53 protein-coding genes and 2 riboswitches (1 of these 55 running past the window's edge) are annotated in these 57,671 nt (G+C 42.7%); of the genes, 39 read left to right on the plus strand and 14 right to left on the minus strand.

Annotation, left to right across the window (positions count from 1 at the left end):
• The first annotated feature begins 515 nt into the window (after positions 1 to 515).
• Together ACTWPM_RS12850 and ACTWPM_RS12855 are read left to right on the plus strand one after the other, a co-directional pair.
• Positions 516 to 2,564, plus strand: coding sequence for a catalase (locus tag ACTWPM_RS12850; RefSeq protein WP_443133429.1), 2,049 nt, complete (start codon positions 516 to 518; stop codon positions 2,562 to 2,564).
• Positions 2,565 to 2,859: 295 nt separating this feature from the next.
• Positions 2,860 to 4,218: a dipeptidase gene (locus ACTWPM_RS12855; RefSeq protein ID WP_443133430.1), complete on the plus strand. Its 1,359-nt coding sequence runs from the start codon at positions 2,860 to 2,862 to the stop codon at positions 4,216 to 4,218.
• 38 nt (positions 4,219 to 4,256) lie between these two features.
• Here the strand turns inward: ACTWPM_RS12855 and ACTWPM_RS12860 are convergent, their stop codons facing one another.
• A complete protein-coding gene (locus tag ACTWPM_RS12860; RefSeq protein WP_443133431.1) occupies positions 4,257 to 4,892 on the minus strand; it encodes a GrpB family protein in 636 nt (211 codons plus the stop codon).
• 256 nt (positions 4,893 to 5,148) lie between these two features.
• Between ACTWPM_RS12860 and ACTWPM_RS12865 the strand changes: the two genes are divergently transcribed.
• The 12 genes from ACTWPM_RS12865 (at position 5,149) to ACTWPM_RS12920 (ending at position 19,550) form a co-directional block, all read left to right on the plus strand.
• Positions 5,149 to 5,310 (plus strand): hypothetical protein, encoded by a 162-nt coding sequence (locus tag ACTWPM_RS12865; RefSeq protein ID WP_443133432.1) that lies wholly within the window; start codon positions 5,149 to 5,151, stop codon positions 5,308 to 5,310.
• A gap of 284 nt (positions 5,311 to 5,594) precedes the next feature.
• Positions 5,595 to 6,782, plus strand: coding sequence for a carboxylate--amine ligase (locus ACTWPM_RS12870; protein WP_443133433.1), 1,188 nt, complete (start codon positions 5,595 to 5,597; stop codon positions 6,780 to 6,782).
• Positions 6,783 to 6,875: 93 nt separating this feature from the next.
• Positions 6,876 to 8,423, plus strand: a complete 1,548-nt coding sequence (locus tag ACTWPM_RS12875; protein ID WP_443133434.1) for a Mur ligase family protein — start codon at positions 6,876 to 6,878, stop codon at positions 8,421 to 8,423.
• A gap of 41 nt (positions 8,424 to 8,464) precedes the next feature.
• The gene (locus tag ACTWPM_RS12880) at positions 8,465 to 9,175 is read left to right on the plus strand and encodes an aspartate/glutamate racemase family protein (protein ID WP_443133435.1); all 711 of its coding nucleotides are present in this window, start codon (positions 8,465 to 8,467) and stop codon (positions 9,173 to 9,175) included.
• A gap of 59 nt (positions 9,176 to 9,234) precedes the next feature.
• On the plus strand, positions 9,235 to 9,516 hold the full coding sequence (locus tag ACTWPM_RS12885) for a hypothetical protein (protein ID WP_443133436.1): 282 nt from the start codon (positions 9,235 to 9,237) through the stop codon (positions 9,514 to 9,516).
• Positions 9,517 to 10,836: 1,320 nt separating this feature from the next.
• Complete coding sequence (gene ftsX / locus ACTWPM_RS12890) at positions 10,837 to 11,730, plus strand: permease-like cell division protein FtsX (protein ID WP_443133437.1); 894 nt, start codon at positions 10,837 to 10,839, stop codon at positions 11,728 to 11,730.
• A gap of 37 nt (positions 11,731 to 11,767) precedes the next feature.
• Positions 11,768 to 13,237, plus strand: coding sequence for a murein hydrolase activator EnvC family protein (locus ACTWPM_RS12895; protein WP_443133438.1), 1,470 nt, complete (start codon positions 11,768 to 11,770; stop codon positions 13,235 to 13,237).
• A gap of 861 nt (positions 13,238 to 14,098) precedes the next feature.
• Positions 14,099 to 15,070 (plus strand): S8 family peptidase, encoded by a 972-nt coding sequence (locus ACTWPM_RS12900; RefSeq protein WP_443133439.1) that lies wholly within the window; start codon positions 14,099 to 14,101, stop codon positions 15,068 to 15,070.
• A 437-nt stretch (positions 15,071 to 15,507) separates the two neighbouring features.
• Complete coding sequence (locus ACTWPM_RS12905; RefSeq protein ID WP_443133440.1) at positions 15,508 to 16,707, plus strand: Alp7A family actin-like protein; 1,200 nt, start codon at positions 15,508 to 15,510, stop codon at positions 16,705 to 16,707.
• A gap of 9 nt (positions 16,708 to 16,716) precedes the next feature.
• Positions 16,717 to 17,316, plus strand: coding sequence for a hypothetical protein (locus ACTWPM_RS12910; RefSeq protein WP_443133441.1), 600 nt, complete (start codon positions 16,717 to 16,719; stop codon positions 17,314 to 17,316).
• A gap of 102 nt (positions 17,317 to 17,418) precedes the next feature.
• A complete protein-coding gene (locus ACTWPM_RS12915; RefSeq protein WP_443133442.1) occupies positions 17,419 to 18,117 on the plus strand; it encodes an ABC transporter ATP-binding protein in 699 nt (232 codons plus the stop codon).
• Positions 18,114 to 19,550, plus strand: a complete 1,437-nt coding sequence (locus tag ACTWPM_RS12920) for a hypothetical protein (protein WP_443133443.1) — start codon at positions 18,114 to 18,116, stop codon at positions 19,548 to 19,550. Before ACTWPM_RS12915 ends, ACTWPM_RS12920 begins: the two co-directional genes overlap by 4 nt.
• A gap of 6 nt (positions 19,551 to 19,556) precedes the next feature.
• Here ACTWPM_RS12920 and ACTWPM_RS12925 read toward each other — a convergent pair whose 3' ends face one another.
• Positions 19,557 to 19,802 carry a DNA alkylation repair protein gene (locus ACTWPM_RS12925; protein ID WP_443133444.1) on the minus strand — a complete coding sequence of 82 codons (246 nt, stop codon included), beginning with the start codon at positions 19,800 to 19,802 and terminating at the stop codon, positions 19,557 to 19,559.
• A 156-nt stretch (positions 19,803 to 19,958) separates the two neighbouring features.
• Between ACTWPM_RS12925 and ACTWPM_RS12930 the strand changes: the two genes are divergently transcribed.
• The 8 genes from ACTWPM_RS12930 (at position 19,959) to ACTWPM_RS12965 (ending at position 27,594) form a co-directional block, all read left to right on the plus strand.
• Entirely contained in the window at positions 19,959 to 21,179 is a 1,221-nt protein-coding gene (locus ACTWPM_RS12930; RefSeq protein WP_443133445.1) for a CHAD domain-containing protein, read from the plus strand.
• A 978-nt stretch (positions 21,180 to 22,157) separates the two neighbouring features.
• Positions 22,158 to 22,739, plus strand: a complete 582-nt coding sequence (locus ACTWPM_RS12935; protein WP_443133446.1) for a hypothetical protein — start codon at positions 22,158 to 22,160, stop codon at positions 22,737 to 22,739.
• A 20-nt stretch (positions 22,740 to 22,759) separates the two neighbouring features.
• On the plus strand, positions 22,760 to 23,416 hold the full coding sequence (locus ACTWPM_RS12940; protein WP_443133447.1) for a response regulator: 657 nt from the start codon (positions 22,760 to 22,762) through the stop codon (positions 23,414 to 23,416).
• Between the two features lie 18 nt (positions 23,417 to 23,434).
• The gene (locus ACTWPM_RS12945) at positions 23,435 to 23,863 is read left to right on the plus strand and encodes a GAF domain-containing protein (RefSeq protein WP_443133448.1); all 429 of its coding nucleotides are present in this window, start codon (positions 23,435 to 23,437) and stop codon (positions 23,861 to 23,863) included.
• Complete coding sequence (locus ACTWPM_RS12950) at positions 23,860 to 25,203, plus strand: PAS domain-containing sensor histidine kinase (protein WP_443133449.1); 1,344 nt, start codon at positions 23,860 to 23,862, stop codon at positions 25,201 to 25,203. Before ACTWPM_RS12945 ends, ACTWPM_RS12950 begins: the two co-directional genes overlap by 4 nt.
• A 127-nt stretch (positions 25,204 to 25,330) precedes the next feature.
• The gene (locus ACTWPM_RS12955) at positions 25,331 to 25,453 is read left to right on the plus strand and encodes a cytochrome C oxidase subunit II (protein WP_443133450.1); all 123 of its coding nucleotides are present in this window, start codon (positions 25,331 to 25,333) and stop codon (positions 25,451 to 25,453) included.
• Between the two features lie 12 nt (positions 25,454 to 25,465).
• A complete protein-coding gene (locus tag ACTWPM_RS12960) occupies positions 25,466 to 25,939 on the plus strand; it encodes a cytochrome c oxidase subunit II (protein ID WP_443133451.1) in 474 nt (157 codons plus the stop codon).
• Entirely contained in the window at positions 25,936 to 27,594 is a 1,659-nt protein-coding gene (locus ACTWPM_RS12965) for a b(o/a)3-type cytochrome-c oxidase subunit 1 (RefSeq protein WP_443133452.1), read from the plus strand. Before ACTWPM_RS12960 ends, ACTWPM_RS12965 begins: the two co-directional genes overlap by 4 nt.
• Before the next feature lie 152 nt (positions 27,595 to 27,746).
• Here ACTWPM_RS12965 and ACTWPM_RS12970 read toward each other — a convergent pair whose 3' ends face one another.
• Positions 27,747 to 28,877 carry a CapA family protein gene (locus ACTWPM_RS12970; protein WP_443133453.1) on the minus strand — a complete coding sequence of 377 codons (1,131 nt, stop codon included), beginning with the start codon at positions 28,875 to 28,877 and terminating at the stop codon, positions 27,747 to 27,749.
• Positions 28,878 to 29,022: 145 nt separating this feature from the next.
• Between ACTWPM_RS12970 and ACTWPM_RS12975 the strand changes: the two genes are divergently transcribed.
• The gene (locus ACTWPM_RS12975) at positions 29,023 to 29,355 is read left to right on the plus strand and encodes a YrhK family protein (protein ID WP_443133454.1); all 333 of its coding nucleotides are present in this window, start codon (positions 29,023 to 29,025) and stop codon (positions 29,353 to 29,355) included.
• 148 nt (positions 29,356 to 29,503) lie between these two features.
• Here ACTWPM_RS12975 and ACTWPM_RS12980 read toward each other — a convergent pair whose 3' ends face one another.
• On the minus strand, positions 29,504 to 29,959 hold the full coding sequence (locus ACTWPM_RS12980; RefSeq protein WP_443133455.1) for a DinB family protein: 456 nt from the start codon (positions 29,957 to 29,959) through the stop codon (positions 29,504 to 29,506).
• A 316-nt stretch (positions 29,960 to 30,275) separates the two neighbouring features.
• Here ACTWPM_RS12980 and ACTWPM_RS12985 point away from each other — a divergent pair, with 316 nt between their 5' ends.
• A complete protein-coding gene (locus ACTWPM_RS12985) occupies positions 30,276 to 32,189 on the plus strand; it encodes an LTA synthase family protein (protein WP_443133456.1) in 1,914 nt (637 codons plus the stop codon).
• Positions 32,190 to 32,907: 718 nt separating this feature from the next.
• Here ACTWPM_RS12985 and ACTWPM_RS12990 read toward each other — a convergent pair.
• The 7 genes from ACTWPM_RS12990 to ACTWPM_RS13020 are packed head-to-tail and all read right to left on the minus strand — an operon-like array spanning position 32,908 to position 36,923.
• Positions 32,908 to 33,684, minus strand: a complete 777-nt coding sequence (locus ACTWPM_RS12990) for a sulfite exporter TauE/SafE family protein (protein ID WP_443133457.1) — start codon at positions 33,682 to 33,684, stop codon at positions 32,908 to 32,910.
• A 60-nt stretch (positions 33,685 to 33,744) separates the two neighbouring features.
• A complete protein-coding gene (locus ACTWPM_RS12995; RefSeq protein ID WP_014645171.1) occupies positions 33,745 to 33,972 on the minus strand; it encodes a sulfurtransferase TusA family protein in 228 nt (75 codons plus the stop codon).
• 58 nt (positions 33,973 to 34,030) lie between these two features.
• Positions 34,031 to 35,161: an MBL fold metallo-hydrolase gene (locus ACTWPM_RS13000; protein WP_443133458.1), complete on the minus strand. Its 1,131-nt coding sequence runs from the start codon at positions 35,159 to 35,161 to the stop codon at positions 34,031 to 34,033.
• A 40-nt stretch (positions 35,162 to 35,201) separates the two neighbouring features.
• Positions 35,202 to 35,771 (minus strand): sulfurtransferase TusA family protein, encoded by a 570-nt coding sequence (locus ACTWPM_RS13005; RefSeq protein WP_443133459.1) that lies wholly within the window; start codon positions 35,769 to 35,771, stop codon positions 35,202 to 35,204.
• Positions 35,772 to 35,812: 41 nt separating this feature from the next.
• Entirely contained in the window at positions 35,813 to 36,109 is a 297-nt protein-coding gene (locus ACTWPM_RS13010) for a rhodanese-like domain-containing protein (protein ID WP_443133460.1), read from the minus strand.
• A 16-nt stretch (positions 36,110 to 36,125) separates the two neighbouring features.
• A complete protein-coding gene (locus ACTWPM_RS13015) occupies positions 36,126 to 36,605 on the minus strand; it encodes a DsrE/DsrF/DrsH-like family protein (RefSeq protein ID WP_224895381.1) in 480 nt (159 codons plus the stop codon).
• Between the two features lie 60 nt (positions 36,606 to 36,665).
• Positions 36,666 to 36,923, minus strand: a complete 258-nt coding sequence (locus tag ACTWPM_RS13020; RefSeq protein WP_443133461.1) for a metal-sensitive transcriptional regulator — start codon at positions 36,921 to 36,923, stop codon at positions 36,666 to 36,668.
• 157 nt (positions 36,924 to 37,080) lie between these two features.
• Between ACTWPM_RS13020 and ACTWPM_RS13025 the strand changes: the two genes are divergently transcribed.
• Positions 37,081 to 37,803: a DUF421 domain-containing protein gene (locus ACTWPM_RS13025; RefSeq protein ID WP_443133462.1), complete on the plus strand. Its 723-nt coding sequence runs from the start codon at positions 37,081 to 37,083 to the stop codon at positions 37,801 to 37,803.
• Positions 37,804 to 38,842: 1,039 nt separating this feature from the next.
• Here the strand turns inward: ACTWPM_RS13025 and ACTWPM_RS13030 are convergent.
• Positions 38,843 to 39,226, minus strand: coding sequence for a DUF302 domain-containing protein (locus ACTWPM_RS13030; RefSeq protein WP_443133463.1), 384 nt, complete (start codon positions 39,224 to 39,226; stop codon positions 38,843 to 38,845).
• A 195-nt stretch (positions 39,227 to 39,421) separates the two neighbouring features.
• Positions 39,422 to 39,536: riboswitch (SAM riboswitch) on the plus strand.
• A 141-nt stretch (positions 39,537 to 39,677) separates the two neighbouring features.
• Between ACTWPM_RS13030 and ACTWPM_RS13035 the strand changes: the two genes are divergently transcribed.
• From ACTWPM_RS13035 to ACTWPM_RS13070, 8 genes are all read left to right on the plus strand, one after another.
• Positions 39,678 to 40,706 (plus strand): methionine ABC transporter ATP-binding protein, encoded by a 1,029-nt coding sequence (locus tag ACTWPM_RS13035; RefSeq protein ID WP_443133464.1) that lies wholly within the window; start codon positions 39,678 to 39,680, stop codon positions 40,704 to 40,706.
• A complete protein-coding gene (locus tag ACTWPM_RS13040) occupies positions 40,696 to 41,358 on the plus strand; it encodes a methionine ABC transporter permease (protein WP_443133465.1) in 663 nt (220 codons plus the stop codon). The genes ACTWPM_RS13035 and ACTWPM_RS13040 overlap by 11 nt, the downstream gene beginning before the upstream one ends.
• A gap of 11 nt (positions 41,359 to 41,369) precedes the next feature.
• On the plus strand, positions 41,370 to 42,221 hold the full coding sequence (locus ACTWPM_RS13045; protein ID WP_443133466.1) for a MetQ/NlpA family ABC transporter substrate-binding protein: 852 nt from the start codon (positions 41,370 to 41,372) through the stop codon (positions 42,219 to 42,221).
• A 122-nt stretch (positions 42,222 to 42,343) separates the two neighbouring features.
• Positions 42,344 to 43,084, plus strand: a complete 741-nt coding sequence (locus ACTWPM_RS13050) for a Cof-type HAD-IIB family hydrolase (RefSeq protein WP_443133467.1) — start codon at positions 42,344 to 42,346, stop codon at positions 43,082 to 43,084.
• A 299-nt stretch (positions 43,085 to 43,383) separates the two neighbouring features.
• On the plus strand, positions 43,384 to 44,532 hold the full coding sequence (locus ACTWPM_RS13055) for an acyl-CoA dehydrogenase family protein (protein ID WP_443133509.1): 1,149 nt from the start codon (positions 43,384 to 43,386) through the stop codon (positions 44,530 to 44,532).
• A 12-nt stretch (positions 44,533 to 44,544) separates the two neighbouring features.
• Positions 44,545 to 45,705, plus strand: a complete 1,161-nt coding sequence (locus ACTWPM_RS13060; protein WP_443133468.1) for a thiolase family protein — start codon at positions 44,545 to 44,547, stop codon at positions 45,703 to 45,705.
• Entirely contained in the window at positions 45,702 to 46,469 is a 768-nt protein-coding gene (locus ACTWPM_RS13065) for a 3-hydroxyacyl-CoA dehydrogenase (RefSeq protein WP_443133469.1), read from the plus strand. The genes ACTWPM_RS13060 and ACTWPM_RS13065 overlap by 4 nt, the downstream gene beginning before the upstream one ends.
• Positions 46,470 to 46,533: 64 nt before the next feature.
• A complete protein-coding gene (locus tag ACTWPM_RS13070) occupies positions 46,534 to 48,090 on the plus strand; it encodes a fatty acid--CoA ligase (RefSeq protein ID WP_443133470.1) in 1,557 nt (518 codons plus the stop codon).
• Between the two features lie 75 nt (positions 48,091 to 48,165).
• On the opposite strand, the gene ligD is transcribed toward ACTWPM_RS13070, so the two are convergent.
• The gene (gene ligD / locus ACTWPM_RS13075; protein ID WP_443133471.1) at positions 48,166 to 49,935 is read right to left on the minus strand and encodes a DNA ligase D; all 1,770 of its coding nucleotides are present in this window, start codon (positions 49,933 to 49,935) and stop codon (positions 48,166 to 48,168) included.
• A 101-nt stretch (positions 49,936 to 50,036) separates the two neighbouring features.
• Here ligD and ku point away from each other — a divergent pair, with 101 nt between their 5' ends.
• The 6 genes from ku to ACTWPM_RS13105 all read left to right on the plus strand — a co-directional run bounded on the left by ku (position 50,037) and on the right by ACTWPM_RS13105 (position 56,997).
• Positions 50,037 to 50,870, plus strand: coding sequence for a non-homologous end joining protein Ku (gene ku, locus ACTWPM_RS13080; RefSeq protein WP_443133472.1), 834 nt, complete (start codon positions 50,037 to 50,039; stop codon positions 50,868 to 50,870).
• Between the two features lie 103 nt (positions 50,871 to 50,973).
• Positions 50,974 to 51,153: a hypothetical protein gene (locus tag ACTWPM_RS13085; RefSeq protein ID WP_224895395.1), complete on the plus strand. Its 180-nt coding sequence runs from the start codon at positions 50,974 to 50,976 to the stop codon at positions 51,151 to 51,153.
• Positions 51,146 to 51,742: a Fic/DOC family protein gene (locus tag ACTWPM_RS13090; RefSeq protein WP_443133473.1), complete on the plus strand. Its 597-nt coding sequence runs from the start codon at positions 51,146 to 51,148 to the stop codon at positions 51,740 to 51,742. The genes ACTWPM_RS13085 and ACTWPM_RS13090 overlap by 8 nt, the downstream gene beginning before the upstream one ends.
• A 213-nt stretch (positions 51,743 to 51,955) precedes the next feature.
• Complete coding sequence (gene asnB, locus ACTWPM_RS13095) at positions 51,956 to 53,461, plus strand: asparagine synthase B (RefSeq protein ID WP_443133474.1); 1,506 nt, start codon at positions 51,956 to 51,958, stop codon at positions 53,459 to 53,461.
• A gap of 874 nt (positions 53,462 to 54,335) precedes the next feature.
• Positions 54,336 to 55,310, plus strand: coding sequence for a pyridoxal-phosphate dependent enzyme (locus ACTWPM_RS13100; RefSeq protein WP_443133475.1), 975 nt, complete (start codon positions 54,336 to 54,338; stop codon positions 55,308 to 55,310).
• Positions 55,311 to 55,326: 16 nt separating this feature from the next.
• Positions 55,327 to 56,997, plus strand: coding sequence for a PucR family transcriptional regulator (locus tag ACTWPM_RS13105; protein WP_443133476.1), 1,671 nt, complete (start codon positions 55,327 to 55,329; stop codon positions 56,995 to 56,997).
• Positions 56,998 to 57,033: 36 nt separating this feature from the next.
• Here the strand turns inward: ACTWPM_RS13105 and ACTWPM_RS13110 are convergent, their stop codons facing one another.
• Positions 57,034 to 57,561, minus strand: coding sequence for a DUF3221 domain-containing protein (locus ACTWPM_RS13110; RefSeq protein WP_443133477.1), 528 nt, complete (start codon positions 57,559 to 57,561; stop codon positions 57,034 to 57,036).
• A gap of 95 nt (positions 57,562 to 57,656) precedes the next feature.
• Positions 57,657 to 57,671, plus strand: a riboswitch (TPP riboswitch); it runs 96 nt beyond the window's last position.

A 57,671-nucleotide genomic window follows, 5' to 3' on the forward strand; every position in this document is an offset into this window, starting at 1 on the left:
TCACTATTGGCAACGTATGGGTTTGAAATCATTGAATGCACGTTGAATTTTATGAAACCGCCGTATACGGAACCGTACGTACGGTGGTGTGAGAGGACGGAGGTTAGTCACCTCCTCCTACTCGATTTAAAAAGGATCTAATATATCAACATCATATTTGTTACATATAAGCTCCCATTACTTGAAGACTCAGTTTCGAGACAACTGGGTTATGAGGAAGGTCCTTCAGGGGACTATTTCGCTTTCCGCGGGCATGTGCTGAGCCTCCTCCGGGGTCTCACCGATCATGTTCATCCCGCAGGACCTTCACTCTAACCCAATATCTCGATATCGAGTCTTCCACAATCCGGCCCGATACTGGAATAATGTTTTAATAACAAGGCTGCTATTACATGTATTCAAGCTTTTGAAGAAAATATCTCAGTTTGAAAGTTTTAACAGATGAATGATGGGGTACTAGTTAAATGGAGTTTATAAGAAGTGTTTTTTTATAATCATTTTAAGGAGGAACCTTAATGAGCGATAAGAAAAAGGTAGATAAGCAAAGTAAAGACGAGCAGTTGGAGCACTATCGCAGAGACGATTCAGGTAAGCACCTTACCACAAACCAGGGTCTGAAAATGTCAGAGGACGAGTTTTCCCTGAAAGCTGGAGAACGTGGTCCGACATTGATGGAAGATTTCCACTTCCGTGAAAAGATGACGCACTTTGACCATGAGCGTATTCCTGAACGTGTGGTGCACGCAAGAGGATTCGCTGCCCATGGTGAATTTGAACTTTATAAATCTCTTGAAAAATATACAAAAGCAGATTTCCTAACGGATACCTCTAAGAAAACCCCTGTATTCACCAGATTTTCTACAGTAGCTGGTAATCGCGGTTCTTCTGAAACGGTACGCGATGCTCGCGGTTTCGCTACTAAATTCTATACTGAAGAAGGAAACTATGATCTGGTTGGTAACAATATACCTGTGTTTTTCATTCAGGATGCTATTAAATTCCCTGATTTAGTTCATGCACTGAAACCTGAACCTCATAATGAAATGCCTCAGGCGGCATCAGCTCATGATACTTTCTGGGATTTCGTAGCGAATAACCAGGAATCAGCTCATATGGTGATGTGGGCGATGTCTGACCGTGCCATTCCTAGAAGCTTCCGTATGATGGAAGGATTCGGAGTACATACGTTCCGGTTGGTAAACGCGGAAGGTAAAACCCATTTCGTTAAATTCCATTGGAAACCGGTGCTGGGTACTCACTCCTTAGTATGGGATGAAGCCCAAAAGATTTCTGGTAAGGACGCAGACTTCCACCGCGGAGATCTTTACAGCTCCATAGAAAATGGAGATTATCCGGAATACGAGCTTGGACTGCAAATTATCCCAGAAGAAGATGAGGATAAGTTCGAATTTGATGTACTGGATCCGACTAAGATTTGGCCAGAAGAAGATGTACCGGTTGAAATCGTTGGTAAATTAACATTAAACCGTAATGTGGATAACGTCTTTGCTGAGACAGAGCAAGTGGCTTTCCATCCCGGTCATGTCGTACCGGGCATTGATTTCACAAACGATCCACTGCTTCAAGGTCGTTTATTCTCCTATACGGATACTCAGTTAATCCGCCTTGGAGGGCCAAACTTCCATGAGCTTCCGATTAACCGTCCAGTCTGCCCATTCTTTAACAACCAGAGAGATGGATATGGACGTCAGACGATTAATACGGGGCAGGTCAGCTATCACAAAAACTCCCTTGCTCAGAATACGCCGGAGCCTGCAGCGCCGGAAGAAGGCGGTTATGAGCACTATCAGGAGAAAGTAGAAGGGCGTAAAATACGCGCACGAAGTGTCAGCTTTAAAGACCATTTCTCTCAAGCTACGCTATTCTGGAACAGTATGAGCGAACCTGAGAAAAATCATTTGATTCAAGCCTTCAGTTTCGAGCTGGGTAAACTTGAAAGTGATTCAGTAAGAAAGCAAGTGATTGAAATGTTCTCTAATGTCAGCCTTGATCTTGTTCAAGGAGTTGCCAAAAACATCGGTCTCACTCCACCAGAACATGGCGGATCCGATGTAACCAAATCCTCTCCAGCTCTGAGTCAGCAAAATACCGTATTCAAACCGGACACTCGCGTAGTCGGTGTCATTGTAGCTGACAACTTTGCCGGCACAGAGGTGACGAACGTCCTAGAAGGATTGGCCGATAAAGGTATTTCGCCAGTTGTTATCAGCAGCCATCAGGGTACTCTGAAGGGCACAGATGGCACTGAGCTTACCGTTGATCACACTTTCACCACAGTGGACCCTGTGCTGGTTGATGCGGTTTACGTTGCAGGAGGCGGCGAGCAGGATAAGGCATTCAGGAAGAAAGTATCTTATTACCTAAACGAAGCCTTCACGCACTTCAAGCCGGTCGGTGCTACGCATGAAGGGATCCAACTATTGAAAGATAATGAGTTGTTGGATGAATCCGGCGTTGTGGCAGAAGAAAACGGAATTGAGTTCGTAAGCAAATTTACGGAAGCCGTTGCAGCTCACCGCCACTGGGATCGTCAGGTGCTATAAGTATTAGATGTAAAAGACTGACCTCTCAAGGTCAGTCTTTTTTTACTATAATAAAAATAAGCAGAATGTATCGTTTCAACTTGTCCAAAATAAGGAATGGTACTGTATATAATCCAAAAGTGAAGAGGTGGTCGCGTGTTACGTACGATTCTAATGATTATTGGTTTGATCGTTGTTATTGGCTTTATCATTTCCTTGCTATAATTTAATTAAATTACTAATTCATCAAACTCACCTTTTTTAAGGTGAGTTTTTCGTTATACTAAAAGTGAATACAAGAAGGAGGAACTCTATCGTGAAAGAGCAAGTGGAATTACATAAAGATTCGTTTGTAGAAGAGTTAAAAGATTTCTTGAAGATTCCCAGTATATCTTCCTTACCTGATCGAAAAGAGGATGTAAACAGAGGGGCAGATTGGGTAGCTGAAGCTTTAGAGAAGGCCGGTATGGACAATGTAGAGGTCATTCAGACGAAAGGGCATCCCATTGTATATGGAGACTGGCTGCATGCAGAAAACAAGCCTACCGTCCTTATTTACGGTCACTACGATGTCCAGCCGGAAGATCCACTGGAGCTGTGGGAAACTCCCCCATTTGAGCCAGTTGTTCGGGATGGGAAGATCTATGCCCGTGGAGCAACGGATGATAAGGGCCAATTATTCATTCATATTAAAGCGCTTGAGCTTCTAGTGAAAGAGAACGGCACACTGCCGGTTAATGTGAAATTTTGTATCGAGGGAGAAGAAGAGATTGCGAGCCCTAACTTGTCTCCTTTTATTCGAAATCACGAAGAAAAGCTGGCAGCGGATGCAGTTGTGATCAGTGATACGACTTTTATTGAAAAAGGACAGCCGGCGATTTGCACATCGCTCCGTGGTGCTCTTGCTATGGAGGTAAAAGTGAATACAGCAAATACTGATTTACACTCCGGCTCCTATGGAGGCGCAGTGCCTAATTCTATTCACGCTCTTGTTTCCCTTATGGACAGTCTTCATGACAATAATGGGAAGATAGCGGTAGAAGATTTTTATAAAGGAGTTCCTGAAGCTACTGAGGAGTTAAGAGAAGAAGTTGCGCAAGTTCCATTTAATAGTGAAAAAACAAAAAAAGAGCTTGGACTGGACGCTTTTTATGGCGAAGAAGGGTTCACTTTCCAGGAGCGGGTGGGAATACGTCCCACGCTTGAGATCAACGGAATCACCGGCGGCTTTCAAGGAGAAGGCTTAAAGACCATTGTGCCAAATCAGGCCAGTGCAAAAATCAGCTGCCGCCTGGTGGGAAGTCAAGACCCACAGGCTGTATATGAGGCTATTCAGCGTCATCTTGAAACTCACAAGCCTTCCGGAGCCAGAATAGAAACGAATCAATTAATTCAGGCAGATCCGGTCTCCATTGATTCAAAAGATGCCTATATTCAAATGGCAGCCGATGCTTACGAGCAAGTTTACGGTGTTCGTCCACTTTTCCCTAAAGAGGGCGGTTCGATCCCTATTGTGGAAGTGTTTGCAAGCGTCTTACAAGCTCCTGTTGTCCTGATGGGATTCGGGCTTCCTTCTGAAAACCTTCATGCTCCAAACGAACATTTTCATTTAGAGAACTTCACAAAAGGGATAGAAACGGTCTTCAACTATTTTATTGAATTAGGAAATAAATAACGATCAGCACCCGGGTTTTTTTACAGGAGCCGGGTGTTTTATTTTCTCTTAGCTTTTTGAATGATGGATGTAATAAAAGGGCCCTTGCTTTCTGTGTAGGCTGGCCGGTCATTAGAGTAGCGATCGGCAAGTATATTTTTCAGGGAATTATACTCCTCCAACTCTTCAGGGTGCTGCCGCAAGTAATCACGGAACAGAAGTTTCTCCTCCCATTCCTTGCCTCCAAATTCGCATAGGTGTAAATGGAAGGTCTGAGTCTTCTTTTCCTTTTTGAAAAAGCGGCGGTCCTCGAGTTCTAGCTTAGGGACGTATGTATAACCAATGGTTGATAAGTTCGGTATATATTGATCGTAAGAGTCCAGAGATTCAATCCCGGTCATAATGTCAATAATAGGCTTAGCTTGTAACCCGGGGATGGCGGTACTTCCAATGTGTTCAATTCCAAGAGCATGATCACCCAGAACTTCTCGAATCATCTCTTCTTCCCGTTTGAATAATGCAGGCCACTCTGGATGATAAGAACTTAAAGAGACCGTTGGTTTTTCTGTGGAAGTCAGGTTCGCACACGAAAAACAGAAAAGAGTCTGGTCCTTGTTCACCACTCCTTCCAAAAATCCACCTGAACAATAAATTAACGTTTTACAGTTTTGGCACTTGCCTACTGGCTCTCTCATCAGGATCGCTCCTTAATTAATGTATGTAATATCGGGGGGGGGGGCGGTTAACGCCCACTTAACACAGGCTTACCTTCAGTATAGCAGAGGAGTTTATCAAGGAAAAAAATGAAAGTAAGAGGGATAATACTCTAGGAAAAAGATGTATGTGCAAGAATTTGTGAATATAGGTTTACAAGACCCTGATTTCTGGTATTATATACAAGGATTTGATGATAAATCCTGATAAATACAATTTGAAAGGGGATATTAGCTTATGCTTACATCTCTTTATATGCTGTCACTTACTGTCCTTCTTACGTTTTTAGTCTTATATGCCGTGGATAAAGTGGCTAACCGCTTTAAGAACATCCAAAAAGAGCCGGCTCAAGCTGAAGAAGTCCCGTCAGAAATTGATTTCAGTCATTCCTATAAATAAATGCTTAACGAAAAGCGGCCTCCCAAATGGGAAAGGCCGCTTTTTACATGAGAGAGCAGTAACGTTCTACTTACAAATATTACCAGACCAGGTCATACATATATTTCCAACGCGATCGCCGGAAAACAGTGGACCTTCTTCCATAATCAAGGGCTGCTCGTTTTGTTAGCCTGGATAATATGGTAGAATAGATATGTTTAGATATTCGGCGAGTAGCTTTGCTCAACTATGAATGAGTTTAATGAAATAAATGATATGTCACGTTTGAAAAAAGGGGATTATTCATGGAAAATAAAGCGGTTGTTTTAGGTGCGAATTATTATATAGGATTGAGTACAATCCGCTGCTTAGGCATTCACGATGTTCATGTAGCGGCAGTCGATTATTCGTGGGAAGGGGCTTATGGACTCGAGTCCAAGTATGTCTCGGAAGCGTTAATCGCTCCTCATTATAAAAAAGATCCAGAAGGACTTCTTTCCTTTTTGATTGATTATGCCAAACAGCAGAGCGGGATGCCTGTTCTTATTCCTACAGCAGACCCATACGTAGAATTTGTTGACGAGCATTTACCGGAATTACGGGAACATTTCCTTATTCCCCAAAAAGAACAAGGATTATATACTAAAATAATGGACAAAGGTACGTTGCATACGCTGGCCTCTGAGCACGGGGTGGCGGTACCGGAAACGGTTCATATTGATGAAGAGAACTTTTTACAAAAAGTAGAGGAAAAGATCCAATTTCCGTGTCTCGTTAAACCGGTGGACTCTCCTGCTTTTGTGTCCAAGTTCAGAAGGAAGCTGTTTAAAGTCTTTACAGAAGAAGAGCTTCTGGAAAAGGTCAATATGGCTAAAGAAGAAAATATTGAAGTGATTGTGCAGCGGATTATTCCAGGTTTTGATGACCATATGTACACCTTCGACGCCTACTTGAATCAGGATTCAGAGGTTACACACTGGGTCACTTGCCAAAAACTTCGTCAATTCCCTGTGAACTACGGGGCTTCGGTTTATACTCAGCAGAAATATGTCCCAGAGCTTTACGAGCTCGGGAAGAAATTCCTTGAAGGTATCCAATATAAAGGTTTCGCAGAAATTGAATTTAAAAAAGATGAACAAACCGGACAATACTATTTAATTGAAATCAATGTACGCATTACGAATTTAAACAGCCTGTTATATAAGACGGGGATCAACATCCCTTATATTACATACAGGGAGCTTACAGGTAACCCGGTGGAGCCAAAAGCTGTAGAGAAAGACATGAACCTGGTCTTCTGGTATGCTTACGAGGATTTACTTGCTGTACGTGAATACGTTAAAACAGGACAACTATCAATCCAAAAGGTACTCGCGTCCTATTTTCGTCCAAAGGCCCATGCGATTTGGGATGCAAAAGATCCAAAACCTGCTTTTGCATTCGGAAAGAAAATGGCAGGTCTAGTAGCCGGAAAAGTGCGTAAAACCAGTTGAATTACACGGAAATGTCAAAGCTTAACCATATATAGAAGTAAAGGATCGCAATAATCGGATAAGGTTAAAACATTGCAGGGAAGGTAGATTAGAATGGCTAAACTATATGAATTGCTGAAATCCATTCAAGTTTTAGATGCTTGGAATGAGCAGGAGCTGGATATTCATGGACTGGCTTATAACTCCAGAAAAGTGAAGCAGGGAGACATTTTTGTATGTATTAAAGGGTTTAAAACGGATGGGCATGCGTATATATTAGAAGCTATATCTAATGGAGCGGCAGCCATTGTGGTCGAGGATTATCAAGAAGGATGGGATGACATCCCTCAATTTCGCGTAGAGGACAGCCGACAGGCGCTTGCGGCGCTAAGCGACGCATTCTATCATCACCCGTCCCAATCGATGAAGACGATCGGCATTACCGCAACCAATGGGAAAACGTCTACATCCTTTATGACTGATGCGATCCTGGAAGAGCATGGAGTCAAGACAGGTCTTATAGGCACAGTGGTTGTAAAATTTGGCGATTATTCCGAGCCGACGAAACTGACGACACCGGAATCGCTGGACCTCCATCACTATTTTGCTCAAATGAGGGACCAGGACGTCTCTCACGTAACGATGGAAGTTTCTTCTTCTGCCCTCGATTTAAAAAGGGTAGGGAGCGTGGATTTCGATATTGTAACGCTGAATAACATCAGCCGCGAGCATATCGATCTGCACGGCTCCTTTGAAGAGTACTTTAATGCTAAAGCAAGTCTTATCAGAGAAGCTGACGCTGATAAATGGGCCATCCTGAACCTGGATGATCCATATTCGGCTTCTCTTGTAGATGAAACGAAAGCACAATTGCTCACGCTTAGTGTGGAAACGGGTGATGGGGATCTTATTTGTAAGAACCTTGACCTATCCACCGGGCGTGCGAAATTTACAGTTGAAATCAGAAAGCCGATATATATAGGAGAGGCATCAATTGAGCCTCAGGAATTTGATATTGAATTATCCACTCCGGGTTATCATTCCGTTTATAACTCAATGGTGGCTATTGCAGCAGGATTACTGAGTGAGGTACCGATTCCAACGATTCAAAAAGGGCTGAAGTCCTTTGGAGGCGTGGAACGCCGTTTTGAAATGGTATTTGAAGATGACTTTAAAATTTTAGATGACCATTTTGCTAACTACGGCAATATTAACGTTACCTTAAGCACATTGCAGCAGATGGAGTATAACCAATTGAAGCTCGTTTATGCGATCCGCGGCAGCCGTGGTGTAACGGTAAACCGTGAGAATGCAAAAGCGATTGTGGAATGGGCTCCAAAGCTCGGAATTAAGGAAGTAATCGCGACACTCAGCGAGTCCCATGTCACAGAAAAAGACCAGGTCACCAACGAGGAACTGCGGGTCTTCCAGGAAATGATGAATGATGCAGGTATCCAGGTGCATTTATATAAAGAATTGGACGACGCTGTCCGCCACGCTTTATCAGAAGTAGGAACAGACGATGTCGTACTCTTAGCTGGATGTCAGGGCATGGACCCAGGAGCAAAAATCGCGCTTGAGCAACTAAACAAAGCGAGACCAGAAATAGATGAAGAAGAATTATTCAAGCCGCTGAAAAACAGAGTGGCAGGAATCTTATAGTCATCAAAGGAAGGTTCGGGTCTTACGCAAGGAGGCATTTCATGAACGACAAACTAATCGGTATACTTGGAGGCATGGGGCCTGAGGCCACGGCTGAATGTTATCTGAAAATCATCCGAGCAACCAGTGCCAGAAAGGATCAGGAACATTTCCGCGTCATTATCGACAGCAATGCAAAGATCCCTGACCGCACAGAAGCCATTTCCGGAAGAGGCGAGAACCCGGTACCCGAAATGATCCACGCAGCTAAGAATTTAGAAAAGCTGGACGTTGAGGTAGCCTGTATTCCGTGTATGACCGCCCATTATTTCATAGAAGAAGTACAAAAAGAGGTTTCGTATCCATTACTGAATGCCTTTTTAGAGTTGAAAAAGTTTATTCGCAATTTCTATCCGGATATTTCTAAAATTGGAGTTCTTGCTACGACGGGCACATTAGAAACCGGTCTTTTTGAAAAGTATCTTGATCACCTGGATATTGTATATCCAACGCCCATGACGCAAAATGAAAAGGTCATGAAGTCCATTTATGGTGAAAATGGCATAAAGAGTGGGAATACGGATGGAGAGCCGCTCCAGCTTCTGAAAGACGCTTCTCAGGAACTTCTGGATAACGGCGCCCAATTAATCATATCCGGGTGTACGGAGATTGGTCTGGTACTGAGACCTTATCACCTTCCTGTACCGCTCGTGGATCCGATGGAAGTAGTAGCTAATGTCGTTGTAAAAGAATCTGTATATCAACAATCTTAAGCCGGTGAATGGTGGGAAAACTCGTTTTTTAAAGACCAATATATAAAGGAGCGAAGCCCATGGCAGTCCATGACTTTAAAAAGTTTTTGTCAGAATCCTTTAGTGAAGGTGTTTATTTTAGAGAGCTGCGGCTATCTCAGAAAGAAATTGATGTGGTAAGGACGATGTATCCGACAGCTCTCATCAAACAAACGAGTGAAGTAAACGATGTTCAGAGTAAAGCCTGGTATGAGATCAACCTTTTGCCGGTGGAAGGCCAATCGGAAAATGTGGAAGCAATTCGACATGAGAATACCCGGTTGAAACGTGAACTTGAAGTTCTAAAGCAATTGAAAGAGTAATCATTAACTTCATACATTCCCTGAAGACAATTCCAAAGGAGTTGTCTTTTTTGTTCTTTTAAAAGCTCAGTTAAACTTCCGTGTTGATTTTAAGGACAAGCTCCCGTTTGTGGAAGACTCAGTTTCGAGATATCTAGTGAGAGAGTTAGGTCCTGCGGGGAACGACTCGCTTTCCGGCCCTGCACGACGCGGGGTCGTTCGACGTTGCCACACGACGTGGCGTTCTTAGTCGAACCTCCTCTTCTGTGCTGAGCCTCCTCGAGCAAGCTCTGCGGGGTCTCACCGATCATGTTTATCCCACAGGAGTCTCCCCGTTCCCGTCCGGACCTGGCCGAATGAGAAACTCGAAACAGTTTTATCTTTCATCCGCTTGGAAGAAATAACAACATGGGCGTATATATCCTTTTTCAGGGTAGCCTGTTATATAAGCATTTCAGTCAGGATAAGGAAGGAAATATACTCTCTTCCCGAGGGGTCCGTTCTCCCTAATAAAGTTGGGATGGTGGGGAAATGGCGAGACTCCCATGGGAGAAGGAACTAGGTGAGATCCCGCAGGGAGTGATACGAGCGAGGAGTCTCCCCGTTCCCCCATAGGAAAGCGAGTTATTTCCCCACCAGCCCGCTCCTCATATCGTAACGGCCCCAACTTATCTCGAAACTGAGTCTTACAGTAAACGGCCTATTGCGTAATAAGCCTCTTATGAAAAATCAATAATAAACTTTACCTAATATTAAAAAGAAGTGTATTCAACGCTTGGTAGAGATGGTTGAAGTCGTTATTTAGATATTGTATTGCGGTTAAGATCCTGCGGAAGTTTTCCTCCTTCCGTGACCCTGTACGACGCGACGCAAGGGTGGTAAAAAGGGAGCCATTTACCATCCTCTTTATCTTCCATCCGAAACCAGCGAAATTGGCCTTTCATAACCGGGACATTTCTATAAAAAAGAGAGCAATTATAGATACTTTTGAGATATTATGAATCCTTTGTGTATATACATATGTCGTTCGACAAAAAGTTGGATACATCACCATATATCCCCTGATTTTGTCACGTTCGTGTAAAAGCATGAAACACAAATGTAATAATAATTTGTCTTTTTTTATCGAACTTGTTTGTTATAATTAGAGAGGTAAAAGAAGCGAAATATAAACTACATACTTCTGACATCAAAGATATACAACAAGTTTGGATAGCAGGAAGTGATATAAATTGTTCGATAAGCATCATTGCACTGGTTTATCTTTCGGTGTCCTGGAAGCTATCCGATTTAAAGATAGAGAGAGAATCGGCAATTCGGAAGTAAGAGGTGGCATCAAAGATGAAACTTAAGACATTTGGACGACATGGTAAAGAAGGCGTAAAGAATATTACGAGAAACCGCTGGATGTCCTTAGCTTCTATATCAGCTGTAACGGTTACTCTGCTGCTGGTTGGAGTCTTCGCTGCATTACTCCTTAATTTGAACCATATCGGCTCTCAAATCGAAGAAAACGTAGAAGTACGTGTCTTCATGGACTTAACACTTGAAGAGCCTGGTCAAAATGAACTGAAGGATAAATTACAAAACATCCCCGAAGTAGACACCGTTACCTTTCAATCCAAGGAAGAAGGACTGGAGAAGTTAATCGACAGTCTTGGAGAAGAGGGAGAAGTATTCGAATCCCTTAAAGATGAGAATCCCTTAAATGATGTGTACATTGTAAAAACAGAAAAACCTGAAGATACCATTCAAGTAGCTCAGTCTATTAAAAATTTCGAAAACGTTGAGAAGGTGGAATATGCCAAAGAAACCGTTCAACGGCTTTTTAATGTCATGGATATAGCTCGTAATATCGGAATCGCTATCATTGCCGGTCTGCTGTTCACGGCTATGTTCCTCATTGCAAATACCATCCGTATTACCATTGTGGCACGTAAAAAAGAAATCGGAATTATGAAAATGGTAGGAGCAACCAACTGGTTTATCCGCTGGCCATTTCTCGTAGAGGGCATCTTAATTGGTATGTTAGGAGCGGCTATTCCAATTGCTGTTGTAGTCTTTGGATACAGGTACCTTTTTCAGGAGGTTACGGCCCGATATCCGACTTTATTTGTCGAATTACTTCCTGTTTACCCGTTTGTGTGGGAAGTATCCATCCTCCTTATTTTAATGGGTGTCATTATCGGACTGTGGGGAAGCTTTACGTCTATTAGAAAATACCTGAAAGTCTAATAAAAAAAATATATATGTGTTTGGGGAGGAAGAGGGATTGAAGTTTAAGTTTACAGTTGCACTCCTGACCGTCACGCTTGTACTTGCCGGTTTATCGTCCTGCGCAAGTCCAGTTTTCGCAGAATCTTATGAAGACCAAATAGAAAAAAATAAAGAACAAATCGAAGAAAACCAGGACCAATTAGAAGAAAACAAAAACAGTCAATCAAACAATGAAACTGAGAAACAACAAAAGCAGAAAAAAATCGACGAGATCAAAGAAAATCAGGAGCAAGTGAATCAGGAAATTGAACGTCTGGATAAGCAAATGATGGAGACGACTGAGAATATTAATAAAAAAGAAGAAGAAGTAGAACAAACCAGAGAAAATATTGAACAGCTGAAAGAAGATATTGCTGAACTGGAGAAGCGGATCGCTGAAAGGGACGAGCTTCTAAAAGACCGAGTGAAGTCCATGTATCAGAATGGAGGAGCCATTGATTACTTAGATGTACTTATGGGAGCAGAAAGCTTCGGTAACTTCCTCGAGAGAATCATGAGCTTAAATACCATTGCTGAACAGGACAGAGAAATTCTTGAACAGCATAAAGCTGATAAAGAAGCTGTAGAAAGCAAAAAAGCAGAGGTAGAAAAGGAATTAACCTCTCTTGAAGAAAAACTATCCGAACTGGAATCCTTAAAAAGTGACCTCGACAGCCAGATGGAAGATAAAAATGAGCTGATGAAGTCGCTTGAACTGGAAGAAGAAGAACTTCATAATCATGTGATGGACTTAGAAGAAGAGAACGAAACACTTGCCGCACAGGAAGAAGCAATTAAGAAAGAAATCGAACGTGCCGAGAAGGCAGCCGAAGAAGCCGAACAAAAAGCGGCGGAAGAAAAAGCACGTAAAGAGGCAGCAAGAAAAGCCGCAGCTGAAAAAGCAAGAAAAGAAGCTGAGGAAGCCGCGAGAAAAGCTGCCGAGGATCGTGCCGATGAGCAAGCAGCTGAAGAAGCAGAAGAAGCTGAACGAAAAGCCGAAGAAGAGGAGCAAAAAGCAGAAGAGGAAGCTGAAGAAGACAAAAAAGCAACCTCCAGCTCTTCAGGCAGCAGTTCCAAGTTCGCCTGGCCTGCATCCGCCGGCACAACCTCTGAATACGGAATGAGGTTCCATCCGATTCATAACGAAAATCGCCTGCACTCGGGTATTGATCTAGCGAAAAGCGGAACTGTACCTATAAGGGCGTCAGCTGATGGAACGGTCATACGTGCCGGTTATTCATCCAGCTACGGGAATAATGTATTTATTACTCACCGTATCGATGGCAAGACGTACACGACTGTATATGCACACCTGAGATCCTCTCCTGCCGTGTCAGCAGGTGAGTCTGTATCGCAAGGCGATTTCCTGGGTAATATGGGAAGCACAGGGAACTCCACAGGACAGCATCTACACTTTGAGATTCATATCGGTTCGTGGAACCCAAGCCGTTCCAATTCAGTGGATCCACGCCGTTTCCTGCCATAGATTCTATAACTATAGCAAAAAGGGGTTGCACCCAATGGTGCAACCCCTTTTTGTAACTATTCGACTGAATTGATTCACTGGAGTACGAACTCTAATCTAAAGGTTAAATTTCCCGGAATGGAGCCCCGTTCATGGTCTGGTAATATATACTAACGACTGCGGATTTTGATTTTGTGCTATGAATGGGGAGGACTGCAAAAGAAGTTAAGTCTTCCTGACATATGGGGCACATCCAGGTGCCTTCGCTACTGCTATATGAGGGACGGTTACAGCGTGGGCATTGTTTTTTGTACATATTTTTCCCTCCGCTTCGCGTGATCTATATATAAGTACCCTTTTATGGAAATTTTAATATTATAATGCATAGAAATTTTTATAGACTTAATTTAGATAGTTTGTAATATAGTGGTTATAGTTTTGCTGTGTTATCCGTAAGTCTAAAAAATTCATTGTATGTTTTCATTTTCTGAGTGCCATAATATCCGAGTTTACTTTATTTAGTCTCTCTTCCCCCTGCGTAACCTCAAAGGTCCATTGTAAAGATAAAACGACTCCTAGGAGATGGTTTTAGCTCATGACCATCATCTATTAACTCATATTGATCACAGACCTACTCCTCAGTTCATAAAGGTGTTTTCTCTGCTCGCGTTCCCCTTGCTAGCGGAAGAGACACTGAAGAAAGCAGGATGGCTGTCCTAACAGCCACCTGCTTTTTTAACCATGCCTACTATTAGACTATATGATGTCAATATATTCAGATACTTCCAAAAAATGATATAATAGTGGAAAGCTTTACCTATCATCATGATTCAGCATTCTATAAATTTGCTCTTGTATAACTCAAGTAGGGGAGGAAGTTAAATGAGTGAAATGAAGTTAATTCCATACCGTACCGAACAGATCCTGCAGGAAGCAGAAGAGTTTCCTAAAGGTGTGAAGCTGGTAGAGGCAGAGAGTTTATGGGAAAGAACCAGTCAGGGAAAAGGGAGCGTCATAGCTGTCATCGACACCGGCTGTCAAAAGGACCACCCGGATCTGGAGAATCGCATTCTAGGTGGTTATAACTTTACAGATGACTATGAAGGTGATGAGACGAATTACGATGACAATAACGGCCACGGCACTCATGTAGCCGGGACAATCGCAGCCATAGATAACCAAAAGGGTGTAATAGGTGTGGCACCTCAGGCTGATTTATTAATTCTTAAAGTACTGTCTGGAGAGGGGAGTGGACAGTACGATTGGATTATAAATGCTATTGAATACGCAATTAACTGGGAAGGACCTCAAGGTGAACGTGTTAGAGTCATTTCTATGTCCCTTGGCGGCCCTGATGATGCTAAAGAAATGCATCAGGTTGTCCAAAAAGCTGTTAATCAGGATATTTCTGTCGTATGCGCCGCAGGTAATGAGGGAGATGGACGTGAGAATACTTATGAATATGCCTATCCCGGTTGCTACAATGAAGTTATACAAGTCGGCGCTATTGATAATCAGAGGGCAATCACTGACTTTACTAACACCAATGATGAGATTGATCTGGTAGCCCCGGGAGTTGATGTTCTCTCTACCTATATAGGAGGAAAATACGCTCGTCTCTCTGGCACTTCCATGGCTACACCTCATGTGGCCGGTGGTTTAGCCCTCATTATTCCTCTTGTAGAAGCTCAATTCCAACGATCCATGTCCGAGCCGGAAATATTTTCGCAGTTAATCAAACGGACTCTACCTCTCGGTTACTCCAAAGCTGCTGAAGGTAATGGATTATTAATGCTCTCTCTTACAGATAAATTAGAAGAACTTTTTTCTACCTACACTACCGCTATAAATTAAAAAAATCCTCCATCTTTTATAGAAATACCTGTTAGAAATCATTTTTCTGACAGGTATTTTTTTATGATTTCTTCACCTTCTCCAGCTTAGCCCGACATTTTGAATTCGCACTCAAAACTAAGTCCGTGTTTTTGTGTAATATTATGTCTAATTACTGCACATCTGCTAATGTACACATAAATGTTTTCAAGTACACAATTTGTAAGACAAGTGCACACGTAAATGATTGCAAGATTACAAAAGCGTACACATACTGGTATAACAGCATGTACACAAGTTTGAATACATGCAAACGTTAAACGTAAACATGTGTACACTAAAAGCACACATGTACACATGATTGAATACTCCGAAAGGCACATTGACTATTCCGGCAGAGTCTAATAGATTAATAGAAGGGCAAGGTAAATTATAGTAATTAAAAGGAGAGCTGATTAATGACAAACTCAAGAATTGCAGCTGTGGATGTTGGTAATGATGCGGTTAAAGCAAACTTTGGAAAACTAGATTCATCCTTATATATTCCTAACGTGGTCGCTAGAGACTTAGAGGATCGTCCTGTTATCGGTATAGAGGACTTGGATGAAAAAGATCCACTCGATAATCTACATATTCGAGTGCATTCTCCAGCCTTAAGAGAGAATAATGCAATCTATCGTGTGGGGAATCTGGCTACGAAAACTACTAACTCTACAGAACTGGATCCAGGCAGCTATAAATCTGAGGAAGACCAGACGCTAATTATGCTTTTTGCGTCACTTGCTTTAGATGCTGTGAGAGAAAAGAATGCTCAATCAGCGAAAAATAATGTTGTAGAAGCTAACTACACATTAGGAACAGGATTGCCGCTTCGTGAAGTGAAAGAAGGTAAGGATGTAGGTTACCGTTCTTCTCTTCTTGGGTCTGTTCACCAAATCGAATTCCTGGTCACTCCAAAATATCAGGGAATGAAAGTAAATCTTAAGTTTGATGAGGTTAAAGTATATCCGGAAGGTTTTGCAGCTTACGTTAACCTAGTAATGGATAATGATTTGAATATCATTAACAAAGAATTGATCGACAAACAAATTCTAATCCAGGATATTGGTGGTCTTTCTACAGATATCGCCGTTATTAAAAATCGTAACGTTGACGACGATAAAGCGCAGGGCTTCAACCTGGGCGTAGCTGAATCATTAGAAATGATCCGTGAAGAGATCCTTAGAAAGCATGGAGTTGAATTGGACAGCCGCCGGGATGTTGTGGATATCATTACCAGAAAAAATGACCGTCATCACATCATGGTTAAAGGAAGCCGTACCAACGTACACGATATTACGGATCGTATTCTTCTTGAACTTGCTAAGAAGCAGTATCGTTTCCTAAGAAATGTGTGGCAGAGAAACTCCCAATCAGAGATCTGTTACTTTGTGGGCGGAGGCTCCGCAGTTCTGAAGGATTACATCAAGTCCCTAAACAACAAGCTTGATGGTTTCAATATTGAATTCTTTGAAGATGAAGAAGAAAGCATTTGGATGATGGCAAATGCCTATTACAAATTAATTTCTGATTTCATCCGTAAAAACGAGAAAAAAACCCATGGTAAAAACCAAGAACAAGGTAAAAAAGTAGAACAAAAAACCGGCTCATCTAAATAAGGTGATGTTATGAGTCAATCAAAGAAAAAGATAGAGAGGGGACAATCGATTACGTTTAGGATCCCCTCGGATACTCCTGATCATTTGTTGAGACAGCTCTCAGAGTTGAAGGAGACAGAAAGGCGAAATTTTTCAAGCAGGATTGCACAATTCGTCCTGGATGGAGTGAGCCAAACTTACGCTAAGAATAAGGAAACGGTTACCATCCCGCTGCCTAAGGCTTTAAATAAAGAGCAGAGAAACTGGATTAAGCACGAACATTCGGAGGCTCTTATAGGGAGTATCCTGTACCAGCTGATGATGGATCCCGTGCGTGCTACCACTCTGTTGGCTTCGCTCAACAGCAATGCATTTGATATAGATGAAGCCCTTTATTTGCAAGAAGAAACAGCGGCTTCTGAAGCTTCGTCAGGAGATTATACTCAAGCCCATGCTGAAGAGGAATCACTTGCTGATTCGGAAACAGAATGGAAGAGTATAGATGATGAACTGGATGGTCTGAATCTTGATACTTTGCAAGGGGAGATCCACTCACAGGACGAGGAAACAACAGAAGATGAAGAAGATGATGATCTGCTGGGAGACTTTCTTTCCCGAATGAATGATTAGCCCATACCCTCTGCCACGCTGTGGCAGGGGGTATTTTTAATTGAAATTGAAATGTTCTCGGTAATTGTTCCGTACGAAAAGGTAACAAAGAGAGGTGAGAGGATGGAAGGGAATCTAGTGGTGGAAGATTGTAAAGTGACGATCAGAGATAACACGATCCTTGAAGATGTATCTTTTTCTATCCATCAAGGACAAATATTGGCTCTAGTCGGACATAATGGAGCTGGCAAATCTACGCTAATTAAAACCATATTAGGCTCACGGGAAAAGTCAAAGGGCAGAATTTCTATACATAATTTAGATCAGGATCAGCATTATGCCGATTATAAAAGACAGCTAAGCTACATACCTGAAGAACCTCTACTACTTAGTGAGCTGACCGTATATCAACATTTCCAGTTATACCAAAAGAGCTATCGAATTCCAGAGAAACGTTTTGAAGAAAAAGTAGCTGCCTATACTAAAGGTTTTGAACTACACGACAAATTGAATGAATATCCGGAATCATTGTCTAAAGGGATGAGGCAGAAAGTTCAAACGATATGTGCTTTACTGCCGGAAGTTTCATTACTGTTAATAGATGAACCTTTTATGGGTCTTGATGTCTATGCGGGAGCCTATTTTGAGAAGCTGTTAAAAGAACGCCGGGACGAAGGCTGCAGTATTCTGCTGACGACACATCAGCTGGAAAAAGTAAAAGAGCTGGCCGATGTCTATGTGATGCTTACAGATGGCAGGGTCTCTAGTGAAGGTGAAGTTAATGAATTTCATACGTTAGATCGAAGTGGGAATCCTGAATGAGTTTTACTACACGTGTATTTTATTGGATTCGGAAAAAACGCTGGAAAAAGAAGAAAGATATTTATCAGCGTGCCTTTCAGCTAGCGTTCGACAAAACGTTAGCCTTTTATGTAGGAATAATGGTTGTTGTATTTCTGTTACTGCTTCAGGATTGGATGAAAAGGTTCATTCCCCTGATGAATACCTGGGAAAACTCTCTAATGGAGTGGTTATGGCTGCTTCCGTCCATTCTGGTAATTCGTACGCTTGGGCGGTCATTTATAGATCCAGGGCTTTCATTCACTTCAGCAGAGCTCAAGCTAAGTCTGCTCCCCCACTCCAGAAGTAAAATTCTTTTATTATTAGCAGCTGAGAAATTTGCGCTTCACTTGCTGGTTGCGTTCGCCTTGGCAGCATTTTTAGGTGGGTTAACTCCCTTGTCTTTATACTTATTGCTCGCTGCTGCTTTTATCTATTCCGTCTTCATAGCCCTTTTAACGCCGATCCAGTGGAAATTGTATTCTGCTAGAAAGAGAGTTAAGACAGGACTGTTGGCTGGTGTGATCGTTTTGCTAGGGGCTTCAGGCATATGGATCCATCATTTAAACTTAGCCCAATCTTCGCCAGCCATAATTCTGACTTTTTTATTGATGCTCGCGCAGTTTTACTTTATTCCAGCGTGCATGCAAGGCATTGACTGGATGAAAGTAGTGCAGCGCAACGATGCCAAGGTATGGAATATCACGGTTGTGAGTCAGATGACGAATATAACAATCAAACCTCCTAAACGGTATGGGCTGGTAGGTAATTACCTTAAAGAACGGAGGGCAGTCCGGCCGATTACTAAGGTGAAATCCTTATATCATATGTTGTGGAGAAGCCATTTGAAAGAATCATCAGGGTATGTATGGAAAACGCTCTTAATCGGTGTAATAGTAATCATCGCCCCATCATTACGAGCGGAGTGGGTCATGTATGTAAGTGTGCCTGTAGTGTTATTTGTGTATATAGAAGTTGCCGCAGGAATTTTCAGCTCGCATTTCACAGAGAATCCTATATTCTATAGTCTGCCGATTGATGAAAAGGGGTGGACCTCGGCTTATATCAGCTGGGGGATAGCAGGATTAGTCCCTCTCCTTCTATCTTTCAGTATAATCAGCATTATACTTGGCAGTTCCTTCTCAGTGGTATTCGTCCAACTGGCAGGCGTAATGAGCTGGTCTCTGTATGACATGAGTACTCAGCTCACGAATCGCATGCGTTTTCTGCACAAAGAAAACTTTCAAGTATCAGATATTTTTAGAGCAGCAGGTTATATCATTTTAGGTGCAGGGATTTATTTTACTCCTCTGCTTTTGGCTCTTGCAGCTCTTCTAAGCTATTTTTTAATCATTATAAAGAGATTGTATATTGATTCGCCAAAATGGTTCCACTGGCCTTTTAAACGACGATGAGAGGGCTTAGAGAGGCTTTGAATTAGCAAAAGCGGCAAACGTTTTTTCATCTTCGATCAAACCACATGCTCCACATTGAATTTTTTTGTCTGGACCCTGATAGGCTGTGTGGAAAGGATCCAGATTTTCAGACGTATATTCACTGATTACTTCTCCAGATCCCGGGTCAATTTTTACGGATATTGCTTTTTGTGCGATGATATTGAACCTGGATCGATTGGTTTTACAGTTTGGACATAAATAGGGCTGCATAGACGACACCTCCACTCATAGGATGTGCGGACTGCGGGAATATATGTAGAGGTATGGTTTATAAAGATATTGTAAAAATGTTTAGAAATTAGTTAGGTAGACCTGAACTATGGGAATTGACATGTATAAAAGCTTTCAAAAGGTGGGCGTTATGCTATGAGTGGAGCTTTCACAAGACAGATCGATAAAATGGGGAGGCTGGTGATCCCGAAGGAAATCAGAGACCGGCTGGAATTATCGGAGCAAAACCTTATGCTTGAACCTTTGAGTCATAAAAAAGGACTAAAGCTTTCTGTAACGGGAGAGGAAGGCGAAGCCGTTAAGACATTGGACAGTTATGGCCGCTTGCTTATCCCTGCCGATTATCGGAATGAAATGGATTGGAATCAAGGGAAGAAAATTGACGTTACGTTCGACCATGATTATGCAGTTCTGCAAGATCAGGTTCAAGTGTGTGAAATTTGCGGGTCAGCCGATTCGCTGGTATCCGTTAAGAAAAAATTGGTTTGTGAAGATTGTCTGAAAGATGGAAATGAGCAAGTGGTAGGCAGCTGGCAGGAATACCTGCAGGGATTAGTTGACTCCTACTTGGAGTATTGCAGGCTTTCGCTTGAGCAGGAAGATGAGGAAAGTGTCCATCAGGCTCGTGTCCATGGACGGAAAATCCGTGCCATTCTGGAGTTTATCCACGTCAACAGTCATCCATTAATGGATCGTTTAAATGATGCCCATAAACGTTTAGGGAAAGTGAGAGAACGTGATGTATTTATTACGGAGTTTGAAGACCGTGCGGAGCAATCTTCCAAGGAACAGCATGAAGAAGTTTATCGTCAGATCAGCGATCAGGTTGGTAAGAAAAGGCTGAAGCACCAAAAGAAACTTAAAAATAAACTGCCTGAAATCATCGACGATACTTTTGCGGAGCAGTGGGAGCATTTTAAAGATAAGGAGCTTCGAAATTACGTCCTGCCACTCCAAGTAGACGAGAGGATTCAGGAATTCGAAAACGGATTTGCTGAAGCCGTGGAGAAATATTTAGAAGTTTCTTCACAACAGGGTCTTGCCGATGAAGAAACGCTGGATGCCCTGCACTCCGTCAGGATTATTTCGAAAAAAACTAGGTACATTCATAACGCACTCCATAAAATTTATGCATCTGACTATAAGGAAGAAGCGAAATACTTTAAGTCTTTCCAAAGGCAGCTGGGTGAAATAAATGATCTAAAAGACTGGCTCGAGATGTTCAATAAATACCGAAACGATATCGACAGTAAGAAAAAGCATATCAAAGCCATTAACCAAGCGTTGCTGGATGAATTGTCCAGTCTAGTGGAAGAATTGAATCTGCAAGAAAGCATTCAATACTCAAAGCAGTAATGTTAACCCTGTCACATTAGAATCGCCTTTGAATAATCCATCCTGCATGCCTGTCATGCAGGATTTTTTGTGTCCTCCCTTATTAAACCTCTGATTTGATTATTTCAGATAAGCTCCCATTACTTGAAGACTTGATTTCGAGGTGTGTGTTGAGCGGAAGGTCTTGCGGGGGACGATTTCGCTTTGCGGCCCTGCACGATACAGGGTTGTTCGACGTTGCCACACGACGCGGCGTTCTTAGTCGAACCTCCTCCTCTGTGGTAAGCTTCCTCGGTGGGATCTTACCGATCAAGTTCATCCCGTTCTTACACTTTTATTAATCCCTAAGCTTACATCAGGACATAAACGACAAGGGGTGCTATCCAGCTCCAGCACCTAGCGTCTAGTGAGACTTCCCTCGCTTCTGTACGATAAGGCAACATCGAATCGCTGCGCTCTTCGTGTTTTCTTTATCTCCGTCAGCTCAGTCCAGTCCATACGCCGCTGCCCAAGGTGCTTCCGCTTTTAACCGAGAAGTCTACATCGTCCCCCTCCGGCCCTGGCCGAATCAGCAACTCGAAACCACTTAATACACGGTTTGCCTGGTGAGAAAAAAAGCATGGGATGAGGAGTGTATTTTCATGCCAGAACGATGTAAAGGGTCCGTAATTCTCCTGTGATTGGGTTGGTGGGGAAATGGCGAGACTCCCATGGGAGAAGAAACTAGGTGAGATCCCGCAGGGAGTGAAACGAGCGAGGAAGCTCACCGTTCCCCCATAGGAAAGCGAGTTATTTCCCCACCAACCCTATACTTTTTAAGTAACGGACCCAATATATCTCAAAATCGAGTCTTAAACTATCCGGCCCTTTAGTTAAACAGTGAAATTCAATAACACCTTTTGACAGAGCATTAAAAATAAGGGAATGCCCTAATAGGAACATTCAAACGGAGGGTGTAGTATAGAAGGTATGAGGAATAAAGAAGGGAGAGGTAAAGTGATGAATGATACGACTCGTTCCCCGTTACATGTAGTCTCTCATATGTACGAATCACTGCTTTTTGAAATGTCCTATGATTTGCATGAGCGATACGCCCATTTATTAACGAGCGCTTTACACCGTATTGATTCGACTAAAGATTCTTGTAAAGAAGCTCATGTCCTTCTATCACATTTGATTGAGGAAATGAGAAGCCGCTCAAATGAGATTTACCCTTTATCTTTTCATGAATATGGACTGGCGGTAGCCTTTAAACGATATATAAAAGAGGTTGAAAGACGTTATGGCATTAAGATTGAATTCCCCACCTCTTATAAACTGACAGAGGTGTTTTCTACGAATGATTTGCTGGCGTTTCGCGCTCTTCAGCTTACTATCCGAATGATTGTGGAGTACGCAGATACAGATGAAGTATTCATTGAAGTTGACCAGAATGGGATTATTTTCCGCTATCAGTCTTTTGTGGATGAATTTCCGCCTGAACAAGAGGATTTGCTTGAAGTCATAAAGAAAGATACCACGATGGAAATGAAATTGGAACGTCATAGAAATGTTGTGGAATGGCTCTGGTATAAAGGCTGAATAAAAGAGGAGTAGATAACATGATTTCGATTGTCATTGTTGACGATCACGCCGTCGTACGCTCAGGGCTTATGATGCTCTTAGACGCTGTCGATGATTTTAATGTAATCGGAGAAGCTTCAGAAGGGAACGAGGCTTATCAGCAGGTAGAGGAAAAAAATCCATGTGTCGTTTTAATGGATCTTTCCATGCCGCATGGAAAAGATGGATTATCAGCTACTTCAGAAATAAAAAAACAATTCCCTGAAACTCAAATTTTAATTTTAACGATGCATGATGATGAAGAATACTTGTTCAGGGCTATCGAATTAGGGGCTTCCGGGTGTATTTTGAAAAATGCTCCGCATGAGGAATTAGTAAAAGCCATTAGACAAGTGGCCGGGGGAGATGCCTATTTGTATCCATCAGCGACGAAACGATTGATGGAGGATTATATGGACAAACTGAAAAACGGCTCTAAGACAGATTCTTACCGACTGCTCAGTGATCGTGAGAGAGAGGTACTGGCTTTGGTCGCTAAAGGGTTTGCGAATAAAGATATTGCCGCTCAACTTGTGATCTCTGTGAAAACGGTCGAAGCCCACAAGGCACGAGTAATGGAAAAACTGCAGCTGAAAACGCGTCCTGAATTAGTGGAATATGCCTGGAAGAAGGGTCTGCTGGGTTATTCATTCTAGCAAAGGAGAGAGGAAAAAGTGGGCACCCCATTAGAAGAAATATGCAACGAACTTGAAAAGGAAGTAGACGCCTCTGTAATCGCTATTGCAGAGTTTAATTATCATTCAAAGCAGATTCAATGGAAATATGTTAATCATCCTTTGAATGATAAACATAAACGCATGATCATTTCCTATGGTTCGGGCGTGGCGGGAAGCGTCATGCAAACAGGAAGAACTTTTCTCTGCCGTTCGAGGAAGGATCTTCCTTTAGTTTTGTCGAAATATCCCATAGTGTTAGCGGAAAAGCTTCAATCCTTTGCAGCCATCCCTCTTCAAACGGGGCATATATTTGACGCAGTACTGCTGATCGGCTATCGAGACGAGCATGAATTACCATTAGAGCAGCAATGGCGCCCTTATGCCGCTCGCATATGTAATTATTTGAAGCAAGGAGGTTTATCATGACAAAACACAGCCCCGTTCCCCCGACTCTACTCGCTTCTAAGGAAGAAGGATTTCTTGTGTTACGTGAAAACGGAGTAGTACAAAGTTTTAATGAAAAAGCGAAACTGCTGTTCCAAATTTCTTCAACCGAGGTGTGTGTGGAAGACCTGTTTCTTCATTTTTCTAGAGATGAGCTCATTCATTGTGAAAAGGGAGTATTGCTGCAGTATTACGCAAAACCCATGACTGGCAATCCGTTTCCCGTCTTTTTAGTCGTACATGAGTGGATGGATGGGAATAGGAGAAATTATCTGATGACCATTCATAACCTTAGTGAGAGAAGTCTGCTAGATAGTGAAGCCTACGAACCTTTGAAAGAACTTGTAGATATTAAATATGCGCTGGACGAGTCTTCAATTGTTGCTGTTACGGATCAACGTGGAAGAATTCGTTATGTGAATAAAAAATTTTGTGAGATATCTAAATATGGAGTGGAGGAACTGATTGGCAACGATCACCGGCTTCTGAACTCTGGTTATCATTCTAAAGAGTTTTTTAAAGATCTGTGGCGTACGATTGGAACCGGTTATGTGTGGAAGGGAGAAATTAAAAATAAGGCCAAGGATGGAACGTTCTACTGGGTGGATACGACCATTGTACCCTTCTTAAATGACAAAGGGAAACCTTACCAATACCTGGCTATTAGAAATGAGATTACCGAGAGGAAAAGAGTGCAGCAGGAACTTCAGCACATGATGACACGTTTGATCCACGTGCAGGAAGAAGAAAGAAAGCAGGTTTCCAGAGAGCTTCACGATGGAATCGGGCAAGAGCTTTACAGCCTACTTATCAGTATGCACCGTGTCCAGCAGGAAGTGGATTATTCCCTTTTAGACCAAATGACAAATGAAATACGAGACTTAATTCAAAACGTGCGGGACATGTCCTGGGAACTCCGGCCATCAGCTTTGGATGAGCTTGGGTTGATGCCGGCGGTTCGCTCCTTTCTCAATCGTCTTCACGATTCCTATGGATTGAAAGTACACTTTTCCTCCTCCATTTCCTGTCGTTTATCGCCGCAAATCGAAACGACGGTTTACCGAATCATTCAGGAAGCGCTGACCAATATTCAAAAATATGCCTGTGTAGATGAAGCTTCCATTGAGTTGAAAGAAGTGGACGGCGGGATTTTTGCAACCATTGCCGATCAAGGCGAAGGTTTTATAAATGACCGTGCGCATAAAGGGGTAGGGCTCTTCAGCATGGAGGAAAGGGCACGTGCGGCAGGAGGAGAACTTGAAATAACTTCCGAGCTGAATAAGGGTACGACCATTGAATTATTTATACCACTGGAAACCTGATGAAAAGGTTTCTTTTTTTTGGATTGGGGGTTTTCACCACCCCAAAATGAGGGGATTCCCCAATTCTATTATGGACCTCTCTCCCAATACAATAGAAATAGATCAAATACATAAGGAGGCCTGGCCCATGAAAAGAAGTGGCCCATCTCAACCAAACTTGAAAGGCACTTTAATCAGTGTGATGGCGGTTGGAGCCATCATTGTCGTGATGTGGGTTTGTATTTATTTGTTATATATCGTTCGTTTGTAGGGGGGAGAGAACATGCATTTACACAAATATGAAAAAATATGGCTTGGATTTGGAGTTATTGCACTTCTTATTTTTCTATCCGTGGTAGGGGTAAGTGCTTTTGCTCAGGGGCATGCACCATCAGGCGGACACATGACGATTGATCCTGAAAAAGTACGTGAAACAGCTCCATTTGACCAGCCCGGCCTTCATAAAAAAGAAGACGGAAATTATGAAGTCGCTATGATCGCCCTTACTTTTGGTTATGAACCAGGAAAGCTTCAAGTGCCTGCAGGGAAAGAAATTATGTTCACTTTAACGAGTGAAGACGTTGTTCATAGTTTCTCAATTGTCGGGACTAACGTAAATATGATGGCCGTTCCTGGTCAGATTAACCATCGAACACACACCTTTAAAGAACCAGGATCCTATCTGGTGATTTGTAACGAATATTGTGGCTCAGGCCACCATTTTATGAGCACAGAAATTGAGGTGGTGGAACAATGAATACCGGACAAATTGCAGCTAAAGATCGTAAAGTAGCATTATTCAATTTAGGGTTTGCTTATTCAGCCTTCCTTATAGGTACACTGTGCGGGCTCCTGCAGGTATTTATAAGAAATGATGCCCTTAATCTGCCGGGATGGCTGGATTACTATCAGATTCTTACAGCTCACGGACTATTACTGGCTATTGTATTTACGACTTTCTTTATTTTTGCTTTTTTTCAGGCGGGCATGAGCCGCACCCTTGGGGCATTTGGTCCTAAGGTGAGATTGTGGAACTGGATTGGGTTCGTGGTGACGGCCTTAGGGACCATTTTAGTTGTTGTGATGGTTGTAGCCGGCCAGGCGTCCGTTCTTTATACATTTTACGCCCCTCTTCAGGCTCATGGGTTGTTTTACGTTGGTCTTGCTTTGTTTGTAATTGGCACATGGATTCAGGGGTTCAGTCTGGTCGGGCATTATGCCGTCTGGAGAAGGAATCATAAAGGGGAACTCAGTCCGCTATTTGCTTTCATGGCGATTGCAACAATTATCCTCTGGGTGATTGCCTGTCTTGGAGTTGTAGCCACAGTTCTGTTTCAATTCATTCCATGGGCTTTTGGCTGGACGAGCGGGATTAATGTCGAGTTAAGTCGTTCCTTATTCTGGTATTTCGGTCATCCACTCGTGTACTTCTGGCTGCTTCCGGCTTATATGGCATGGTATGTCATCGTACCAAAGATTATTGGAGGAAAAGTATTCAGCGATTCTTTGGGCCGTCTATCCTTCGTATTGTTTATTTTATTTTCTATTCCGGTTGGTTTTCATCATCAATTAACGGAGCCTGGAATCTCTAGTTTTTGGAAGTTTTTGCAGACGGTTTTGACATTTATGGTTATTATCCCATCTTTAATCACAGCATTCTCCATGTTTGCTACGTTTGAAATAAGAGGCAGAGAGCTTGGAGGCAGAGGGCTATTTGGGTGGATTCGCAAGCTTCCTTGGAGAGACGTACGTTTTACGTCAATCTTTATAGCCATGGCCTTTTTTATCCCTGGAGGCGCCGGAGGGATCATTAATGCAAGTTTCCAAATGAACGAAGTTATTCATAACACGCTGTGGGTAGTGGGACACTTTCACATAACCGTAGGAACTCCGGTCGCAATGACTTTTTTTGGTTTAACCTTCTGGCTTATCCCAAATTTAACGGGCCGGCGATTTACAAAATCCCTGCAGAAGTTAGCCTTCCTACAAATTGCTACCTGGTCAGTTGGTATGCTGCTTATGAGCACAGCTCAGCATTTGCTTGGACTGCTTGGGGCGCCAAGGCGGACAGCATACACTGGGTATGCTCACGATGACGCGCTCGCCTGGTTTGATGGCTTATTAACCAATCATGTGACGATGGCTGTCGGCGGTTCCATCTTGTTCTTGTCCGCCGCTTTACTCGTGTTCATTGTTATCCAATTATGGTGGCTTGCTCCGAAAGCCAGCGAACAAACTTATGAGGAGTTTCCAATAGCCGAAAGCGATTCTAGTATGACACCACGATTTTTGGAAAATTGGAAAATATGGATCGGCATTGCCTTTCTGTTGATCGCTCTTGCTTATACGATCCCGCTGGCCGAGCTTATCCAGCATGCCCCACCAGGATCAGGACGCTTCCAAACTTGGTAAGAGAGGAGGAAGGACACATGACCTTTTCATTCGCTTTTACAATCACCTCCATCATCTTAACGATCGTTTTAAGCAGCATTATTGTTGAACTGCAGACAGAGGATGATTAAAATAGAAAAAAGCGGAAAGCTGCCAGTGCTTTCCGCTTTTTTCTATTCCATGAATTCCAATTCAGGCATCCACTGAGTGAGGTGTTTCTTCTTAGCTTCATACTCTTCTTTTAAGTTTGATGCTTCATCCATAGGGATCACTTCATATTCCTTTTCTCCTGCGGACGTAACGTAAGTCACTTTAAACCTTGGTTTTACTACTTCTACCTTGTCACTGTTATCCATTTTTAAATTAAAGGTGAGGATTCCTCCGACTCGTTTCTCAAATGATTCCTGACCTGAGAAAAAATTTCCCAGGGAATAAGCGGTCAGCATTTTATGGCCGTCTTTACCTTCAACCCAGTCTAACGGCTGAAGTACATGAGGGTGGTGTCCGATCACAGCAGTTACACCGCGGTCCGCGGCGAATTGGACAACATCTTTTTGAAACTGATTGGGGTAGGGTTCATACTGGTCCCCAAAATGAAGACTTAAAAGGATAGCATCCGACTGTTTTTTCGCTTTTTCTATATCCTGGGCCATTTTATCAAGCTGGATTCGGTTCACAACATACCCTTTCCCGTCCGGCGCATTCACACCATTAGTTCCGTAGGTGTAACTTAATATGGCCACACTAATTCCTTCTTTTGTGTCATACACAAGAATTTCCTCGCTGTCTTCTTTGCTTTGATAGGCTCCTGTGTATTTCATATCGATTTTCTCCCAATGATCGATGGCGTTATTAATGCCTTTTGTACCTCTGTCCAACGTATGGTTATTAGCGAGCGTAACCACATCTACTCCAAGTTCTTTAAGGTTGTTGCCTATCTCTACAGGAGAGTTAAAGGCTGGATACCCGGAAAATCCTAATTCCTCTCCGCCAATCATCGTTTCCTGGTTAGCAATTGTGATGGTAGAGGAATCCAGATAAGGTTTAGTCTGTTCAATCATCGGCGTGAAGTTATATCCTTCAGAAGTTTCGGCGGCATCATAGATCCGTTCATGAATCAGTACATCTCCAATAGCCGTTATACTGATTTCTTTGGAAAGATCTATGGAATTCTTGGAATTAGGATCCACTGCGGATGCCGTGTGCTCATTCGCTACCTTAGGTTCTTCGCCACTATTAAAAAGCCCGCACCCGGCTGTGAAAAATAGAAAAGACAAACACAACACTCTTAAAAATAAGCCCAAAGAAAAGGCACCTCCGTAAAAATCATTTAGGTTTATTGTACATTTAACTAGAAGGTTTCTCTATGCCATACAGCTGAAAAAAATGATTTTGTTTGTCGAATTATCGGGAATGAAAGGTATAGAGGGTTACGGAAGGAGGATAAGGATGAGTAATCCAACTAATGAAAAAGCTGACGCACAAAAGCATAGTAAAGATCAATACGTGGATATAAAAATGGGGAAACACGATTTATTTTTCAAAAAAAGCTATGAAGTACTATACACTGTGAATGATTTTTTACTCGGACTCTGGTTTCTCGTCGGAAGTGTCTGTTTTTATTTTGAAGCCGCCAAAACGTGGGGGGTGAGTTTATTTGTACTTGGAAGTCTGCAAATGCTCATCCGTCCAACCATCCGGTTAGCACACCGCATTCATTTGAAAAATATTTATCGGAAAGAATATGAGAAGATGCAAAAAGGAGCTGAGTCATCCGGTTAAGCGTGGTTCATAAATTAAACCACCTCTACTAAATCTCCGTTTTGATTTTTACAGTAAACAAGATGACAGGACAGGAAACTTGGTTTCCTGTCCTGTCATCTTGTTTTTTTCACGCTTTATTGTACGTGGTGGTGGATTTAACCGGATACTATTTTTTAACAAAACTAGGTAAATCCGTATGACCCATGGCTCTTACATATACAAATAGCTGTCCCTTATGGTGAATCTCGTGATCTTTAGCCATTTCTAAAAGTTTACCTGCCGGAATTTCTGAGCCGAACATTTCCTTAACATCTATGAGATTATCCAGGTCTCCGTCATCTAATTGTTTAATAGATGACATAGTTTCGTCCGTATAAACTCTGGCACGTTCGGTTAAGGGAGTCTCATCTCCTTCAGGAAAAAGGTCTTCAGGAGATTGTTTAGCCGCAAGCCGTGCAAAGGTATAAGTGGTTTTTAAAGTATGATTGACCAGTTTGTCTGTTTCCATAGATGTAGGGGTAGGTTTGAATGCATAGTTTCCTTCATCGATTAGTTCGATCAAATCGTTTAATGCTCCGCGGTGAGGAGAGAAGGAATTGACGAATTGTTCAACTTTACTCATGTACATAACCTCCTAGATTAATTAGCGTTCAGTCCAAACGTAATTTGTATATCTGTGGAAGTCAAACAGTAAGATTTATACATAGAGATAGTGTAAAAAATCTTAAGTTTAAGTAAACGAAATGTGGGGAATGTAAATTCGGATAGACTGGAAGATTGGTAAAATCATGCATAGGTCTCCAGATGCATTTTTAAATTACAAAGCTTTATAGATAAGGTTACAAATGTTTCAGCCAATTTAAACTATTATTTTATGGTACAAAAATTGGTTCAAATAAGGTAAAATAGGTTAATGTAAATTTAACGGAGGTTTTACAATGTTTACAATAAAAAAATATCTAAACAAAAGTACATTGTTGAAATTAACTGTCTATGCCCTTGTCATAGGTTTGTTCTGGCTGAAAATGTCATATATCCAAAGCAATATCTTCTCTTTAAATGTAGAAAATCCCAATGAAGCTAATATTCTTGCATTCAATCCTCTGAGCAGTATTTTTCTAATCTTTGGAATTGGAGTGCTGTTGGCAGGACGCCGGGGAATGTTAGTTTCCTATATTCTTGGATCTTTACTATTGTATGTGAACATTCTTTTTTATAGGGAATATAACGACTTTATTACCATTCCTATGTTAAATCAGGTAGCGAACCTGGCTGGAATGGGAGGCAGTATTCAAACAATTCTTGAAGCCTCAGACATCTTTTTATTTGTTGATGTTTTAATCGCTGCATTCTTCTTGTTTTATTTGAAGCCTGCGCGTTTAAGTCAATTTACAGCGAAAAGACGCGAAGGTTTTCTACTTGCGGTTATTGCGATTCCATTGTTTGTGATTAACTTGCAGTGGGCTGAAGAAGAGCGTACAGATCTTCTTGAGCGTACATTTGACCGCACAATGCTGGTGAAATATATCGGCCTGTTAAACTATCATGTCTATGATGCCGTTCTGCAAGGTAAGACGGAAATGAAGAAAACGTTAGCGGATAGTAATGAACTTGTACCAGTCATTAACTACCTGAATGAACAGAAGACGGAAGACAGCGATCGTCTTGAAGGTGTAGCAGAAGGTAAAAACGTCATAGCGATCTCGCTTGAAAGTACGCAAACCTTCGTCGTGGATAACACGCTGCACGGAGAAGAAGTTACTCCTTATTTCAACGAATTAAAAGAAGAAGGTATGTATTTTGATAACTTCTATCATCAAGTGAAGCAGGGACGTACCTCTGATTCAGAGTTCCTTTTAGCCAATTCGATGTATCCGTTAAACCGTGGTGCTGTATTCTTTACGCACTCAGGTAATGAATACGAGGCTATGCCTGAGCTGTTAAGTGAAAATGGATACTTCACGAACGTGATGCATGCGAATGATAAGACGTTCTGGAACCGTAACGTTATGTATGATTCTCTAGGATACAATGAGTTCTTTTCGAAAGAAGATTATGAAGTAACCCCTGAGAAATCTCATGGCTGGGGCTACTTGGATGAATATTTCTTTGAGGATTCCCTGGAAAAGATGAAAGAGATGGAAGAGCCGTTCTACTCCAAGATGATTACGCTCACTCACCACTATCCTTTCACCTTACCTGAAGAGTTAGCAACCATTGAGCAAGGGGAGACTTCCAGTACTACACTGAATCGTTATTTCCAGACCATCCGCTACCAGGACGAGGCACTGGAACAGTTTGTAGAAGAATTTAAGCAATCAGAACTCTATGATGATACGATTCTCTTAATCTATGGTGACCACTTTGGAATATCCGAAAACCACCAAAAAGCCATGGGAGAATACCTTGGAAAAGAGATTAATGATTACGAACAATTCCAATTGCAGCGTGTACCTATGCTGATTTACGGTAAAGATATTCCTTCCGAAACCAACCATACGGTAGGAGGACAGATTGACCTGCGTCCTACTCTTACCAACCTGCTTGGAATTGAAGATGAAAACCCTGTTCAATTCGGACAGGACTTGCTAAATGAGGATCGCAGAGAAATGATGATTACCCGTGATGGGGATTTCGCCAATGAAGAATATGTTGGTATTCAAGGCGTATGTTATGACAGAGAAACAGGGGAAGAAGTTGAAGCTCAGGCTTGTGAGGAAGGCTTTCAAACTGCACAAGAAGAGTTGAGTGTCTCCGATTCCGTTATTTACGGAGATCTGTTGCGTTATCTTGATGAAACCGAGATGGTCAATACAGATCCCACCTTGAATAAAAACAATAAAGAAGAGTAACAAAAAGCTGCCGATCTCATCCAGATCGGCAGCTTTTTTAAATCCTATATCTTTAAACTCCCAGTTGCTTGTTAAACATAAGCTCCCGTTACTTGAAGACTTGATTTCGAGATATTTGTTGAGCGCGGAAGGTCCTGCGGAGGACGATTTCGCTTTCCGCGGGCATGTGCTGAGCCTCCTCGAGCAAGCTCTGCGGGGTCTCACCGATCATGTTCCTCCCGCAGGAGTCTGCATCGTCCCCCTCCGGACCTGGCCGAATGAGAAACTCGAAACGGCTTCATCCTTCACCCGCTTGAGAAGAAATAATCTACATGGACGTATATCCTTTTCCAGGCTGGAACTATGCGGGAGAGCCTGTTATATAAGCATTTCAGGCGGTATAAGGAGGATAGGATACTCTCTTTCCAAAGAGTCCGTTAGCCCTAATATAGTTGGGCTGGCGAAGGAAATGACGAGACTCCCACGGGAGAAGGAGCTAGGCGAGACCCCACAGGGAGTGAAGCGACCGAGGAGGCTTGCCAGTTCCCCCGTAGGAAAGCGAGTTGTTTCCGTAGCCAGCCCCTCTCCATATTAGCAACGGACCAAATATATCTCGAATTAGAGTCTTCAACTATCCGGCCTTTTTGTTGAATAAGTCTCTTAAGAGTAATCATCTATAATACTTGGAGGTTAAGTTAATAAAAACAGCTGACCTTTTTAGGTCAGCTGTTTGAATGTCTTAAAAGAAATCCATCCATACTTTTATCGTAGTGCCTAATATAAGCACAGCAAGAATGGTCTGAAGAACTCTTGTATTCATCTTTTTCCCTGCCATGGCACCGAGAGGGGCTGCCAGTAAACTTGCTACGACCATAACAGCCGCTGGGAAGTATTCAACTTGGCCGGTTGTGATTTTACCTACCGTCGCCCCAATGGAAGAAATCAAAGTGATTGCGAGGGAAGAAGCAATCGTCATCCTGGTTGGTATCTTTAATACTACAAGCATAATTGGAACGAGCAGGAACGCACCAGCAGCTCCTACAATTCCGGCACCTACCCCAACGATTAACGCAAGAGAGGACGCCAGTACCCGGTTAAAATCTACTTCTTCAAGCGCCTGATCATCTAAGCCCTTTTTAGGTATAAACATCATAATCGTAGCTATTAGGGCGAGCACACCGTAAACCAGGTTTATGCCACTCTCTGGCATGAATCTAGAACCATACCCACCTATAAAACTTCCAATTAAGATACTTACACCCATATAGAGGATAAGAGATTTATTCAGGTATCCGCCTTTCCGATAAGCCCATACGCCCCCGATCGTGGCAAAGAAAACCTGTACCGCACTGATCCCGGAAACTTCATGGGAGGTGAAGGCTGTAAACCCTACGAGTGGGGGTATATAAAGTAGCATCGGGTACTTGATAATAGAACCACCTATGCCGAGCATTCCTGATACATATGAGCCTGCAAATCCGATAAGAAATATAGTAATAATTAATCCAAATTCCATTTTGGTCAACCTCCTTAAAAAAGGGAACCACAGCTGGTTCCCTTTTTTATGAAAAATTCTTTACCCTTTTTGTATCCAGAACTTAAATACACCGTCTTCTTCATCGTGTTGAAGAAGTTCGTGGCCGCTTGATTTAGCCCACGCTGTTAAGTCACTTTTCGCACCTTGATCGGTTGCGTGGATTTCAAGTGTTTCTCCGCTTTCTACTTCTTTCATCGCTTTCTTTGTTTTAACAATTGGCATCGGGCAAGCTAATCCTTTTGCATCTAATACTTTTGTTACGTTCATAGGGAATGACCTCCAATAAATATTTTTGTTTGAAAATTTTTGTTTACCATAGAATTATTTAACGGACTGCACAACGGTTTGGTCCAATTTCCATTTCGCGCTGCTCTTCTTCTTCCGGATCAATTTTACCCATGTTTGTTTCACGGATTTCCTGATAAGCATTAGGCTGCGGCGGAAGATTTTCAGTTACCATTTTTCTAAATTCATCTTTGTCATCGATGTTAAGACCGTGGTTTTTCTCAAAAAGTACACCTAGCTTTTCAGCTACCGTTCCATCCTCGTTTAATTCATCCATAATCATGAAGTGGGCAGGAAGTACAATTAGTTCATCTGATAGCTCTTTGTAGCGCTCATACAGGGTTTCTCTAAGATCCATGACCCAATCATCTGCTTTTCCTGCAAGGTCAGGACGTCCGATACTATCGATGAACAGAATATCTCCAGTCATCAAGTATTGATCATCTACTACAAAAGAAGTAGAACCAATGGTGTGCCCTGGTGAATAAAGAGCGTGAATATCGATGGTGGTGTTTCCAATGGTCACTTTTTCTCCATCCTCTAAAGGCTGGTAATCAAAGGTTACTTCTTCTGCATCCTTTGGAGGAAGCCAGTAAGAAGCGCCTGTTTGCTGAGCAATTGTTCTGCCTCCAGAAATATGGTCAGCGTGTAGGTGGGTATCAAATACATGTTTAATGTTCACACCCATTTGGTCAGCGAAATTCACATATACATCGGTTTTACGGGTGGAGTCGATAATAGCTGCTTCTCCGTTTGATACGACCATGTAAGATAAGCACCCTTTACCAATGCGTACAAATTGGTAAAGTTCACCACCGTCCGTTAAATCGCTGACTTTAACAGGCATTAAGTGTTCGCTCCAAGCTTTCATGCCGCCTTCTAAGGAATACACATTTGTAAACCCAGCGTCGTCCAGCATTTCTGTGACCATTTGGGAAGATCCGCCTTTGGCACAAGCGACTACGATATCCTTATCTTTTGGAAGCTGATCTTCAATTTCTTCCACGCCATCAAGCAGGTCGAAGTAAGGAATATTCAAATAATTGAAGCTCTCGCTTTCGATTTTCCAATCTTGAAAAGCGTCTTCCGTACGGACATCCAGTAAAAACAGTTCTTCTTTTTGAAGTACTTTTTCAGCTAAATCCTTAACTGAGATTTCTTTTATTGCCATTTCAAATTACCCCCTAAGGTATATTTTTGTTTAAAAAATTTTATGAACGGAGTGACGTCGTTTGGCCGGACCACTCGCTCATTCCTGGTACAACATTGTAAACACGTTCAAAACCTTTTTCCGTAAGCTTTTGGCAAGCCAGGTCACTGCGGCTGCCTGTTCGGCATACCACATAAACATCTTTCGTCTGGTCAACTTCATTGATTCGCTCATCTAATTCACCCAGTGGAATAGATACGGCCTGTGGAATATGCTCGAATGCATATTCTGCTGATTCACGCACATCCAAAATGAGGGCATTATCATCTTGCAGGTTCTGTGCCAATGCCTCGTTGTCAACTGTGGCCGGGTGTAACTTCTCACCTGATTCGTCACTGGCTTTACGAATAAAGTGTTTTAAGACGGAGTCTTCTTCAATGGTCCCCAGGTATTGATGACCGGCACTCTTGGCCCAGGCTTGAAGATCGGCCTTGGAACCTTTATCTGTAGCCTGAACTTCTACTACCTCTCCAGAATTTAAGTCTTTTATCATTTTTTTCGTTTTTACAATAGGCATCGGACACGCAAGTCCTTTAGCATCTAACAAGTGATCTGCTTTAATATCCATCATTTCATCCTCCTATAACCCCAAAGGGTATATCATTTAGAAAATTATTCAGTAGGTCCGTTCCAATCCAGCATACCGCCGTCCATATTAGTGACATCGAAGCCATTTTGCTCAAGGAACTGTGCAGCACGCCCGCTGCGGCCCCCGGACCGGCAAATCATTACATAGCTCTTGGATTGATCCAATTCGTCTGTACGAGCTTCTAATGAGCCGAGAGGAATATGTGCAGCACCAGGAATCTTTCCGGCGGCTACTTCTTCATCCTCACGAACGTCAATTAGATTCAGTGATTCATTTTTGTTCAATTTCGCTTCCAGTTCTTGCGCAGTTATTGTTTTCATAAAAGTTGACCTCCTATTAAATGAACAGGTTTACGTTACCGTCTTCAGCATCGCCAATATAAGCAGCAACGCCCGCATATTCAATTTCATCAAGCAGTTCTTCTTTTTGAAGCCCTAAAAGATCCATGGTCATCGTACAAGCGACAAGGTTAACATCTTGTTCCTGCGCCATTTCAATCAAGTCAGGCAACGGCATAGCATTGTGTTTTTTCATTACATCTTTAATCATTTTCGGGCCGAAGCCAGCATAGTTCATTTTAGATATGCCCATTTTATCGGCACCTCTAGGCATCATTTTTCCAAACATTTTCTCCATGAAATTCTTCTTAACAGATACTTGTTCATCTTTACGCAGAGCGTTTAACCCCCAGAATGTGTGGAAAATGGTCACATTGTGATCATAAGCGGCTGCCCCATTAGCAATAATGTAAGCGGCCATCGCTTTGTCATAATCTCCGCTGAACAAGATGATATTCGTTGATTTTGTCTCAGACATCTTAATCCTCCTAATTTATTTTATACATATACGTGTATGGGTATTTGAATTGGTAAAAAATTATCGGCTTTTAACTAGAAGCTGAACAGCCTCGTTAATGGAATCTTCTGTGTTTTGGCTATCACTTGATTCCTGAATGCACTCCACAAGGTTGGAGCTGACGACTAAACCGATGGTACGCTCAAGTGCACTTCTAGAAGCAGACAGCTGAGTGATGACGTCTTTGCAATCTTTATTTTCTTCCATCATTCTTAGGACGCCTCTTAACTGTCCTTCTAGACGTTTTACTCTATTTTTCATGGCTTCGTTGTACTCCATTACGATTCCCCTCCCTTTATGAAGATTTCGTTTGCTGTGTGTTAACAGTACATGACTTATAATATACCCCATAAGGTATAATGTCAACAGGTTAATAAAATGAAAAATGGATAAAACGTTATGTCGTAAGCAAACCTACGTATAGGTGGTGAATCAATTGGATTTATTGTGGGATATATTAAAGGTTTTAGGGAGAATTATAACCATTCTCCCATTCTTACTTGCTATAGGGTTATTTATGGGGAAACGTTCAATCGGTGAACTTCCCGTATTTGATTTCTTAGTGGTTCTTGTACTCGGGTCAGTGGTGGGAGCTGACATTGCAGATCCGAACATCAATCATATTCATACGGTAGTAGCTATGATAGCAATTGCTTTGCTGCAGAAAGTGATTGTTTGGAGTAAACTAAGAAACCGCAGACTTGGAAAGCTTATGACTCTTGAACCGACGGTGGTTGTTTACAATGGACAAATAGTCGAAAAGAATATTAAGAGTATAAACTATTCTATTGATAATATCCTTCAGATGCTTCGGGAAAAGGATGTTTACCATATTGACGATGTTGAGCTTGCCCTAATTGAAGCGAGCGGGATGATCTCTGTAAAATTAAAACCGGAAAAAGAAAAAATTACGAGAGAGGATTTTCAGCTTTTAAATAGGGGTGCGGGTTATGATATCCCGCTTATTTTAGACGGTGAGTTGCAAAAAGATATTTTGAAACGTTTGGATAAAGATGAGGAATGGATGGAGAACCAATTGAGAGCTTGTGGTATCACTTCTATCAAAGACATATTTTATGGTGCTATTACGAATCACGGGGAATTTCATTGTTCGATCAAAGGAAAGAAGGTCCCAAACCTTCCACCGATAGGAAACTAAGAGCGATTTTATAACATAACCTCCCGTTTGCGTAAGACTCAGTTTCGAGATATCTAGTGAGAATTAGGTCCTGCGGGGGACGATTTCGCTTTCCGGCCCTGCACGACGCAGGGTCGTTCGACGTTGCCACACGACGTGGCGTTCTTAGTCGAACTTCTTCCGGGGTAAGCTTCCTCAGGCTTCGCCTTCCGGGATCTTACCGATCATGTTCATCCCGTTCTTACACTTTTATTAATCCTAAGCTTACATCAAGGCATAAACGACAAGGAGAGGCTATCCAGCTCCAGCACCTAGCGTCTAGTGAGACTTCCCTCACTTCTGTACGATAAGGCAACATCGAATCGCTCCGCTCTTCGTGTTTTCTTTATCTCCGCCAGCTCAGTCCAGTCCATACGCCGCTGCCCAAGGTGCTTCCGCTTTTAACCGAGGAGTCTTCATCGTCCCCCTACGGACCTAGCCGAATCAGAAACTCGAAACCACTTAACCCCCTGTTTGCTTGGTGAGAAAAAAGCATGGGATAAGGCGTGTATTATTATGCTAGAACGTTGTGGAAAAGCTTGTCATAGAAGTATTTAGGACCTATTTCGAAGGAGAGCATTCTCTCTTCTGGAAGGGTCCGTTATTCTCTCGCGGCAGGGTTGGTGGGGAAATGGCGAGACTCCCATGGGAGAAGGAACTAGGTGAGATCCCACATGGAGTGAAAACGAGCGAGGAAGCTCACCGTTCCCCCATAGGAAAGTGTTCAAATGTGGAATCACCCTGAAAGACACGACCAGCATAAGCCGACCATCAAAAGGATGGCGGTTTTTCCATCCGTTGATGAGCGGCTTATGTCTCGAGTGTCTGGGTGATGGAACAAGACGAGTTATTTCCCCACCAGCCCGCTGCTCATATCGTAACGGACCCAAGATATCTCGAATTCGATTCTTCAAGTATCCGGTCCGATCCTTTAATAAGCTTCTTATGAAAATCACAACCAGATTTAACAGCACTAAATAAAGAGGAGGGATAATTCAATGATTATCCCTCCTCTTATACGTTATACGCTTTGATCCATGCAGTGGATTAATCGTTTCTCAATGTCTTCCGCGAGTCTCTGGATTTGTTCATCTTCTACCAATTGAATGAGGGCAGTTGGTCTAGGCATACCTATCTTCGTCGTGCCTCCTTCAGAGTAAACGACCATTTTACACGGTAAGAAATAACCAGCAAGGGTATTTTCATTAAGAATGCGTTGAGCTTCCTTAGGGTTACATACTTCCAATACTTTAAATTCTTTCTCAAATTCTAATCCTTTTTCATTAAGTTTGTCTTTAATATCAAAATTCCATAATACTCCGAACTGGGCTTCTTTAAGGCTGGCTTCTAAACTTTCTACTGCCTCTTCGATTCCTTTTTCTGTTTCTACTGTGTAATGAAACATGTTTGAACCTCCTTTTTAAGCTCTCGGTTTCAGCATACCCGTTCAGGTATGAAGATAATCGTATATAAATAGATTTAATGATAACTAGCAGGAGATTTAGTGGGGAATTTTTCGAAAAGTTTAGCAGATTAAATTGACAAAGCTGATGAGCTATAATAAGATAATCACCATCCAATTTAAAAACGAATAAATATCTTCTTATCTAGAGAGGTGGAGGGACTGGCCCTACGAAACCTCGGCAGCGGGACTGATGCGTCATCAGAAACTGTGCCAACTCCAGCAGGTGCTTTTTGCACGTGAAAGATGAGAAGAGACGGTTCTCATAAATTACGTATGGCCAGAGCCCCTCTTCTTATCTTTTAAGAAGAGGGGCTCTTTTTATGTTTAACGCTCAGAAGTACATAAGAAAGCTGATAATTGGAAGAATCCAAAAACAAAGGGGGGACCGTTCATGATTGATTTTGAAGGGGTTTCAAAGATCTATGAACACAATGGAAATGAGTTGCGAGCTGTGGATCAAGTTGATTTAACAGTGAATAAAGGAGAAATCTTCGAGGTTATTGGTTATAGCGGAGCAGGAAAAAGCACGCTTGTTCGTTTAGTTAATTTACTGGAATATCCTTCGGAAGGCCGGCTCCTGGTAGATGGTAAAGATTTAACCCAACTATCTAAACCTGAGTTGCGAAAAGTCCGGAAACGAATTGGCATGATTTTTCAGCACTTTAATTTGCTGGAGTCTAAAACGGTACGTCATAACGTGGCATTTCCATTGGCGATATCAGGGGTGTCGAAAAAAGATATTGATGCACGTGTAGAAGAAATTCTGGAGTTCGTAGGCTTGTCAGATAAAGCCAGGCAGTACCCGGACCAGCTATCCGGCGGACAGAAGCAGAGGGTGGGAATTGCAAGGGCTCTAGCCACCTCACCGGATATATTGCTATGTGATGAAGCGACATCTGCCCTTGATCCTGAAACCACCAAGTCTATTCTTAAACTTTTGCGCAGAGTACGAGACGAATATAACATCACGATTCTTATGATTACGCACGAAATGAATGTGGTCCGTGAAGTGTGCGACCGTATCGCAGTCATGGAACACGGACGTGTGATTGAACAAGGATCCATATTTGACTTGTTTTCCCAGCCGGAACATCCCACTACAAAAAACTTTGTAAGAACGGTGATGGAAAATGAAATTCCTGCATCCATCCTGGAGGGGATTGAAAAGCGGGGAGCAAGCCGTCATATTTACCGGGTGACCTTTGTAGATGAAAGCGCGGGCCAGCCTGTACTTTCCCAAATATCGAAGTCCTATGAGGTGGAAGTGAATGTGCTTTTCGGACAGATTACAGAGCTTCAGGGCATTCCGTTTGGACATTTAGTGGTGGAACTTCAGGGAGAAGATAAAGAAATTGTGAGAGCGATCGACTCAATTCAGCGTTCCGTAACGGTTCAGGAGGTGGAAGCACATGCAGGTTAACTTAATGGATTTTTGGCCGAGAATTCTGGAAGCTACCAATCAGACCCTCTTAATGGTCGGGATCTCTCTGCTTGCAGCTACATTAATCGGTCTTCCTCTCGGCATTGCATTAGTAGTTACAAGAGACGGGGGACTGCTTGAAAGTAAACCTATATTCAATGCGCTTAGTTCAGTAGTTAACTTCTTCAGGTCGATTCCATTTATCATCTTACTGGTAGCTATCCTGCCAATTACAAGATTTATTGTAGGCTCATCTATTGGTACAGCCGCAGCAGTTGTGCCGCTTGTCATATTTTCAGCGCCCTATATTGCGCGGCTGGTAGAGAGCAGTCTGCTTGAAGTGAAGTCAGGAGTTATTGAAGCAGCGGAGGCGATGGGAGCGTCACCCTGGCAGATTATCGCGCGCGTATATTTACCGGAAGCGTTGAGTTCCATTGTATTAAACCTGACCATTGCCACGATTGGCCTTGTAGGTGCTTCGGCAATGGCCGGATTTGTAGGCGGCGGTGGTCTTGGTGACTTGGCTATTTCTTATGGTTATCAGCGTTTTGAGACGGATATCATGATTGCGACCGTACTTCTTCTCGTCGTCATTGTGCAGATCACTCAAACAGTAGGAAATTTTGTATCTAAAAAAATTCGCAGACAATAGGAGGTCTCATCATGAAAAAATTATTTATTTTATTAAGTTTAGTAGCTGCCATTGGAACCGTATTAGCGGGGTGTTCCAGTGAAAGCAGCGGAGCAGAATCAAGTGAAGGATCAGAAGAGAAAAAGGTGGTTAAAGTTGGACTGAACGGGTCTGGCGTGCCGATCTGGGAAAAAATAAAAGAAAAAGCAGCCAAAGAGAATATTGAGATTGAGTTAGTCGAGTTTTCGGATTATGTACGTCCTAATATGGCACTGGCTGATGGAGATATTGATTTAAACGCGTTTCAAACAGTCTCTTATTTTGACTCCTTTATAAAAGAACATGATCTGGACCTGGCGCCAATTGGGACCACATTAATCGCTCCCATGGGAATATACTCTGAAAAATATGAGGATGTAGAAAACATCCAAGAAGGAAGCACCATTGCTATACCAAAAGAGGCCACCAATATGGGTCGGGCTTTATTACTTCTTGAAAAAGCAGGACTGATTGGACTGTCTGAGGATTTTGATGGAAATGGGAACCTGGACAAGGTTCAGGAAAACCCTAAGAATTTAAAATTTGAACCGATCGTTGCTGCCCAGACTCCTCGCGTACTTCCGGATGTTGCTGCCTCTATCATTAACAACGGAGTAGCCGTCGAAGCCGGGTTTGTTCCTGTAGACGATGCCATCTTTATTGAAGATGATACAGCACAGCCTTATATCAACATTATTGCAGCACGTGCAGATGAAACGGACAAAGAAGTATATCAAACGATTGTGGATCTTTATCAGGAAGAAGACGTAGCGCAGCACATTCGTGAAGTTTACAATGACTCCTTGATTCCTACGTTTGTACCACTTGAAAAAATAGGCTGGTAAGCAAAAAAGAGCGTAAAAATTAATCAATTGAAACAACCAGCCGACACGGTTTAGTCATTTCGTTGTATGAAAGTCTGTCCTTGTATTAGAATAGAGAAAGTAGAAGAGAGGACGTGAATACAATGACAGATATTAAATTAATTGCACTAGACGTAGATGGGACCCTTGTAAATCCGCAGGGGACGGTATCAGACGCGAATATTAAAGCCGTCCAAAAAGCAAAGGATCAGGGAATTCATGTCCTTTTAAGTACAGGAAGGTCGCTGTCGCGTTGCCGTGATATAGCGGAGCAGCTCGGCAGGTCATCTTATATTGTAACGATCAATGGCGGGGAGATTTATAATCAGGACTTTGAACTGGTGGACCAGACACTGCTTGAGCCTCACCATGTCAGTCGTTTGTGGGAACTTAAAGAAAAACATGGATTATATTTCTGGTCATCTACGGTTCAGGGGATTTTTAACTCTCAGGAGCCATTTGATAGCGAAATTGAAGAGTATAACTGGCTCAAGTTCGGCTTTGATATCGAAGATGATGAGATTAGAGAAGCTATTCTGCAGGAATTGAATGGCAACCAGGACCTTGAGATTACAAATTCCAGTCCAACGAATATTGAAGTGAACCCCACAGGTGTTACGAAAGCTGCGGCTTTACTGAAAGTTTGTGAATGGCTTGATCTGAAAATGGAAAACGTTATGGCAGTCGGAGACAGCATGAATGACATAGCGATGATCCGTGAATCAGGTGTTGGTGTCGCGATGGGGAACGCACAGGATGAAGTTAAACAAGAAGCGGAGTTCGTCACAGGAACAAATGCTGAAGATGGAGTAGCTCAGGCAATTGAGAAAATATTAAATTCATAAGGAATCAAGTTCATACAGATAGATCATTCAGCTTGCAGAGAAACCCAGAGGTTTTCTGCAAGCTGTTTTTTTATGCTCCGTGGATGAGTATCAAAACAGTTTGCTGCGGACGAATGCGCGCGATTCCTCTACCTAACGTTTTCACGGTCTGGGACCATAGTGTAAAAACATGTCACATTATTCAATTATACGTCTTTTTGTAACCGTTTTCCCAATAATGGAGGAATTGAACATAAGCAGCGAGAATCAATCTATTAGAAAATTATTTACTCAAAGAAGTAAATGAGCAGGAGGTTATGATGAAAGCAGGTTACATAAAAGAAGAGCATGATATTTTGCGAAAGTCGCTGCGCCAATTTCTCTATAAAGAAGCTTATCTTTACTTTAAGGAGTGGGAAAAACAAAAAGCTATTCCACGATCTTTTTGGAAAAAACTTGGTGAACAAGGATATCTATGTCCGTGGCTCGCAGAAGAATATGGCGGTTTCGGTGCTGACTTTGGCTACTCCGTTATTATCAATGAAGAACTGGAAAAAGTGGGGACAGGGTTAATTGGTATTGGGCTGCATAACGACATCGTGGTTCCCTATTTATCTGCCTATGGGACAGAGGACCAAAAGAAAAGGTGGCTTCCGAAATGTACAACAGGAGAATGTGTGACAGCCATTGCTATGACCGAGCCAGGCGCTGGTTCAGACTTGGCAGCGGTAAAGACATCGGCTCAGAAGGCAGGGGACCACTATATATTAAATGGCGAAAAGACGTTTATTACCAATGGTACTTATGCAGATTTAGTCCTGGTGGTTTGCAAGACGGACCCGAAAGCTTCTCCAGCACATAAAGGAATCAGTCTGATTGTGGTAGAGAAAGAAACACCGGGATTTACAAGGGGAAAGCAGCTCGAAAAAGTGGGGCTGCACAGCCAGGATACATCCGAACTTATTTTTGAGGATGCTAAAGTACCGGTCACCAACCTGTTAGGAAAAGAAGGGGAAGGCTTCTATTATTTAATGAATCAGCTTCAGCAGGAACGTCTAATTGTTGGAATCGGAGCCATTGCTGCTTGTGAGCGAATGCTTGAAATAACAATCAATTATGTAAAAGAACGGAAGGCATTCGGACAGTCGATCGCTTCCTTTCAAAATACTCAATTCAAGCTGGCTGAACTGCAGACAGAAGTCGAAATAGGCCGTACCTTTCTCGATCGAACGATAGAAGCTCATATAGAGGAAGAAGATGTGGTGAAGCAGGTTTCCATGGCTAAGTGGTGGACGACCGAACTTGTGAAAAAAGTGGCACTTGAATGTATGCATCTGCACGGAGGCTATGGATATATGGAAGAGTATGAGATAGCAAGAAGGTTCCGTGATGCACCAGTCACTGCTATTTATGCAGGCACGAATGAAGTAATGAAGTCGATCATTGCTAAAAAAATGGGACTCGTTTAGGAGGCAGGATGTATGAAAGAAGTAGTTATAATCGAAGCGGTTCGTACCCCGGTTGGAAAAAGAAATGGATTATTAAGCGGTCAAAGACCTGATGAACTCTTTGCTTTAGTGCTTCAGGAACTAATCGAACGTAGTCAGTTGGACCCTAAAGAAGTAGAGGATGTCATTGCCGGCTGTGTATCGCAGGTAGGTGAGCAGGCGGGGGATATCGCAAGGATTGCCGCGCTGACGGCAGGCTTTCCATTGGAGGTGCCTGGAGTAACCGTAGATCGCCAGTGCGGGTCGAGTCAGCAGGCCGTCCATTTTGCTTCCCAGGCCATTGCATGCGGAGATATGGATGTAGTTATTGCCGGGGGAGTAGAGAGTATGTCACGTGTACCTATGTTTTCCAACATGCAGGGTAGCAAGTACAGTGAACAGCTTACAGAGAAGTATGACATGATCAATCAAGGTTTGTCTGCTGAACGAATTGCAGAAAAGTGGGAAATATCAAAGGAGGAACTGGATGCTTATGCTGCTTCCAGTCATGAAAGAGCCCTGCATGCAATTAAAGAAGGACGCTTTAATAGAGAAACGATGTCCGTGGAGGGATCGAATGAGCATGGAGAGTCCGTAAAAGTAAGCGTAGATCAGGGGCCAAGACTAGGTACCTCTACCGCTTCTCTTTCTCAATTGAAGCCTGCTTTTAAAGAGGATGGACTTATTACAGCTGGAAATTCAAGTCAAATCAGTGATGGAGCTGCTGCCCTCTTATTAATGTCGCGTGAAAAGGCCGAAGAGCTCGGTCTACAGCCAAGATTTAGAATTGTTGCCCGCTCCGTAGTGGGATCGGATCCAACTCTTATGTTGACGGGGCCAGCTCCTGCTACTTTTAAAGTTCTTCAAAAATCAGGGCTTAGTCTTGATGATATAGACTTGTTTGAAGTCAATGAAGCTTTTGCATCCGTTCCTTTGTTCTGGATGAAGGAAACAAAGGTGGAACATGCCCGGTTGAATGTAAATGGAGGAGCTATTGCTCTTGGTCACCCTTTAGGGGCTACAGGAGCTAAGCTCATGACTACTTTAATTCATGAGCTGGAGCGTATCGGGGGGCGATATGGATTGCTTGCGATATGCGAAGGACTGGGAATGGCCAACGGCACCATTATTGAACGGTTGGAGAAACAGGAATGAAAGGTAAAGAAGTAGTAGCGATTGTCACGGGCGGAGCCTCCGGTCTAGGAGAAGCTGTAGTTCGAAGTATAGTAGAGAACGGCGGGCAGGCTGTTATTGCGGACCAGGACACAGAAAGAGGAAATACGCTTGCTCAATCGTTAGGAGCGGCTGCTCTTTTTAAAAAAACAGATGTGACTTCTTCCCAGCAAGCGAAAGAAATCATCGATCAAGCTTGTACCACTTTCGGCAAAGTAAATGCCCTTGTCAATTGTGCGGGAATAGCTGCTGGAGAAAAGATGATTGGGAAACAGGGCGTTCATAGCTTGGAGTCCTTTTCAAAGGTAATTCAAGTAAATCTCATAGGCACATTTAATATGATTCGGCTGGCCGCTGACCAGATGCAGAACAACCTGCCGAATGAAAAAGGTGAGCGCGGTGTCATTGTGAATACCGCATCTATTGCAGCTTACGACGGCCAAGTAGGACAGTCCGCCTACAGCGCTTCTAAGAGTGGGGTTATAGGGATGACGCTGCCTGTTTCAAGAGAACTTGCTCAACATGGAATACGGGTGATGACGATCGCTCCAGGATTGTTTGAAACTCCCATGTTCAGTCAGCTTCCAGAGTCGGCCCGAGACTCTTTAGGAAAGATGACACCTTTCCCTAAGCGACTCGGTATGCCCGAAGAATTCAGCCAGTTAGTGCTCGCTATATTTGAAAATGTCATGTTGAACGGGGAGGTGATCCGTCTCGACGGAGCAGTGAGGATGCCGGCAAAGTAGGGGTGAGCATAAGGGTGCCCAGGAAATCTGTGTTAATAAAATCATATAAAAGGAGTCGATCAAAGTGGGAGCAACATTACGAAGCATGTTTGAACAGACGGCAGCGAAATATCCGAACAAAGAGGGCTTAGTGGATTTGCGTTTAGGTACAAGATGGACGTTTCAGGAATGGGATGTTGAAGTAAATCGACTGGCTAATGCACTTAAGACCTCTGGGGTCGGAAAAGGGGATAAAGTCTCCACCATCCTGTTCAATACTGCTGAATTTGCTACAGCCCTTTTCGCCTGTACAAAGCTCGGAGCCGTCTTCAACCCGATCAACTTCAGGCTTACATCTAAAGAAATCGAATTTATTCTAAAAGACGCTGATCCTAAAGTGGTGCTTTTTGAAAAGGCGGTTGCTGATCAGGTGGCACCGGTGGTCTCTGAACTTAGCGATGTAGAGTTTTGGTCCATTGATGAACACGACCTTGCTTATGCTGTCCATTACTATGATCAACTGAAAGATGCTCCTATTGTCAGGCCCTCTTGCGATTTAGATGAAACAGATCCCTATGCAATTATGTACACCTCTGGTACGACCGGTCTTCCAAAAGGAGTCGTGCACTCACACAGAGATATGATTGATCAATCATTAATTATGAGCGCCTGCCTGCAGTTGAATCCAGAAGATCGGGGATTAACGACAGCTCCCATCTTCCACTGTGCCGAACTGCATTGTGCTTTCTTCCCACGAGTCATGATTGGAAGTACCAATGTGCTGCTCCATCATTTTGATGCTCCTTCCGTTATTGAAACCATTAAACAGGAGCAAATTACTACTCTATTTGCTGCCCCTACCATGTGGAACATGATACTTCAGGAGGAATTCTCTCAAGAGGATTTCCAGACACTCAGAAAAGGGCTGTATGGAGGAGCACCAATGGCACCTGCCTTAACCTTACGTTTGCATGAAGCGATTGGAGTACAGCTGCTGCAGGCTTATGGCATGACGGAGATGGGGCCGGCGATTACCGCTTTAATGGAAGACGAGCAGGTTACGAAAGCCGGATCCGCTGGACGGGCGCTCTTAAATCATGAAATTCGCGTGGTCCGAACCAATGAACATGGCCCGGCTGAACCTGAAGCGATCTGCAAACCTGGTGAACTGGGGGAGATTATTGTGCGGGGACCCAGTATGATGGAGGAGTATCACAACCGACCGGAAGCGACGGAAGAAGCTTTATACAAAGGGTGGTATCATACAGGAGATATTGGCTCAATGGATGAAGAAGGTTACCTCTGGGTTAGTGACCGGGTGAAGGACATGATTATCTCGGGCGGGGAAAATATATATTCGAGAGAGGTAGAGGATACTTTGTTTGAGCACCCTCAAGTACTCGATGCAGCCGTCATTGGAGAACCGGACGAAATATGGGGAGAACGAGTGGTAGCTTTTATTGTAAAACAAGATGGAAACCTTAATGAACAAACCCTTGATGAGTTCTGTACCTCCAGTAATCGGCTGGCCAGGTATAAGCGACCCAGACGTTATGAGTTTGTAGATGAGCTTCCGAGAAATGCCAGCGGTAAACTTCAAAAGTTTAAATTAAGAGAAAATTTTAACTTAGTATCTGAATAGCAGACTGATAGATCCCCGGAAATATTCCCGGGGATCTTTTCATTTCCCGGGCAATAATCGACAGAAATATAGAGATTATTTACCGTTGATTAATTCTTTCAGATGATCAATGGGCTGTTCATTCCTTGCTTTTTTATAATCAAAGAAAGGACATCCTACTCGCTCAAGGCGATCCACTATGTTGGTAATTGTAAACAGCCGAGGGTCAAGTTCCTCGTTTACTTCCTCCCAGTATACAGGGGCAGCCACTGTTGCTTCTTTTGTCGATCGAGCAGAGTAGGGGGCTATAATGGTTTTACCTTCTGCATGTTGCAAAAAGTCTATATAGAGACGATCTCCCCGTTTCTTTTTAAGGCGTTCAATTGTAAAAAGATCAGGCTCTTGTTTCACAAGCAGCTGTGCAAAAGTTTCGGTCAACTTTCTGGTTTCTTCATAAGACAAAGACCCTTCGGGAATAGGGATATGGACTTGCATTCCTTTATTGCCGGAAGTTTTTATGAAACTCTTTATTTGCAGCTTATCCATAAGCGGTTTTAACAGGCTGGCTGCTGCAACGGCCAAGTGAAAATGGTTTCGGTCTGGAGGATCCAGGTCAATGATAATTTCATCAGGGAAGGAAGCACCTGCCTTTTGAAACGGAAGGTGCAGCTCAAGAGCCCCCTGATTGGCGATCCACATCAGGGAGGATAAGTTTTGACATAAAATATACCGTTCCCCTGCTTCTTCAAAGGAACTCAAATAGTCCGGAGCATGATCAGGGAAGTGCTTTTGATAAAAGGATTCCTCGTTAATTCCATCCGGGTATCGGATTAATGTCATTTTCTTATCTTGAAGGAAGGGAAGAAGATAGGGCGATACCATTCTCATATAAACCAAATAGTCCACTTTGGATAAGCCGCTCCATAATTCTTTCCTGAGATTCGTAGCTTCTACCTCTTCAGGGAAGAGAGATAAGTCCCACTTCAGCTTTTGTAAGGTACAGTCGGATGGGGACAGATCAAACCGAAAACGGTGAAACATGGGTTCTCTCAATTCTCCTCTTTCAGCATTCAAACAATTTATATCGACACATACACTGGGTTCAATCTCCCACACCTGATTTTTTCTACTTCCATTCTCTTTAAAGAAATTCCGTAAAGTAAGGTCTTCCTCATCCGTCATGCCGTGTTTAAAACTTCCCAGCGGGTAAATGCCGTTATGTTCTTCTTCCAGATTAAGCTGATAGTATCCGTTCGATTGATCATAACTAGTGAGAAATCCGGAGACAGCTCTCCATTGCTTTGCTTTAAGCCAATGTTTAGACCTTACACCAGCTTCGTAACGGCTCGTCTTTCTTTTAGCTATAATTCCTTCTCCGCGGTGAAGGTGAACTAGGCTTTCAATCTCATTAAGCGTAGGAAATTGTTGGACTGCTTGAATTCTGGGATGACGGAGGATTTGAATGGTTTTTTCTAGAATTCTCTTCCTTTCATTGTAGGAAGCCTTCTCCTCATTAAGATAGTCAAAAGCCATAAAGGTGGCTGGTCTCTCCTGGGATGAGCGCTGTATTTTATCCGCATTTCGTAACCTTCCTCTTTGCTGAAGGGCAGAGAAGCAAGCTTGATAAGGTGTGTTTAAGATTACAAGTTCTCCATCCAGCGTAAAAGGTGAAGTTCCGCTTGCAACTTTCACTTGGCTTATTTCTGGGAACTGAGAGGTTAAATCCTTGCCATTTCGGCTTTTAAGTGTAATTTTACCCTCATCCCCATGTAAAAGTACACGAAATCCATCATATTTTACTTCATACATCCACTCCTTACCTGTGGGAAGAGCTTCCGTCAGCGTCAGCAGCATGGGTTTGACCATCTTTAAACCTCCTTATTGTTTCAGATAGTTTGAGTTAACGCCACGCTTTTAAACATATTTTTCCTACATTCGAGAAAGCTATGGAAAAAGGAGTGGGCTCTATGCATACAATGTGGAAAGGTACCATTAGTTTTGGGCTGGTCAATATCCCTATTAAGCTTCATGCCGCAACCGAGAATAAAGACATTAAGCTCCGGCAGCTTCATGAAGAATGTAAATCGCCGATTGAATATAAAAAGAGGTGCCCAGTTTGTGAACGAGAAGTAGAAAGCCAGGAGATTGTAAAAGCATATGAATACGCTAAAAACAAATTCGTGGTCTTAGATGCTGAAGATCTGGAGACGTTAAAAAAGGAACAGGAAGATAAATCCGTTGAGATTCTGGACTTTGTGAAACTTGAAGAAATTGATCCTATTTATTTTGAAAGAAGCTACTATATGTCACCTAACGAAGGTGGAAGTAAAGCGTATGGATTGTTGCGAAAAGCTTTAACAGACACGGGCAAAATCGGCGTAGCAAAAATTATAATTCGTTCTAAAGAACAGCTTGCGATCGTCCGCGTTTATCAAAATACGCTGGTTATGGAGACCATCCATTTTCCGGACGAAGTCCGGCAATCCAAAGATGTTCCTAACGTTCCGGAAGAAACGGAACTGAGCAAAAAAGAAGTAAGTACAGCAGTGACTTTAATCGATCAGCTTACGGCAGAGTTTGATCCAGAGAAGTACAAGGATGAATACCGTACGGCTCTGCTTGATTTAATTGAAGCAAAAAGGAACAATGAAGAAATTACCACGGCTGCAGATAAACCGAAGCCTGATAATGTAACTGATTTGATGGAAGCTTTAGAGAAGTCATTAGAGAAAACAAAAGGGACCAAGAAAAAGACAACAAAACGAAAGTCCAATGCTGGATCAAAGAAGAAAACCTCGTAAAAAAGGCGTCACAATAGGATTTTGTCGTTCGTTTCACCTGTATTTATTCTCAAAATTGTAGTATAATATATAGTAGAATGATTATGGGGCGGAGGGTTTGTTGATGAGTACGCGTACAGAGGAAGAGGCGGAGATTTTGATGCGTCCAGCTAAAGCATCACTGGCTGTCGAAGGACTGCGCTTAAGCCAAAAGCAAGAGACACTTGTGAAAAAATGTTTAACCGGCGCCATAACCCATAAGGAATTTATTAAGAGGGCTTTGGAACTTTCACGTCATGCCTAACTCCAGATACGGAAGCGGGTCTTCCCGCTATTACTACCGGAATTCTACGGTTCTGATTAACCATTATGATATTATGGATGACAACCAATTGCAGAGTATGGAAACCATCCTTTCCACCCAGCGTTTGGCTGAACTCCAGGAATCTCCGGTAAAGGGTGACTTTGATTTACGTCATTTGCAAAAGATTCATACGTATCTATTTAGCGATCTATATCCATTTGCCGGAGAAATACGGACTGAAAATATAACTAAGGATGGTTTTTCTTTTGCTCAAGCCCGCTTTATTAAAGAAGCGGCCGGTCCGCTGTTTGAAGCATTAGCGAAAGAAGCCTGGGAACATATGGACCGGGAACGGTTAGCAGGTTTTCTCGCCTATTATATGGCAGAGTTAAATGTACTCCATCCTTTTCGAGAAGGGAATGGCCGCGCACTCCGTGAGTTTATTCGCTGTCTGGCCTTAGAAGCAAATTTCGATCTTGATTGGTCAGTGCTACCCCAGGAACGGATTTTGCAAGCAAGCATAGAGTCTGTGCGTGACACTAAAACGCTTAGGCAAGTAATTGAAGAATCGTTAAGTAAGAAGAAATAATCGTCCGCCTCTGGCTTCTATGAAGCTGGAGGCTTTATTATATTTCAAAAAGCAACCATTCCCAGTGTCCTTTGCTACAGTACTCCAGGTCATAGTAAGTGGGCTTTTTTACAGGATTTTGGAGGTATTTGAAGGTTGAATAAAATTGCAAATGGGCGTAGCCTGTTCTAAGACTAATAACAAGAAAGATATTAATTGAGGAGGATCCGTCCAATGTGTGGGATATTCGTGTCAATGGGAGAAATAGAAAAGAGCCAAATGGATGAAGTATTAGATTTACTTCATCACCGTGGTCCGGATGAAGGGAAATCGGTGGTAACCAACCGCGTCCATCTAGGACACCGCCGCCTATCGATTATAGGGCTGGATGATGGTATTCAACCCATTCACAACGCAGAAAAGGATCAGTGGATCGTCTGCAATGGAGAAATTTACAATTATGAATCGATAAAATCAGCATTGGAAAAAAAGACCCGCTTTCTAACCCAGTCAGACAGTGAAGTGGCTTTAAAGCTGGTTGAATCAGAAGGCGCACAAGCTATTGATCAGCTTGATGGAATGTTTGCCTTTTTCATTGCGGATGAACGTAATGATACCTTTATTGTAGCCCGTGACCCTCTAGGGATAAAACCTCTATATTACGGTTTAGATCAGGACGGACGTTATGTATTTTCTTCTGAACTGAAGGCTATTGAACGCTTTGTTCTTCAACCTAAAGAGTTCCCGCATGGTCATTACTTTACTCCTGAAGAAGGTTTTGTTTGTTATAGGTATGTGCAAGCTCCAGAAAACACGTTTAATGAAGAGTCGTTGGATCAGGTAAACCAATCGATCCGTGAAACGATGGAGAAAGCTGTTGAGAAACGTTTGCTCGCCGACGTAGAGGTTGGCGTTCTGCTGAGCGGTGGACTGGACAGCAGTTTAATAGCCGCGATCGCTAAACGATACCATAAAGGGTTATCTCCGCTTAAATCTTTTTGTGTGGGAGCGGAAGGCAGTGCTGATGTGATCAATGCGCGAAAAGTAGCCGAAGCAATTGGAACGGACCATTATGAATATATTTATACTCAGGAAGAACTGGTAGCGGCTGTAGAGGATGTAATCTACCATTTAGAGTCTTATGAACCATCCTTAGTCAGAAGTGCGATTCCGAACTATTTCGTATCGAAATTAGCATCTGAACACGTGAAAGTGATCCTTTCAGGTGAAGGAGCTGATGAGCTGTTCGCAGGTTACGCCTACATGGAGAGATTTCAGGATACAGCTTCGCTCAATAAAGAAATCATCCGCATCTTAAATACCCTTCATCATGTAAATCTGCAGCGTGCGGACAGAATGAGCATGGCGCATTCGCTTGAACTTCGAGTTCCATTTCTTGATATGGAAGTTGTAGAGAATGCCTTGAAAATTCCAGCGGGTCTCAAGATTCATAAGAAAGACCGAATGGAGAAATGGCTTCTCAGAAAATCATTTGATGGCGTGCTCCCTGAAGAAGTGCTTTGGAGAAAGAAAGCAGAATTCTCTGAAGGAAGCGGAGCGTTGGATCTACTGGATGCGCATGCTGAAGATAGCATCACGGATGAGGAATTGACCCGTATTCAGGAGAACACGACGGTAGAGATCCGCTCAAAGCAGGAAGCTTTTTACTATCGAATATTCAAAAAGCATTTCCCTGGAGAAAATATGCTTCAGACGGTAGGGAAATGGGCTACTGCGTAGGGTATATCTTTTTAAAACCGTAAATAATCCCGGTTAATCATAAAAGTAGTAAAGAAGCATAGAAAACTTTCTAAGCTTCTCAACCTGGAGAGAACCCCCCTGGTTTTCTCCAGGTTATTTTTTTTGCAGGCGTAGTATTTTACAAGAAGCTTATTCAAAAATAGGGCCGGATTGTGGAAGACTCGATTTCGAGATATTTTGTAGAGAAAGGGACTCCAGGGAACGGCTCGCTTTCCGCGGGCATGTGGTGAGCTTCCTCAGGCTTAGCCTTCCGGGATCTCACCGATCATGTTCATCCCGCAGGAGTCTTCGCCGTTCCCTTCCGCCCCTTTGCGATTATTGAGAGCTCAAAAGTTTTTGCATAAACGCCTTCCAATGAACAAGGACCATCTATAATTCCCACTGGTCTTTACGTGTGTTTAATTGTAGAAACCCAGTTATATAAGCATTTGAGGCAAATGCAGCATGGCTTCTTTCTCTTATAGCAGGGTCCGTTCACTAGATATCGTGGGGCGGCGGAGGAAACGAGGAGACTCCCGCGGGAGAAGGAGCTAGGCGAGACCCCACAAGGAGTGGTAACGACTGAGGAGGCTAGCCAGTTCCCCCGCAGGAAAGCGAGTTGTTTCCGTAGCCGCCCCCACCCTTTTTTTGGCAATGGACCCGAGTTATCTCGAAACTGAGTCTTCCACAAACGGGAGCTTATCTTTAACATGTAACTCGGGGATTTATTCAAAGAAAAATGTGGATTATTGTTTTTTCCTGACAGACTCTTTTATGAGAGGCTTACTATCAACTATAATAAGAATTACCAACAAAAAATATCAGAAAAATCAGAATCGCAGTCTCATATATTAAGAAAAAGGGGGACGGGCTGGTGGAGCATCCATTATTGCCGTTTAGAGAGGTCTGGAAAGCAAAGAAACGTATAAGAGAGGTAATTAATGGTCCAACGCCTTTAATTTATTCTGAGCACCTCTCCCATCATGTAGGCGCACATATCTATTTAAAGCTTGAGCACCTTCATCCCACCGGATCATTTAAGCTGAGGGGAGCTGCGAACAAAATCCTCTCTCTAACACAGGAGGAAAAAGAAAAAGGAGTCGCTACTTTTTCTACGGGAAACCATGGAATTGCTGTCTCTTATGTGGCCGGACAATCTAACATTCCATGTATCGTCTGTATATCCAATCGTGTCCCCGCTGCTAAAGTAGATCGTTTGAAGCGCCTGGGAGCTCAAGTAGAGGTGGTTGGAGAAAGTCAGGATGATGCTGAAGCCCGCTGCTATGAACTTCAGAGAGAGGCCGGTATGACCGTGATCAAACCTTTTGATGATCAGGAAGTAATCGCAGGTCAAGGAACCATTGGACTTGAAATTATGGAGCAGTGTCCGGAGGTGGATCAGGCGATTATCCCTTTATCAGGGGGAGGGTTACTATCAGGTATTGGTGCTTCTTTAAAGGCTATTGACTCTGCTATTCAAATCACCGGGGTATCGATGGAAAAATCAGCGGTTATGTATGAGAGTTTGTTAAAGGGCGAGCCGGTCACCCTTAAAGAAGAAGACACGCTTGCAGATAGTCTGCTTGGCGGTCTTGGTCCTAATAATGAGTACACCTTTCCATTAACACAGACTTTTTTAGACGAAGCAAAATTGGTTTCTGAAGAATCGATCGGTAACGGGATCTTATTCATGCTGACCCACCATAAAATGGCGGTGGAAGGCGCTGCAGCAGCAGGGATCGGCTGGCTGCTTAACGAAAAGACTTCGACGGGTAGCCATGTCGTGCTGGTTGTCAGCGGAAACAACATCGACCAACACACCATCAATCACTTAATTAAGAATCAATAGGGCAGGAGTGAGGCGAATGGGAGTAACAGTGGAAGATGTGCTGCAGTTACCTATCTTTAAAGAGGCAAAGGTTTTAACTAAGACCACAGATAAACCCGTACAATGGATATCCGTGATCGAGACCCCCGTTGAAAATTTTGTGAGGAACAATGAATTTGTACTGAGCACCGGGGTGGGATGTGGAGAAGATATACCGAAGCTTGAGGAATATGTAAAGGATGTTATTCGTGCAGACGCTTCAGCTCTCGCTTTTGCTACCGGACGATATCTTTACAAAATACCAGACCGTATTCTGCGATTAGCTGAGGAACACGATTTTATCATCATGGAAATACCATGGGAGGTGAGGTTCGGAGATATTCTGCAGGATGTTCTTCGTTTAATAAGTGAAGAAAAGCAGACCGGGCAGCAGCGGGCCGAAACCATCCGCCAGGAATTAATTAATTGTGTATTGAACGGCAAAGGATTGCAGGAAATTACTACGATTCTTTATGAAAACACTCACATTCCTGCTGCTATCAGTGATCATAATAAACAAATCAGGGCTAATCAGCAGTTCGACCGTTATTTTCTAGACGTGTTGAACGGAAAAGAAAACGAAGCATTTCAATTGGTATCTCCAGAGCCTTTTAGCGATCATCCATTAGTCCATTACATTGAAAAATATGAGATTGGTCCACATTTTTGCTATCAGCTGACGATCCTTTCGAATTACAAAAAGCAAGGATATCTGTTGTTTAAGCCAGAGGATGACCATGAATTGACATGGGTGGATTTATCGATTTTAGAGCATACACTTACGGCCTGCGCTTTATATTTTGTGAAAGAAAACGCCATTGAAATGACCGAAATCCGGTTGAAGGATAACTTTCTGCTTGAACTTGCCAAAACTGAAGTCGATATCGATAAGTCGCTGCTGGCGAAAGCCCACCTCCTTGGTTATGACTTAGAGAAGCCGTATGCGTGTCTGGTAGGAGATATTCGTTTTAAAAAACAGATTGATGGACCCGTAGGTTCAGAGGAGCATTCAGTCCAATCTTCGTCCATGCACAGCCGGAACTACTATATTCAAAAGGAAGTGACACATGCGGGGGATATGCTGAAGCGGCAGACGATGACCACGTTTGATGAAGGGGAAGTTATTGTTTATATAGAGGCGGATTCCAAGACATACCCGGAGACGGCTAATCAATTTCTGGATCTCGTGGAGCGGCGCCTTCACGAATTACTTGCCGGTATTACGATCTCCTGGGGAATTTCCTGCCATAAAGACGGTCTGTATACCTTCCACCAGAGCTATGAAGAAGCGGCTACCGCTTTAAATATCGGACGTCAAAAACATGAAGACGGAGATCGTACTTTTTTCAGTGATACCCGTATGAACCGCTTGTTAATGGCTCTTTCACACGAAAAGGAAATTGAATATATTGTCCATAATACGTTGGAAAAACTGATTGAATATGATCAACGAAGACAGACGGACTTAATTCATACGTTCATTGTTTATAACAAATACAACAGTAACGTAAGCCAGACAGCACGTGCCTTAAATCTGCACCGCCAGTCATTGCTGCATCGCTTAAGGAATATTGAACACTTAACAGGGCTTTCTTTATTGGATGCAGATGACCTTTTCCTCCTGGAGCTCAGTGTACGTTTATGGATGTTGAAGAAAATTGAAAAATGAGCGCTCCTTCTGCAGAGGAGCCGCTCATTTTATTCGTTATCGATCAGCAACCATTGTTTCTATTTCCTCGTTACTAGAATCAAGTCTAGTTAGTTGGACCTCCCATTTATCTTCTTCTTCACGATACAAAATCAGCTTTACGGCTAACAGTTTGTCACCCTGGATTTCCATTAAAGCTTTTGACAGAGCCTCGGGAGCTTCCATGTCTGCGCCCTCTACTTGGCTCATTTCAAGAACCGTCACCTGCTCTGCTTCAGCCTGAGTGGGGAAGGATTCACGAACTCCACCTTTCACCCACACTTCTACTTGTTTACCTACCCAGCGGTCTTTAGGAGCATCGGAGACCCACATTGCATTAGGATTGCTGTCTGAATCAGAATCCAGGGGAGCCACCACTAGAATTTGGTCCTCTTTCTGTTCCATAACAAATCCGGTAATTTCAGGAGGAGACGGGTTTTCTTGCTCTGGTGGTTCTTTAGGTTGACTATCGGAATTAGAAGTTGGTGCAGCTGCACACCCGGTCAGAATCATAGTTATAATAAACATGCATGCCAAAGCTCTCATAAACTTGCCTGCCTTTCTATTATTTTTTGAATAAATTACCATGACATCTATCAATAACTTTGTTATAGTAAAAAACAACCAAGTGAATCTATGATTATAACTACTAGGGG

The organism is Halobacillus sp. K22, from assembly GCF_052246795.1.
GTDB lineage: Bacteria > Bacillota > Bacilli > Bacillales > Halobacillaceae > Halobacillus.

Excerpts from the sequence above, each read along its gene's own strand:
- ACTWPM_RS12850 (WP_443133429.1), top strand. The coding sequence starts at position 516 with ATGAGCGATAAGAAAAAGGTAGATAAGCAAAGTAAAGACGAGCAGTTG.
- ACTWPM_RS12860 (WP_443133431.1), bottom strand. The coding sequence starts at position 4,892 with ATGAGAGAGCCAGTAGGCAAGTGCCAAAACTGTAAAACGTTAATTTAT.
- ACTWPM_RS12865 (WP_443133432.1), top strand. The coding sequence starts at position 5,149 with ATGCTTACATCTCTTTATATGCTGTCACTTACTGTCCTTCTTACGTTT.
- ACTWPM_RS12870 (WP_443133433.1), top strand. The coding sequence starts at position 5,595 with ATGGAAAATAAAGCGGTTGTTTTAGGTGCGAATTATTATATAGGATTG.
- ACTWPM_RS12875 (WP_443133434.1), top strand. The coding sequence starts at position 6,876 with ATGGCTAAACTATATGAATTGCTGAAATCCATTCAAGTTTTAGATGCT.
- ACTWPM_RS12880 (WP_443133435.1), top strand. The coding sequence starts at position 8,465 with ATGAACGACAAACTAATCGGTATACTTGGAGGCATGGGGCCTGAGGCC.
- ACTWPM_RS12885 (WP_443133436.1), top strand. The coding sequence starts at position 9,235 with ATGGCAGTCCATGACTTTAAAAAGTTTTTGTCAGAATCCTTTAGTGAA.
- ftsX (WP_443133437.1), top strand. The coding sequence starts at position 10,837 with ATGAAACTTAAGACATTTGGACGACATGGTAAAGAAGGCGTAAAGAAT.
- ACTWPM_RS12900 (WP_443133439.1), top strand. The coding sequence starts at position 14,099 with ATGAGTGAAATGAAGTTAATTCCATACCGTACCGAACAGATCCTGCAG.
- ACTWPM_RS12905 (WP_443133440.1), top strand. The coding sequence starts at position 15,508 with ATGACAAACTCAAGAATTGCAGCTGTGGATGTTGGTAATGATGCGGTT.
- ACTWPM_RS12910 (WP_443133441.1), top strand. The coding sequence starts at position 16,717 with ATGAGTCAATCAAAGAAAAAGATAGAGAGGGGACAATCGATTACGTTT.
- ACTWPM_RS12915 (WP_443133442.1), top strand. The coding sequence starts at position 17,419 with ATGGAAGGGAATCTAGTGGTGGAAGATTGTAAAGTGACGATCAGAGAT.
- ACTWPM_RS12920 (WP_443133443.1), top strand. The coding sequence starts at position 18,114 with ATGAGTTTTACTACACGTGTATTTTATTGGATTCGGAAAAAACGCTGG.
- ACTWPM_RS12925 (WP_443133444.1), bottom strand. The coding sequence starts at position 19,802 with ATGCAGCCCTATTTATGTCCAAACTGTAAAACCAATCGATCCAGGTTC.
- ACTWPM_RS12930 (WP_443133445.1), top strand. The coding sequence starts at position 19,959 with ATGAGTGGAGCTTTCACAAGACAGATCGATAAAATGGGGAGGCTGGTG.
- ACTWPM_RS12935 (WP_443133446.1), top strand. The coding sequence starts at position 22,158 with ATGAATGATACGACTCGTTCCCCGTTACATGTAGTCTCTCATATGTAC.
- ACTWPM_RS12940 (WP_443133447.1), top strand. The coding sequence starts at position 22,760 with ATGATTTCGATTGTCATTGTTGACGATCACGCCGTCGTACGCTCAGGG.
- ACTWPM_RS12950 (WP_443133449.1), top strand. The coding sequence starts at position 23,860 with ATGACAAAACACAGCCCCGTTCCCCCGACTCTACTCGCTTCTAAGGAA.
- ACTWPM_RS12955 (WP_443133450.1), top strand. The coding sequence starts at position 25,331 with ATGAAAAGAAGTGGCCCATCTCAACCAAACTTGAAAGGCACTTTAATC.
- ACTWPM_RS12960 (WP_443133451.1), top strand. The coding sequence starts at position 25,466 with ATGCATTTACACAAATATGAAAAAATATGGCTTGGATTTGGAGTTATT.
- ACTWPM_RS12965 (WP_443133452.1), top strand. The coding sequence starts at position 25,936 with ATGAATACCGGACAAATTGCAGCTAAAGATCGTAAAGTAGCATTATTC.
- ACTWPM_RS12975 (WP_443133454.1), top strand. The coding sequence starts at position 29,023 with ATGAGTAATCCAACTAATGAAAAAGCTGACGCACAAAAGCATAGTAAA.
- ACTWPM_RS12980 (WP_443133455.1), bottom strand. The coding sequence starts at position 29,959 with ATGAGTAAAGTTGAACAATTCGTCAATTCCTTCTCTCCTCACCGCGGA.
- ACTWPM_RS12985 (WP_443133456.1), top strand. The coding sequence starts at position 30,276 with ATGTTTACAATAAAAAAATATCTAAACAAAAGTACATTGTTGAAATTA.
- ACTWPM_RS12990 (WP_443133457.1), bottom strand. The coding sequence starts at position 33,684 with ATGGAATTTGGATTAATTATTACTATATTTCTTATCGGATTTGCAGGC.
- ACTWPM_RS12995 (WP_014645171.1), bottom strand. The coding sequence starts at position 33,972 with ATGAACGTAACAAAAGTATTAGATGCAAAAGGATTAGCTTGCCCGATG.
- ACTWPM_RS13000 (WP_443133458.1), bottom strand. The coding sequence starts at position 35,161 with ATGGCAATAAAAGAAATCTCAGTTAAGGATTTAGCTGAAAAAGTACTT.
- ACTWPM_RS13005 (WP_443133459.1), bottom strand. The coding sequence starts at position 35,771 with ATGATGGATATTAAAGCAGATCACTTGTTAGATGCTAAAGGACTTGCG.
- ACTWPM_RS13010 (WP_443133460.1), bottom strand. The coding sequence starts at position 36,109 with ATGAAAACAATAACTGCGCAAGAACTGGAAGCGAAATTGAACAAAAAT.
- ACTWPM_RS13015 (WP_224895381.1), bottom strand. The coding sequence starts at position 36,605 with ATGTCTGAGACAAAATCAACGAATATCATCTTGTTCAGCGGAGATTAT.
- ACTWPM_RS13020 (WP_443133461.1), bottom strand. The coding sequence starts at position 36,923 with ATGGAGTACAACGAAGCCATGAAAAATAGAGTAAAACGTCTAGAAGGA.
- ACTWPM_RS13030 (WP_443133463.1), bottom strand. The coding sequence starts at position 39,226 with ATGTTTCATTACACAGTAGAAACAGAAAAAGGAATCGAAGAGGCAGTA.
- ACTWPM_RS13035 (WP_443133464.1), top strand. The coding sequence starts at position 39,678 with ATGATTGATTTTGAAGGGGTTTCAAAGATCTATGAACACAATGGAAAT.
- ACTWPM_RS13040 (WP_443133465.1), top strand. The coding sequence starts at position 40,696 with ATGCAGGTTAACTTAATGGATTTTTGGCCGAGAATTCTGGAAGCTACC.
- ACTWPM_RS13045 (WP_443133466.1), top strand. The coding sequence starts at position 41,370 with ATGAAAAAATTATTTATTTTATTAAGTTTAGTAGCTGCCATTGGAACC.
- ACTWPM_RS13050 (WP_443133467.1), top strand. The coding sequence starts at position 42,344 with ATGACAGATATTAAATTAATTGCACTAGACGTAGATGGGACCCTTGTA.
- ACTWPM_RS13055 (WP_443133509.1), top strand. The coding sequence starts at position 43,384 with ATGAAAGCAGGTTACATAAAAGAAGAGCATGATATTTTGCGAAAGTCG.
- ACTWPM_RS13060 (WP_443133468.1), top strand. The coding sequence starts at position 44,545 with ATGAAAGAAGTAGTTATAATCGAAGCGGTTCGTACCCCGGTTGGAAAA.
- ACTWPM_RS13065 (WP_443133469.1), top strand. The coding sequence starts at position 45,702 with ATGAAAGGTAAAGAAGTAGTAGCGATTGTCACGGGCGGAGCCTCCGGT.
- ligD (WP_443133471.1), bottom strand. The coding sequence starts at position 49,935 with ATGGTCAAACCCATGCTGCTGACGCTGACGGAAGCTCTTCCCACAGGT.
- ku (WP_443133472.1), top strand. The coding sequence starts at position 50,037 with ATGCATACAATGTGGAAAGGTACCATTAGTTTTGGGCTGGTCAATATC.
- ACTWPM_RS13085 (WP_224895395.1), top strand. The coding sequence starts at position 50,974 with ATGAGTACGCGTACAGAGGAAGAGGCGGAGATTTTGATGCGTCCAGCT.
- ACTWPM_RS13090 (WP_443133473.1), top strand. The coding sequence starts at position 51,146 with ATGCCTAACTCCAGATACGGAAGCGGGTCTTCCCGCTATTACTACCGG.
- asnB (WP_443133474.1), top strand. The coding sequence starts at position 51,956 with ATGTGTGGGATATTCGTGTCAATGGGAGAAATAGAAAAGAGCCAAATG.
- ACTWPM_RS13105 (WP_443133476.1), top strand. The coding sequence starts at position 55,327 with ATGGGAGTAACAGTGGAAGATGTGCTGCAGTTACCTATCTTTAAAGAG.
- ACTWPM_RS13110 (WP_443133477.1), bottom strand. The coding sequence starts at position 57,561 with ATGAGAGCTTTGGCATGCATGTTTATTATAACTATGATTCTGACCGGG.